Here is a 57,671-nt window from a genome sequence, read left to right as displayed (position 1 = left end):
TTGAGGCTCAATATCCAGAAACCAAAGTATGGGAGGTTGTGACCCCTTATTTTGAAAAACGGAACATTCATTTTTATGTCAATAAATGTGGGTTTCAAATTGTAGAGTTCTATCACTTACATCATCCAGACCCGAACTTTCCTCGTACTAGTGATAAAGAAAATGACTCTTTAGCACCTGAGACATTTGAGTTTTTTAAATTTGAGAAAGTCATGAAAAAAGACTGTTCAAATGAATGAAAGCATTGAACCTATTAAAAAAACTCCCTATACGAGGGAGTTTCAGATTGTTGACAAAGGGCTAAAATGTTTTTTTTGCCCTTTGTCTTCTTTATAAAGAAGGTCGTGTTTTTAACAATGATTCTCAGCTTCTAATCTGACCATCACCAGACAGAAGCAGCTTAGTTGTCGTAAGTGCAGGAAGCCCCATTGGCCCTCTTGCATGCAGTTTTTGAGTGGAGATGCCTATTTCAGCCCCATATCCAAGTGCGCCGCCGTCTGTAAAACGAGTGGATGCGTTATGATAAACCGCAGCCGCATCTACTTCGTTTAGAAACGTCAGTGCATTTTTTTCATCTTCTGTCACGATGGCTTCTGAATGTTTTGTGCCGTACTGGTCAATATGGTCAATCGCTTCCTCGATTGAATCCACTACTTTTATCGCAAGATCAAGACTTAAATACTCATCTGTCCAATCCACTTCCTCAGCAGGAACCGCATTTGAAAAGAAAGATTGTGCTTCCTGATCGCCATGTACAGTGACTTGATGGTGAAGTAGTGCTTCGTTCAATGCTGCGCCATTCTCTTTCAGCCAATCACGATGAATGAGGAGTGTCTCAAGTGCATTACAAACAGCTGGACGATTCGTTTTCGCATTGATGACAATCTCAATGGCCTTATCGATATTCGCTGTTTGATCAATAAAAACATGGCAGTTCCCTGTTCCAGTTTCAAGGACTGGGATGGTTGATTCTTCAACAACTGTTTTGATTAAAGAAGCCCCTCCTCTAGGAATTAACACATCGATCCATTCCTTTAGATGAAATATCGCTTGAACAGATGAACGGTCTGTTTGTTCAATAAATTGGACCGCATCACGAGGGATCTTTGTATGATCTAATGCTTCATGAATAACGCTTACGATGGCTTTGTTGGAAGAAATAGCGGAGGAACCGCCTTTTAAAATCACTGAATTACCCGCCTTGAGGGCAAGTCCTGCTGCATCGACAGTGACATTCGGTCTCGCTTCATAGATCATACCGATCACGCCGAGCGGTACTCTTCGGCTTTTCACATGTAAGCCGTTTTCAAGAGTCCATTCATCCAATATTTCTCCAACAGGATCTGTTAATCTCGTCACAAGGCGCAAACTTTCTGCAAACTCATGAATTCTCTCCTCATTTAACATTAATCGATCCATCAATGCCTCAGAGAAGCCCTTTTCTTTTCCTGCGTCTAAATCCTTTTGATTCTCCTGTAAAATGAAGCTGCTTTGCTGTTCTAACGCTTCAGCTATTTTAAGCAGCGCCTCATTCTTTTCCTCTGTTTGAAGTAAACCTAGTTTTTTTGATACGTACTTTGCTTTTTTCGCTTTTTCTTTGACCGATGTGACAACTTCAGCTGTCAGTGTCATGAAATTCCTCCCTTTTGGTTAGCAAACTGGTATAGATAAATCTAAATGACAAACAAATGCTTCAAGATCGACGACATGAACAACTTCATCTTGTAACAAGCCACTGTTTAGCGCAAGTTCGTCAGACGTATAATTCACAATGCCAAGCCCTATTTCTCTTCTATCTTGATCTAAAATACGGACAACATCGCCTTTTTTAAACGAACCTTTCACATCTACAATGCCATCAGAATCAAGGCTTTTCTCACGGTGCATGAGGTCCTCCTGTGTTTTCTCTTGAACAACGATCTCGCCTTTTGGTCCAGAATGAAAGGCAATCCACTGCTTCTTATAATTCAGCGGCGCTACATTTTCATCAGCTGTAAAATATGTGCCGTCCTCTGTGCCATTGATCGCTTTGTCTAAAATGTGAGGCGTATCCGCTTTTCCTAGAAAGCCATTTATGCCTGCGGCCATTGATATTTTAAAGGCGTCGAGCTTCGATTTCATTCCGCCTGTTCCAACGCTGCTCCCTGCATCTCCAGCAGCTGCTTCGATGTCTTCAGTAATTTCTGTGACTTCGAGAATTCTCTTCGCATTTGGGTTTGTATGCGGGTTATCTTCATACAAGCCATCAATATCAGATAAAATGGCAAGAAAATCAGCATCAATCAGTCCTGCTACTTTTGCAGACAATGTATCATTATCTCCGAACTTCAACCGATTGATCGTCACTGTATCATTTTCATTGATAATCGGGATGATGCCTCTATCTAATAACACATTCATAGTGTTTCGCACATTTTGATAGCGCGTTTCATCTGAAAAATCACTTCTTGTGATTAGTAGCTGTGAGGCAATATAACCGTGCGATAAAAATAAAGTAGAATATGATTCCATTAAAAGCCCTTGCCCTATGGAGGCAGATGCCTGCTTTTCTGGTAGTGTTTTGGGTCTATCGATAAATCCTAGTTTTCGGTAACCAGCTGCAACCGCACCTGATGAAACCAAAATGACTTCGTGTCCTTCATCTTTCAGTTTCACAATTTGATTGACGAGGTTTTCTAGTTTTTTTAAACTAATCTCACCTTGAAAGCTAGTAAGAGAGCTGCTTCCGATTTTTACAACAATTCGTTTTCTCTCTTTATCTGCGTACACCTTATCACTCCTGTATTGAGGCTCTATTTATATCGTTACTTTTTGTTTTTGCTGTTCGCTTATCTCTTTTGATCGATTGGCGGCATGTTTGACGGCCTGCTTGATCGCTTCTCCCCCGCCAAAATCATCTAATGCATTCAGTCCTGCTGCAGTTGTTCCATTCGGTGACGTGATTTTTTCTCTTAGGACAGAAGGGTTTTCAGCTGTTTCTTGCAGCATTTTCGCTGCACCAAGTAGTGTCTGTGCACCGATTTGGCGAGACATTTCCTTTGATAAACCTGCTTCTTCTCCTGCTTCTTCGATTCTTTCCATTAAGAAATAAAAATAAGCTGGCCCGCTTCCGGCAATTCCTGTGAAAATATCCATTTGCTCTTCCTGAATGGTATAGACTTCTCCCATTTCAGATAAAAGGGCCTGACTCATACTTACATGTTCTTTTTTCACATAACGTCCTGCAGATAAAGCGGTCGCTGACGCCCCGATCGTACTTGACGTATTTGGCATCACCCTCATGACGGGCTGCCCTTCATGTAGCATGTCTTCAATATACGATTGTTTAACACCTGCAAGTACAGACAAGATGAGCTGATCTGGCTGAATATGAGATTTTAATGATTCTAGTGCTGTTTCAGCATCCTTTGGCTTCATGCCCAGGATCAAGATATCCATTTCTTCAAAAGGAAATGAATCCATTGTGGCTGTTTGTATCCCGTATCGTTTCGTTAGTTCATTCAATCGAAGTTGATTTTTTCTGTTTGTTGCGTAAATTTGGCCTAGCGGCATCTGTCCTGATCGCACAATACCTGCAATCATTCCTTCTGCCATAGAACCTGCTCCAATGAAAGCAACTTTCTTTTGATCAATGATATTGATCCTCTCCCTTGTTCGCTTTTTGTTCGTGTTTTTCGCACGTTAGTTATCGTAACATGATGAGAAATCGTGTCAAGAAAGAGCCGGCGCTTTTCAAAAGTCCCGAATGCACGGTGAACAGCTTGCTGTATGTATGTTAGCCGCGTTTTTTCAAATCAGTAATTTAGACCAAAAGAACTATATGGATTTGAATCATAGTACCCTTTCGTTCGACTGAATTCACCACTTTATTTTTGGTTTCGGTGACTTCAATTCTATTTTTTAGGAAGCGCTATCATTTTTGGTGACTTTCTATTTTCCTATACGATGAATGTGCTTGAATATTTCGATTAGACTATTGACATATTTTAGAAAACATGTCCGTTGAAATCAACTTTTTGTGGTGATACGGTGAAAGGGAAATCATGCGAAAAAGGAGCGTTCATAATGAAAGTGAAAGAAAACTACGTCAATGTCATTCCAATGAAAGAAATCCGATCCACTGATGACCTTCTTTTCCCGTTCCCTATTTATAATGATTTACGTGCGCACGGTGATATTAGATACGATGAGACAAGAAAGTGCTGGGATCTCTTTCGATATGCTGATATCCAGTCCGTTCTTAGGCAGCCAAAAGTGTTCTCATCACAGCGAGGAAGAAGCACGTCTAAAACGAGTATTTTAACAATGGACCCTCCAAAACATACAAAGATGAGAGCACTCGTGAATAAAGCATTCACGCCAAAAGCGATCAAGCAATTAGAAGATAAGATCAAAGACCTGACACATGATCTGTTAAAACAAGTCAAGGATCAACGTACATTTGATATGGTTCAAGATCTAGCAGCTCCCCTGCCTGTGATGATCATCGCTGAGCTACTCGGTGCAGAGGTAAAGGACAGAGAGCTGATTAAAAAACACTCTGATGCTCTTGTGGCAGGTGCTAAGGATGATTCAGAAGAAGCCATTCAGACTGTTGTAGAGATGCAGAAACGCGCAGAAGAAGAGCTGTCCGTTTATTTTGCTCATTTGATCCAAAAACGAAAAGAAACGCCTGCTGATGATTTGATTTCTCTTCTCATTCAAGCAGAAATCGATGGTGAGCGTTTAACAGAAAATGAACTGCTTGGCTTTTGTATTCTATTACTCGTTGCAGGTAATGAGACAACGACCAATTTAATCACAAATGCAGTGCGACTGCTTACAGAGCAGCCACATATCGCCGAATCAGTGCGGCAAGATCCTTCTCTTATTCCTCAATTAACAGAGGAAACATTACGCTATTATCCGCCTGTTCAAGCAATTGGGCGAATTGCAGCAGAGGATGTTGAGATCGCAGGCTCACGTATTGAAAAAGGAGACTATCTCATTACCTGGGTGGCTTCTGCGAATCGTGATGAACGGAAGTTCGAAGACCCTGATACGTTCCGCCTTGACCGGAAATCAAATCCTCATATGAGCTTTGGTTTTGGTATTCACTTTTGTCTTGGGGCCCCACTTGCCCGGCTTGAGAGCAATATTGCGCTTGACATATTGCTGAATACGTTTCAGGAGATCACCTGTGCAGCAGATAAGCTAAAACCGATTCAAAGCACCTTTGTTTTTGGGGTAAAAGAATTTCCAGTACAGGTCACTCGTTTTTAAAAGTCCCTTTTAAGGGGCTTTTTTTCATTTTCTTCAATTTATCATCTCTTCCTTACCTTCCATCTCTGAACATGCTAAAATATAGTCCATACAAAGCGATAACGGAATGCAGAAAGGAAGCCAAAAACTTATGACCGATTATACAGCAATGAAAGACGGAATATTCAAATCAGTTTGTTCGTTAGATTGCCCGGATCAGTGCGGTCTTTTAATACATAAAGAAAACGGAAAGATCGTGAAAGTTCAGGGAGATCCAGACCATCCCGTGACACAAGGAAACATATGCAACAAAGTGCGGAATGTCACAGCCCGCTTATATGATGAAAAACGATTGACGACTCCTTTAAAACGTATTGGTCGAAAAGGAGATGGTCAGTTTGAGCCCATTACGTGGGATGAAGCCATTGAAACCATTCGGCAAAAATGGACAAAGCTGATAGAAGAAAAAGGTTCAGAAAGTATTTTACCTTACAGCTTCTATGGAAACATGGGCAATCTGAATGCAGAAGGAATGGACCGACGCTTTTTCTATCGCCTTGGTTCAAGTCAGTTGGATCGAACCATCTGTCAGTCAGCCGGAACGACTGGCTATAAATATACAATGGGCGCAAGCATTGGGACAGATCCAGAAGACACCATTCATACGAAACTATTTATCTTTTGGGGCATTAATGCTGTGTCGACCAATATGCACCAAATTACCTTGGCACAAAAAGCTCGAAAGCAAGGGGCAAAGATTGTTGTCATTGATGTTCACAAAAATCAAACCGGCCGGATGGCTGATTGGTTCATCCCGCTTCGACCTGGCACTGACAGTGCACTTGCCCTTGGCATCATGCATGTCCTTTTTGAAGAGGATCGTACAGATGCTTCATTTTTAGAGACTTACACAGTCGGCCATAAAGAGCTGCGCGAGCATGTGAAGCAGTATGATCCAGAAACTGTTGAGCACATCACGGGTGTCCCTAAAAACGATATCATCACACTTGCGAGAATGTATGCCGAAACATCGCCCTCTCTGATTCGCATTGGCAATGGTTTGCAGCATCATGATAATGGAGGAATGAGTATACGAACCATCGCCTGCCTCCCTGCCCTGACTGGTCAATGGCTGCACAAAGGCGGCGGTGCGATGAAATCGAACTCTTCTTTTCTCAGCTATAATGAAACAGCTCTTCAGCGGCCGGATCTATTAAAGGAACGCACGCCTAGAACATTTAATATGAATCAGCTAGGTAGTGTGCTGACGAATGCAAAGCCTTCCGTAGATTCACTCTTTGTCTACTCTTGCAACCCAGCCGTCGTAACACCTGAAGCAAATAAAGTCAGAGAAGGTTTGCTGAGAGAGGACTTATTTACAGTTGTTCATGACTTGTTCCTTACAGAGACAGCCACATATGCAGATATTGTCCTGCCGGCGACATCTGCCTTTGAAAACGAGGATTTCTATACATCGTACTGGCATCATTATATTCAAATTCAAGAGCCAGTCATTGAACGCTATGGAGAAAGCAAATCCAACACTGAAGTATTTCGCCTTTTGGCTCATGCCATGGGCTTTGAAGATGAAGCCTTCCGCGAAACAGATTCGGAACTCATGAAACAAGCCCTTCATCACCCGGAAAACCCGCATTATGAAGACATTTCATATGAAGCATTAAAAGAGAAAAATTGGATCAAAGCTAAACGAGGGGCTTTCCAGGACTTAAAGCTTCCTACCCCAAGCGGGAAAATTGAGCTTTACTCTGAACAAATGAAGCAAGACGGATATCCAGCACTACCAACCTATGTACCCCTTTATCAGGAAAGTGAGTATCCGCTTACCTTTATACCGGGGCCGAACCATAATTTTCTTAATTCCACCTTCTCACTTCATGAAAAGCATCAAAAGCTTGAGAAATTTCCGAAGCTTCACATGAATGAACAAGATGCAAAGGAAAGAAAAATTGAAGATGGTGACATGGTGCGTGTGCTGAATGATCGAGGAGAATGTGAGCTTGTCGTTTCAGTCGGTCACAATGTGTTATCTGGTGTTGTGGTCAGTCAAGGGTTATGGGCAGATCAAAAAGGCAAAAAGCATTTGGTCAATGGGTTAACACCTGATCGTTTGGCAGATATGGGCGGCGGCGCCACGTTCTTTTCTGGAAGAGTTGAGGTTGAAAAATTATCATAGGAAGGGGAAAAAGCCAGCAACGAGACTGCTGGCTTTTCTTTATGATCTTTTTTATCGTCCAATAAACAACTGGTTGGTCATCACATTCGCACTTCCGCTGCTTTGGTAGCCTTCTACAGTAAATGCCGTTTCATACATTCTGCCCATTGGCATCCCTAAGCTTTCCCATTTATTAAAATGCGCACTGACGGAGACCGTTCCGCTTGTACGCTTTGTTTGACGTACACTCCAATATTGCTTGAAGGTCGCGATCCCGATAATGGAAGGCTGATTGACGCGGGTCGTTTCATAAATATCATATGTGCCCCCGTCTGCATAAAATGTTCCTTTATGTGTTCCTGTTGGACGATACGTGCCCCATGAATCAACAATGTAGTATTCTGCTAGTGGAGATTGTGTCCAGCCATAGACACATAAATAGGAATTCCCGCCTGGGTTAAAGTTTGCGTTGTAATTGATGGAGATGTTGCCAAGTTGATGATGAGTTTTAGTGGAATCAAACTTCTTTCCTTTCCGAAATAAGGCATTTCCGATATTGTTCCAGCCTGCACTAAATGCCCCGCCGTTATTGAGTGTCATCGATGTATTTCCATAATCCTTCCATAATTCATAATCGTAGCCGCTATGGTTACCCATTTGATTGTTGGTAATCGTCATTGCATGAGCTGGTACAGCAGTCAGTATAAGCGTTAGTCCAATGCACATCACAAACAATAGCCTCAATCTTTTGAAATTCATTCTTTATTCCTCCCTTTTTTCATCAGTATTGTTCTGTCATCCCTATGATGAAACGAGCCCATCACCTCCTTTCATGTAACGACTCTCTGCTAAATGGAACGATACTGCTTTAAATCGACATGTATGTCTCTTGTTTTTGTATAAATGCTTTGATACAAACGAAATAGATGGGCATAGACATCAACACGCTGCTGATTTGGCTCATATACGGCCGCTTGATGGATAAACTGATCAGCACATGCTTCAAGTGATGGATACCATCCGCAGCCAACCGCTGCAAGCATGGCTGCACCTAAAGCAGGCCCTTGTTCATTTTTTAACTGGATGACCTCCGCCTGAAAAATGTCTGCTTGCATTTGAAGCCATGTTTGACTTCTCGCCCCGCCGCCAATGGACACGATAGAATCAATTCTTTTTCCTGCCTGCCTAAATAAAGCAATTGATTCATTTAACGAAAAGGTGATCCCCTCTAGCACAGCTCTAACCATATGCGCCCTTTCATGCCTGCTGTCTAATCCAATCAAGCTCCCGCGAATGATTGAATCCGCATAAGGCGTTCTTTCCCCAACTAAATAAGGGGTAAAAAGCAATCCATTCGCCCCGGGCGCTACATCAGCCACACCCTCTAAAAGCGCTTGGAACGATTCCTCTGGAGCCAATAAGGATTTTGTCCAATCAAGGCTATATCCTGCTGAAAGAGTGACACCCATCGTATAAAAAGCGTCTTTTTTTGCATGATGAAACAAATGCAAGTTTCCTTGCAGCTCTCTTTCGTGGTCCTCTTCGTAGGAGAGAATGACACCGGATGTGCCGATGCTGCATAACGTGTGACCGGATGACAAAATACCAGCACCGATTGCCCCGCACGCATTATCTGCTCCCCCTGCAAAGACTTTCGCACCTTCTTTGATCCCAGTCTCCCGTGCAACTTGCGGCAAAAGTGTACCGACCTCCGCCTCTGATGAGACAAGCGGCGGGCAAATTTGAGAAGGAATATCAAATGCCTGACAAATCTCCTCACTCCACGTCTGTTTTCCGATATCTAACAGTAAAGTGCCAGCCGCATCTGAATAATCAATATGAATAGCGCCGGTTAATCGAAATCTGACGTAATCTTTCGGGAGTAAAAACAAGTCGATTTGTTGATCAATATTTGGTTCATGTTCCTTCATCCATAATAATTTTGGCAGTGTGAATCCTTCTAGCGCCTGGTTTTTAGTGATCTTTTGCAGCCGGTCTCCTAGCTTTTTTGTGATGCGTGTACATTGCTCTGTCGTTCTTGTATCATTCCACAAGATTGCGGGGCGGAGCACTTGGCGTGATTCATCTAATAAAACCAAACCATGCATCTGTCCAGAAAAGCTGATGCCTTCTACTTGCCTTGAATGAGCAGGCTGCCTCGCCATGAGTTCTCTCATTGCGGCAATCGTCTGCTCAACCCAATCCTCAGGATGTTGCTCACAATATCCTGGTTTATCTTGAATGAGGCGGTAAGGTTTAGAGGTTTCGCAGCACACCTTTCCATTCTCATCTACTAATATCGCTTTGACTCCGCTCGTTCCAAGATCAATTCCCATCACATACTTCATCTTTTCACTCCTTCAAAACAGGTCCGCCTATTCAATCAATTTTCTAACAAGTATTGATTCAATCGTGCTTTCAACTGTTCCTCTCTTCCCGATTCGTTTCTGATTAAAGGATGCTTCAAAGCATATTTTTCTAATGTATGAAAGTTTGCTTTTCCTTCTGAAATGTCGCGTCCAATTCCTTCAGAAAAGCTACGGTATCGGTGTTTGATCACATCTTCAAACACACGATCTTCGATGAGTCTATGAGCCACCCGCAGCCCTTTTGCGAACGCATCCATTCCCGCAATATGGGCATACAAAATATCTTCAAGTTCAAAGGAAGCTCTTCTGACCTTTGCATCAAAATTGAGTCCTCCAGTTCCAAGTCCGTCATTTTGCAGAATCTCATACATGGCCAGTGTTGTGGCATATAAATCGGTTGGAAATTCATCAGTGTCCCAGCCTAGAAGCGAATTTCCTTGGTTCGCGTCAACAGACCCGAGCAGTCCATGAATTCTTGCTACACGTAATTCGTGCTCAAATGTATGACCAGCTAGTGTCGCATGATTGGCCTCAATATTTAATTTAAAATGTGAATCTAATCCGTATTGCTTTAAAAAGGCGATAGATGTCGCTGCATCTGAGTCGTATTGGTGGGTTGTCGGCTCCTTTGGCTTTGGCTCAATTAAAAATTGACCGGTGTACCCAATTTCTTTTGCATAATCAACAGCCATGTGCAAAAAAGTCGCCATGTGGTCAAGCTCTCTTTTCATATCTGTATTTAGCAGTGTGTCGTAACCTTCTCGTCCTCCCCAGAAAACGTAATTTTCTGCGCCGAGGTCTTTTGCTGTTTCAATTCCTTTCTTGACTTGCGCGGCCGCATAGGCAAATACATCTGCATGACAAGATGTTGCAGCGCCGTGTACAAACCGTGGATGCTTGAACATGTTGGCAGTGTTCCACAGCAGCTTCACCCCGCTTTGCTGCATGTAATCTTTCATTCTTTCTAAAATGATGTCTAACTGTTGGTTCGTCTCTTGAAGCGTGTCTCCCTCAGGTGCAATATCACGGTCATGGAATGAAAAATATGGAACATCCAATAGGTCAAAAAGCTGAAAAGCCACTTCTAATCTAGCTTTCGCCAAATCCATTCCGCTATAGGAATCCCAAGCTCTTTGCATCGTACCCGTTCCAAACATATCTGTTCCATCAGCAGTCAATGTGTGCCAATAAGCGACTGAGAAACGCAGGTGGTCTTTCATTGTTTTTCCGCCAATCATTTCGTTCGGATTATAATATTTAAAAGCGAGTGGGTTTTTTGATTGTTTTCCTTCATATTGAATTTTGCCGATTCCCTCTAAGCTGTGTAAGGATTTCATATTTGATTTGACCATACTTGATTCCTCCTATGAATTCACTTTGTAAGTTGATTCAACAAACTAACAATCAATCTGTCATCAAATCTCTTTGAATTTTCCATATTTTTTTAGTTTTTTAGAAATATTTTCGTTATAATAAAGTTAAAATCATTCTTCTCATGAAATATATTCTTAAAAAAGCACCTTTTTTCAACTTAATCTAAAGACGAAACAAATGGAGTGGATAATGTGGATATCGCTGATCAGAACTTTGTGAAAAAAATAAATCAAAAGCTATTACTAAAAGAAATCCTCCAACATGCGCCAATCTCTAGAGCGAAATTATCTGAACGCACTGGTTTAAATAAATCGACTGTTTCTTCTCAAGTGAGTACGTTAATGAAAGAACATCTCGTCTATGAACTCGGTCAAGGTGAATCTAGCGGCGGGAGAAGACCTGTTTTACTCATGTTTAATAAACGTGCTGGCTACTCGATAGGCATTGATGTCGGTGTTGATTATGTCAATGGCATTTTAACAGACCTTGAAGGGTCTATTCTTCTTGAAGAGCAGCTCAAGCTCCCATCCAGTTCACCTGGTGTGACCACACGCATATTAATTGAATTGATTCAGCAGTTGATCTCACAAATCCCTTCTTCTCCATACGGGCTTATTGGCATTGGCCTTTGTATACCTGGGTTAGTGGATGCAGATGAACAAATCGTGTTTACACCTCATTCAAAATGGAAAAATGTTGACCTGAAAACAACACTCCAAGATACCTTCCAAGTACCGGTCTTCATTGAAAACGAAGCAAATGCCGGTGCATATGGCGAAAAAATCTTTGGTGCCGCTAAACACTATGAACATCTTATCTATGCAAGTATCGGCACTGGAATTGGAATCGGTATCATTATCAATCATCATTTATACAGAGGCGCATACGGATTTTCTGGTGAGATGGGACATATGACGATCGACTTTAATGGACCAACATGCAGCTGTGGAAACCGTGGATGCTGGGAGCTGTATGCATCTGAGAAAGCATTGTTTCAGTCACTTCAAACAAAGGACCAGCACGTATCCTATCAAGACATTGAACAGCTGGCGAAGTTAAATGATATGAAAACGCTCAATGCCTTGCGCAACTTTGGTTTTTACCTTGGCGTGGGTCTCACGAACGTCCTGCATACCTTTAACCCAAAAGCTGTTGTTTTAAGAAACAAGGTCATTGAATCACAGCCAACGGTTCTGAGTGTCATTCAAGACGAAGTATCTTCAAGAATGAATGCACAATTCAGCTCACGTGTTGAGCTGCTCCCTTCGTCATTAGGACACAACGCACCGGCGTTAGGAATGACATCTCTTGTGACTGAAGCTTTCCTGCATGATGCTACCCTGTCACAATGAACCGCTAACTGATAAAAAAAGACAGCTTTTAGAGCGTTGTCTTTTTTTATTTACCTGTTTCTTCATAGCGAAAATAGTTGAAATCAGCAGGCAGACGCTCGCCGCTTGTATCTTGGCACTGCATGCCGACAAATGCCCCTGTAAAAAATCCCCCTCCGCGAATGAAATCATCAGATAAATGGCTGGATTCAAACGGCACATCAATCTCCTCCCACTCTTTTTGATCAAAAGAATAAGAATATTTGTACGTGTCTTTCCGAACGGTCACTTTTAAATACACATATCTGACCTCGTCTGGAATGACGATTTTATTTGTCAACGGCTGAGAAAAGGTAAGGTTTTGACAGACAGATAATTCAAGGATACGACCAAGTTCCTCATCGTATGTCACCTGAAGGGCTGTCCAGTTTTCCGTATTATAATAATTCACAAGACCAGCAGCTTGCTGAAAATTTGCTGGAAAGAATGAAACAGCTGTCTCAGCTTCAAAATAAAAACTTTGCCAGCGCCTTGCAACAAACGCTTGGGTAAATTTAGACGTCAGAGACTCCTGACCGTATAGCCTTAAATGACGAGGGTTCTCCGTCAATGAACCAATCTGATTTGTAAAAGGGATTCTTAATGTTTGGAAATGTCTATTTAACACTGATTCTTTAAATTCATCGACTGTATGGTGCGTTGGAGAGAAGACCTTTTCACTTATTGCTGGCGCTTCAACCTCCAGTGCCCCTTCTTTCCCCCCCACAACATAAGGCCAGCCATCTTTCCATTCGAGCTTTTGAATCGCTGTCTCTCTTCCTAAAGGACACCAACCTCTTTGTTGAAAAATAGATTCCTTACTTGATCGAATCGGACGACCCGTGAGATGAGCCAAGTACCATTCATTTGTATGCGTTTGAACAATTGAGGCATGCCCGCATTTTTGAAGCGGATGGCTAGGCACATGGAAAGCACTTAAAATCGGGTTATCAGGATGAACCTCATAAGGTCCTTCAATATGTGAGGACCGGGCAATCGTGGCCGCATGCTCGTACCGGGTGCCCCCTTCTGCCGTTAATAAATAATAGTAATCACCGATGTGATAAAGATGCGGGGCTTCCGTCAGTTTAATAGACGTGCCTTTAAAAATGACCTTCCGCTGACCGATCAGTTTCTTTTCAGGCACACTGTATTCCTGCAAGGCAATGCCTGCAAAGGAATGATGCTTTTCTCTATGATCCCACAGCATATTTAATACGTATTTCTTCCCGCTTTGATCATGGAATAAAGACGGATCAAATCCAGAGCTATTGAGTCGAATCGGTTCGCTCCACTCGCCATCGACTTCGCTTGCTGTGACCAAATAATTATGACCATCCTTAAACGGACCATCCACTACTTTGATATCTGAATAGATGAGCCAAAACTGGCCATCCGCATAGCTTAAGCACGGTGCCCATACCCCGCCAGAATCAGGATTTCCTTTCATGTCTAGTTGCGTCGTTTTTTGCAAAGGGCGCGCAACGAGCCGCCAATGGACGAGATCCTTCGAATGATAAATTTGAACCCCCGGAAACCATTCAAATGTAGAGACCGCAATGTAATAATCGTCTCCTACACGGCAAATACTCGGGTCCGGGTTAAACCCTTTTAGCACTGGATTGGTAATCTTCATTGAACTCCCTCCTCTTTAAGATGACACTACATTTTGAAATCATCGATATGATCGACATACACCTGATCTCTATTCTCTAGCTCCCTCACGACTTTTTGATGTTTTTCTTCATCCAGGTTATAAAAATTAATATCAATCATCGCTAAAATAAGTAAACATACAGGAATAACCGTTGTGGTGATTAAAATGCCAAGTAATGCTTCTGGTGTTTGTATTTGGTTCGCTACATAGCCAAATCGATCGAGTACAAGCCCTGGAACGATTCCGCCTAATGCCATGCCAAATTTAAAGAAGAATCCAATCACTGCGTAGATGAGCCCGCCCATCCTTTTCCCTGTTTTATATTCGCCATATTCAACAGTTTCAGGAATGAGCGCCCACATGTAAGCACCTGCTGTAATACTCCCAGCAGCAGCGACGAGTCTGAAAATAAGGATCAGAACAATTTGACTCGGCGGTATCACAAGTAGAGCAAGAAGACCTGCGATATTCAGCAATAATGAATAATTCAGCAGTTTTTTCTTTCCTAACAGCTTGTGTAGCCGCGGAATAAACGGCAGCACCATTAAAGCTGGTAGGCTGCCAATGAGTCCGTACCACTTCACTAAATCTTCTCTGCCAAGGTTATATGTCACATAATAGATTCCTACCGAGTTGCTGATTGAATTCACGCCAAAAATAATGATAAAGAAAATACTTAACACAACAAGCGGACGATTCACTCGTAACTGGACAAAGATATCGGTGAACTTAATCTTTTCCTCTGGCTTTTGAAGCGTGACACGTTCATTCGTGCTTTTAAAACAGAAAATAAGCAATGCGCCGCCAAGAACGCCGAGAAATGCCATCGTCATCTGCCAGCCAAGTGCTGTATTTCCTGTTGTATCACCTAAATAAGTCGCAAGAAAAGGAACAAAAAAAGCAACAACCAAACCGCCGAGATTTGCAAAAACCATACGAACAGACGTAATGCTGACAACCTCTTGGTTATTTCTTGTCATTGCGGATGTTAAAGCCCCATAAGGAACGTTAATGAACGTGTATGTAAGTGATAAACCGACATACGTGATGTAGGCATAAATGAGTTTGCCCATAGCGGAAAAGTCAGGTGTTGTAAAGCAAAGGATTGCGAGTACCACAAAGGGAAACGCACCGAATAACAAGTAAGGTCTAAACCGGCCAAAACGGCTGTTCGTTCGATCAACCATTGCACCAATAAATGGATCCGCCAGCGCATCGATGGCGCGAACAACCAAAAACATCGTCCCTGCTGCTGCCGCTGATAAACCATATACATCTGTATAAAAAAATAATAGATACGTAGAGACAGTTGCATAAATTAAATTACATGCGAAATCTCCTGAAGCATATCCCACTTTTTCAGACATACGAATCTTCTTTAAATTCTCACTAACCATGAGCGTTCTCCCTTCTTCACTTAGCCTCTTCTAACGATCAGATGATGCAGGGCAGCAGCAATCATTACATAAATATAAAGCGCTTTCAATTCGTTGCAAAAATGAAGCTGAATCTCTCAATCCTTCAGCTTAGCCCACATACGCAGTCAATCATTTGAATGATGGAATCATCCCCTTTAGTGAACGGATAAACAGGTAATCACCATCTTAGTTTATTGCCTAAACAAACTAAGATGAATTCATTTTATAAAATCTGATCTGACTTTTCAATATATTTCGAAAAAATAATCCAAATAATTGATATCTTGTTATTTTTTCTTTCATATGAGGATCAATATCTTCTAAAATGGCGATAAAATAAGAAAGGCATCATTTAATCATTGCAATTTAACTCATCCCATGCTATATTAATCAAGCGATGAGCTGAATTGTGTAAGTCGGGTAACACGTCTCTTTGAGACACACACGAATGTGGCGTGTGGTTATTCCGCCTCAATACGCAAAAGACATCTTCTGTTGAAGATGTCTTTTTTCTTATCCTATTTTTGTCCCATTTTCAACCGGCTCATCTGTGGCAAGCAAGACAACGTCTTCTTTTGACGGCATGCCTCCTAAGACAAGCACTTCTGATTTGAACCCTGCGATTCTTCTTGGCGGGAAATTGACGACTGCCACGATTTGTTTGCCGATAAGATTCTCAGCGGTATAACGTTTTGTCAGCTGTGCACTAGATTGCTTTAGACCAATTTCGTCACCAAAATCAATCTTTAGTTTCAATGCAGGTACTCTGGCTTCTGCAAAAAATTCTGCTTCTAATATTGTCCCAACACGAATATCTAACGCCACAAACTGTTCAATATCTGCCATATGAATCTCTCTCCTCTTCATTTAAAGGTACAAGCACACAATTCCTCTTCTGCTAGATGTTGTAGCACATTCAATTTATCAAAAAACGGGTTCACAAAGCCGAGTAAGCGCCAAAATCACTCACCAGTTTACATAATGAATTTATTGTAGTCTATTAAATGTTTGCATCTTGAAAATGAATTCTGTAAAATGGCAAATAATCCTACTGCTTCCTCTCGAATATTTCAGGGAGGGTTAACACTTGTTTACATTATCAGATATGTGGACGTTTTGCTGGTCGTTTTTCGTCATTCTTCCTATCGTTGCCATCCTGCATCAGTTAGGCCATATTGTGGTCGCATGGATGTTTGGGGCAAAGGTTTCTTTTGCTCTTGGCAGAGGCAAAAAAGTGCTGAAAATAGGTGTAGTTGAAATTAGACGAATCTATTTTCTAGATGCGTTTTGCCATTATGAAGAAATGAGAAAAAATAACCGTTTGTCGCACATTCTTGTCTACTTAGGCGGATCATTATGCAACCTGCTCAGTGTTCTCATATTGAATACTATGATCGCCAATGATTTCCTGCCAGAACATCAATTTTTCTATCAATTTGCTTACTTCTCAGTCTACTATGTATTTTTTGCGCTGCTGCCAGTGCAGTATGCAGATCATCATCCGAGTGACGGGCAAGCGATTGTGAACATCATTCGGCACGGTGAACCATGTGACATCATTGACTAAAATAGATGACTCTCGCTGTCAATATGATACTGAATCGTTAAAAAAGGAATACCGAGTAGCTTCATTTGATGAACCGCTGTGAGACTTTCTTCTGTCTCCGGTTTCATATGAAAGCTCTCTTCCATTGGCAGTTTCATGGTGATAAAAGGCGTATGCAAATACAATCCTTCGTCACCGGTACTGCCTTTTGGACATTTGCTTTTTAATAGAAAGTCTTCCTGCTCATTAAAAGGTTTTAAAATGGCGGTAAGCTGTGAATACGGAAGCGGCAAAGCAATATTCATATAACCCGCATCTGCATCATGATGATGAGCATAAAGCGCAAAAAAGACTTGCTCACCTTTCTCATTATGACGAATCCACGCACGCACATTCTCTCTTTCTTCCTTAGGGTGTTGAAATCTGTAAAGGCTTCCCAGCATTTCATACGGAATACGAGATGACCCCAAATATAGCTGACCTATTTTTTTAAAAACTGGTTGAAGTAAAAAGACAAAAGGCCTCACCCACCAATGAAAACAGACCGCTGCTTTTAACGTAAATTGCATGGGGTTCTCATAAAACCTGCGAATAATAGGTGATACCCTTTCAGCTGAAAACGTCTTTCCATTTAATTCTGCAAGCGAATCTACTAAACCTATCTTCTCGCTATCATGCATTCTTTCATTTTGAAAAGACATCAACTGAAAACGACCGTGTACCCTCGAAATCGGAAATCCCTTCTTGTTCAATTGATCAGCCGGCTTTTCGATCAACCATCCAATCAGACCTGGTAAAATAACAAAACATGCGTTGATACTACCATGGAACCAAATCATTTGATCAATGCTTATGTAGGTCACGCGCATGAGCATGCCAGCAGAATAAAGAAGAGATAACACGATGGTCCCCATTAACATACAGCTAGAAAACACAACCAGCCCTTTTGCCACAGTTGAACGAAAGCCTGTTTTCATACAAAGGATTCCATACACGTAAAGTGCAATCACATAAAGAATGACGCTGAACGTATCAAACAGACGAGAAAAACTAATCCCAACAGCAATCATCACAGGTGACAGCAAAATCACCCATCCACCCACTTTGTATAACATCGTCTCTGTTTTCCGCTGCCTCCCTAATAACCCATAAAAAATCGGGATAAAAAAAGCGGAGTAATGAAAATGAATAGCGGTCAAAAGAACAATAAGCGGCGAAAATGTCATCACTTGTATGTCTGCCGTGTACAGCCAAAACCAAATCCCACCTAAAGCGATATACATAAACGCACCATCTATCATCAGCTCATGCAGTGGAAAGGTTCCTCTTTTCAGCAAACGAGTGAAGCCAAATAACGCCAGAATGATGGTATAAAAAAACCATCCCAATGCTAGCCAAGCGGAATGATAGATGAATGCGCCGGTAGCACAGAGAGCAGCTAATGGAAAGGCTTTCATGATAAAGCCGATAAGCCCCTTCTGCCGCTTCTTTCCTTCCTGATCGAAAAAGTGTAATACAGCGGGAAGAAAAAATAAAATCGCAAGAAGAACAAAGAATTCTGCGATCGGACCTGTCACCATACGGGTGGCGAGAAAACAAGACATAAAGATCATGCTAGACGTCACATGCCATTTATTCATCATGAGACACCCTTTCAGTAAACCGGCCTTTATAAGTAAAAAGAGTTCCAAAAAGGCGATTTTTCACATGCACATCAATTGTATACTCACCTGCATGTTCGTCGTAGCTTTCCGTTACATCTGACACACCATAAAGCCACGAAGGCAGCGGCCACTCCCGTCGTAACATCAAAAACTTTTGCTTACCGGATTGAATGTGCAGACATCCATTTTCCGTTACTGTAAAATGAAGCTCTGACATCAGAAGTCTTGGTTTTCCAAAGTAGTCTAGTACTTTATGACTCTTCTGATCAATGATCATATCTGCATCAAAATGTCTTTCCTTCTCAGAGAAATAGAACGTACGAAACCAGTGCATGCCTTCCTCTCCCTTTCTTGTCATAAAGGGTTCGTTCACAATTCGAAAGGGAATGTTTTTCCCTCTCTCAGGGAAAAAACAGCGAAACAATGGACCTATTCTGAATAAAAATCGGATGAGCTTCGTCCCGCCGCCTATTTCATCCATAATCCCTTCGGCAGTAAACGCGCGGTTGTACCGCTCTTTTAATTTCGGATGCAGCTTATCGTAATCCTTTACTTGGTGATGATGAACGACCATGTCTACCTCCCCTTTTTCGTTTGATCGAAAACACATCTACACAATCTTTTAAATTAATCATTCCTGCAATCGACAAAATGAAAAATGCACTCACCACAAGCGGCTCATGAAGGGTCGTTTCTGGGGATAGGATTCCTATACAAAGCATCATAAGCAGAAAAATGCTTTGCAAAATGAAGAGATATTTCTTTGGTAGCTTAGGAATCAGCCATAATACGCCTAAAAGGGCATAAAACAAACGAAACCCGGTGCTATGATCAAAAGCAGAATGTGAAAAAGGAATGATCGCTTGGCATAACCAGACGATAGCAAACAGCAAACAAATCCCGTAATGAGCAAGTGTTCTCTCTAGCAGCAAACGGGGATGTGTTTCCTTTTCAAGCCACGTCTTTAATGCCCCAAAACTAAAGGCTGTCATAAAGCCTATCATCGGCCGAAAAAAAAATCGATCTGCCCATTTCCACCCTTTTCCTTCTTTCGTTTCATAATCAAATTGAGTTTGAAACACAATGTGATCGTTCGTTTTCATGTACTTCCAATAGCCGCCACCTTCTTTAATGAAAGATAAAGGATGTGACGATTTGAATTTGAGCGAGGACGCTCTTTTATCACGCTCATCCATCACTCTTGTTCGATACGCTCCTGTCCCTGTCACACTTATACCGAATCCAAGATGTTTTTCATACAAGAAAGTTTGAGGCTGTTCATCTCTAGTTTCATTTAATGAAATGGTTGAAAATCGCAAATCCCACTGTTCATGAAGCTTTGGATTTTGCGTATATTCCCATACTTTCTCTATAGGTGCATGAATGGTTGTTTCCACATAAACAGGCTTTCTTTTCATCTGCCTCTACTCCCCTATGTGAATTATTTCACATAATAAGCATACCATGTTTCACAAAACTGTCAAATCTTTATTGGTTTTCTGTCAAAAGAATTTGGTCTCCACATTGCCATCCCCTTCATGATATCCGTTCACTATATAAAAAAAGACCTGTCAATGAGACAGATCTTCTTTTTGCTGTACGCCTGCGATATAAAGACGGACCGCATAGCTCACACTATCTTCAAGCTGTTCTTTTCGTTGAAATCCCTTTTTATTTGAAATGTCTCCAAAGCCGTGCAGTAAGCTTCTGAGCCCTCTTACTACATGCGTCATTTCATCTTCTTTTACACCAAATCGTGACATGATGGATTGGACAAACTCAGTAAGGCGCTCGGCAGCAACACTCACTTCTTTTTCATTCATCTGTGAAAAGGCGGCTTCATAAAGACCTGGATGTTCACGGACAAATTGAACATATTGTCTTGCAAAGGCTAAAACAGCGGCTTCTTTTTCTAGCCCTTCCGTTACCTGAATTCCTTTTTCACAAAGCATTGACAGCCCTCTAACTGAGAGAGCCGCCTGAATCTCATGAAGACCGGATACATGATTATAAAGGGAGGGTGGTCTGATGTTCAGCCGCTTAGACAATGTAGCAATTGTCAAAGCGGAAAATCCCTCTTCATCAACAAATTCAGCAGCTGTATCCATGATCTTTTCTTGCGTGATACCCATTCTTGGAGACACGATTTACTGCCTCCCTTTCTTTAACTGATGCTGCCTTTTTGTAATGGCAGCTTGAAGCTTTGCATGAGGTTTCATGATAAGATCACCATGTCCTACTGCAAGACAGGATAAGGGAATTGCCAGCAATTTTCCGGCACTTTTGAGTGCTGTTTCTGCATCCCAAGTGGCAAAAGCCGGGAACGGGAAGGTTAAGCGAAACTCACCCGTTACGAATAAACCGCCTTTTGTCACAAGTGCATCTCCTGCAATGACAACCTCTGACCTTTCATCGTATAAAGAAATGCTTCCAGGTGTATGTCCTGGTGTTGCGATGACTTTAAGTGACCCAATCTCGTCCCCTTCTTCGACAAGCACATCTGGTTTTGTGTGAATGTCTTTTGAAAAACTGCCTTTAATTTTTTGCTGAGGTTCACCAGGAAGCAAGGAAAAATCACCTTCAAAAAGGAGGGCATCGCGTTTTGATAAATAAACGACTGCCTCTGGAAAAGCCTTTTTCACTTCATCTAATGCACCGATATGATCCATATGACTATGAGTGAGAATAATCTTGTTGATTGGCTTGTCTTTTTTGTGCGCAAATTCAATGATCGAGCTTGCTGCCATTTTTAAAGCAGCATCAATTAATATCAGTCCATTCTCTTCCTCAAATACATAGCAATTTACCGGAAATAGACGCGGCATCAATGTGAGCTGGTGAAGGCGATCAAAAGTTGTCAATCTCATCATGTGTCCTCCTAAAACTAATATCGTTAGTTTTATATTAACTAATGCTATTAGTTTTAGCAACTATTTTTTCATCGACCGCAATATAAATATCGATTTGCGCTTCTTTTGGATCAATAGACCTTTCATCGTACCATTCAAAATCCCCTGTATATGTGCGAAAATAGCGCTGATCCCAATTCCAAATCTGCTGCCATGTTTCAAGCACAACTTCTTCAATCGGTCCCTTTCTCGTTCGAAATCTTGCGTACGTGGACGGGGGAATTTCTTTTACATGTTCTAGATGCTGATCCACAAAGTGTCCCGCTGTGAATAAATAAGAGCCATTTTCATCTGTTTCATAATCTGAATACAGCCCTATGACTGGGGCTTGCCCGCCATGAAGCTGCTGCGCAAAGAATTGCTGCCAAAGAGGTGCAATCTTCCGCTCTTTTGTCAGCTCCATTTCGTTCGTTGTTCGAACAGATAAGCCTTTGATCAAATATTTCTCTAATGTCACGATATCGTACATACATTCTCATCTCCTTTTTTCCATCATATAAAAAGAAACCTGACAACACTGTGTCAAGTTCCTTTTCTTTTGAGAAATTGTTTCAACTGGAGATCAAATGCTTTCTGAACATGCTGCGGGGAGATAATGTCGACATCTGGTCCTAAATGGAATAGGAAACTATATAACCAATCATCTTGAGGCAGGCTGATTGTTGCAAGATAGGTTCCGTCTGAACATACGATTAATTCGTTCTCATCCACCCACTCCTTCACTCTGCCAACTGATGCTTCAGTTAACCTTAGCATCAGTGTGCTGACTGAAGGTTCTTCGTGCCAAGAGTCATTCCAAGGCTTCTCTTCGTTTTTGATCCTTTTCGGTTGGAAAAATCCTGAAATGGTGATGAGGTCTGTCATTCTTGTGAGTTTGAACAGACGAAAGGCTTTTTTCACACAACAAAACGCATACAAATACCAATGCCTTCCTTTTAAGACGAGCGTATAAGGCTCCACTTTCCGAGGAAGTGTTTCTCCTTTCGCATTGCGATAGGTAAGCTGAATATATTGGTGCTCTGAGGCAGCTGTATGAATCAGCTGGAGCTTCTTCTCTGCCTGGCTGTCTTTTCCCCAGGAGCTTAAATCAATGAAGATATGGTGCTGTTTTTCGTTTTCATCTGTTTGAGACGGAATCAGAGATTTGATTTTTTTCAGTACATGCTCACTTTCTTTAAAGCTGTATGCACTCGTCATGCTTTCAAGGGCTGTTAAAATGAGCTCAATGTCATCATCGGTGAATAATTTTTTCTCTAAACGATAGTCGTCAACAAGTGAAATGCCTCCGCCTGCTCCTTGCGTTGTCACAATAGGAATCCCGGCTTGATTGATGGTATCAATATCACGATAAATGGTCCTCACGCTCACTTCATGAAGTTCAGCGAGCTCTTTCGCTTGAACTTGCTTCTTGCTAATGAGCAGCATCACAATAGATAAAATGCGATCAATTTTCATGACTTTTCCTCTTTTTCATAAATGTAGGTTTTGATTTGATAAAAAAAGAAAGAATGGTAAAGATAAGTAACAGCCAGCATTCGTTTACATCCCTGCACGTGCAGGAGGAGGTTGCATCATGACACATAACGTGTGGCAGTTGTTCATGATTGGGATCATCATATTGATCTGCATGATCATTCGAATGAATCGAATGAGACGCTATCAGCTTGTGCGCCCAGTAAGTCTTTTGATGAGAATGTATGTATTTGGTTTCACTGCCCTTATTCTCCTATCAGAAGGATGGCAAAATCACAGTATTTTCATCTATGCCGCCATAGGCATGATCTTCGGTAGCAGTCTGGCCGTTCACGCCTATCAGACGATTCGCAAGAAAGAAGAAAATGGCCGGCTTTATGTCAAAACGAGTAAATGGATTGAAAGCTTCATTTTATGTTTGTTTTTATCTAGATTTGCCTTTAAATTGGTTGAGCTGACAAAACACTCTATGACGAAGATCGATGTCATTGAATTGTATCAGCATATAGTGAGCGACGATGCCTTGACCATGCTCAGCTTTTTTCTGCTTGCTGCTTACTATATTGTTTTTTCTTATCACATGATGAAAGCAAATAAAAGATCAACTCATGTGCATCATGCATAAAAACCTTCCTATATGAAAGTAGGAAGGTTTTTTATCAATCATGCTGTGCATGGTGAATCATTTGTTCAAGCACTTCCATCACATGCTGATCTTCAGGACTGTAGAAAATCGAGGTCCCTGCTCGTCTAGATTTCACGAGACGAAGGTTTTTTAAAAAGCGCAGCTGATGAGAAACGGTTGATTGCATAAGATTCAGTGTTTCCGCGATATCATTTACCGAGTGTTCACCTTGAGACAGCAGGTGCAGGATACGAATACGTGTCGGGTCCGATAAGGCTTTAAATGTTTGTGAGACAAGAAATAGACTTTCTTCGTCCAGCTCCATCCGCTCCTGCTCTTGATTTGTATTCAGTTCTTCCTTCATTTCGCTTCACCTTTCTTGTCAGTCAAATCACGACTTATTCTATGTATCATCATATACCAAATCGTACGGCGTGCAAAGCTTACACACCTTTAGAAAAAAGATTTATTCAAATAGCATTGACACTTGGTAGCATTCTTTTTAAAATGAGCATTATTTATTCATTTTTTTAGAGGAGATGATAGGCAAATTGACTGAAGAGCCAAGACTAAAACGCAGCCTGACTGTCTTTCCACTTGTTGTGATCGGGCTTGCTTATATGGATCCACTTGTCGTATTTGATTCATACGGCATTGTTGCTCAGCTGACGAAAGGACACGTAGCTGCAGCTTATATATTTACTTTACTAGCATTACTATTGACAGCGCTTAGCTATGGGAATATGGTGAAGGCTTTTCCAAAAGCAGGATCTGCTTATACATATGCGCAAAAAAGTATTCATCCTCACGTCGGCTTCCTAGTGGGCTGGACGCTTTTGCTTGATTATTTATTTTTGCCTATGGTGAATTTTGCAATCGGAAGTGCTTATTTAACCGCAGCCTTTCCTGATGTACCTCATTACATTTGGATCATCATACTTGCTATCGCCATAACGACTGTCAATGTAATCGGTATTCGGCTTACAGCCAACATTACGGCGCTATTTGTTACCTTTCAGGTCATTGTCGCCGCCACCTTTGTTGGGTTTATTATTTATGGACTCACACAAAACGCAGGCAGCGGAGAATTATTCTCAGCCCGGCCTTTTTATTCAGCGAGCTTAGACCCGGCTCTTATTTTTTCAGGGGCGACCATTTTATGTTTTTCTTTTCTAGGGTTTGATGCGATTTCGACCTTGTCTGAGGAAACCATTCAGCCGAAAAAGACAATCCCTCTTGCGATTTTCTTAACGGTCGCCATTGGAGGCGTGCTGTTTACCCTCACCTCATATTTTTTACAGCAGGTGTTTCCAAATTTCCAGCAGTTCAAGCATCCAGGTGCGGCCTCACTTGAAATTGCGGAATTTGTGGGTGGCGCATTTCTCCACTCGTTCTTTTTAGCTGGCACGATGGTCGCTGTCATCTCTTCTTCCTTATCGTCACACGCGAGTGCAGCAAGGCTGTTATATGCAATGGGAAGAGATCAATCGTTACCGAAGCGTTTCTTCGGTTATATTCACCCGACATTGAAAACCCCTGTTTTTAATATTTTATTAATTGGTGTTTTCTCTTTAACCGCAGTTATTGGCGAGCTTGAAGTCATTTATTCATTTATCAGCTTCGGCGCATTGATTGGATTCACTTTTGTGAACTTGTCTGTTTTTGCGTACTATTTCGTCAGACATAAACAAAGAGGTGTACTGAACACATTGAGATATGCAATGATCCCTCTTTGCGGAACGGCCTTTTGTATTTGGCTGTTAACAAGCATTCATACAAATGCATTAATCATTGGAATGGCCTGGCTCATTATCGGTTTCCTTTATTTCTGCCACAGGCTGAAAACAAGACCTGAATTTACGTTTGGGTATGATTGATCATAAGGTTTTCACTTGGTATCCCGTGCAGGATGTGGCATAATAAAAAGGCTGTACTTCCCTTTTAAAAGCGGGGCAAAACAGGGGTGAACTGACCTTGAAAAAGAAAAAAACAGGATGTTTTGCCATTTCAGGCTGTTTCACGATTTTTCTGTTTGTTTTCGTATTAGCAGCCATTGTCATTTCCTTTAATCAAAAGGAGTTAAAAAAGCTGCCAATTGATACGGAATCAATTGTTTTGTCGAGATTGGATGATTACAAACCGCTTGTAGAAACGGAGTTAAGAGATCAAGATTTAGATCAATATACCGCGTTAATCCTCGGTATGATGTATCAAGAATCAAAAGGCAGAGGCGGAGATCCAATGCAATCCTCTGAATCTCTTGGTTTGAAACGAAATGAAATCAATGACCCTCAGAAAAGCATTAGACAAGGAGTCCATCATTTTTCGACCATGTACAAGCATGGGAAGAAAAAAGGCGTTGATTTGGAAACCATTATTCAAAGCTATAACATGGGAATCGGCTATATTGATTTTGTTGCAAAAAACGGGGGAAAACATTCCGAGAAATTGGCAAAGCAATACTCCAAAAAGCAAGTGAAACGAAACCCCGAAGTTTATACGTGTGGGGGCAACAAAGATAACTTCCGCTATCCTTATTGCTACGGTGATTTCACTTATGCTGAAAAAGTAAAAGAAAAAACGAAAACAGTTGAAGAAAAGATGAAATTGGCTTCATCATCCACACCATCATCGTAAAAAAAAGCACTTCCTTTAAGGAAGTGCTTCAAATTGTTGACAAAGGGCTAAAATGATCTTTATTTTAGCCCTTTGTCTTCTTTTCAGTGTGATAGAAAACCTTTGCAGTCTAGGAAGAACGAGTACCGGAGCGGAGCGAATTTGAGATTCGTGAGCACCGGCACGCAGGACTTACACAGAATGCGAGGGTTTGTCTACACGCTGAAGCACTTCCGTTTAGGAAGTGCTTTTCATTTTTTTATGAATGTTCCTTACCGATTTCCGGCAGAATCGTTTTTGCTAAATGTTGATCCATTTCCTCATAGTCATCATAATGAATCGTTTCATACAGCTCTTTTCTCGTTTGCATGTCCTTCAGCATTCCTTGCTGCGTGCCCTTCTCCATGATTTCTGTAAATAAACGCTCATACGCTTTTGCAGCGACTCTGAGTGATGACACAGGGTATATGACCATTTGAAATCCAAACATCGAAAATTCATCTGCATGATAATAAGGCGTCTTGCCAAACTCCGTCATGTTTGCAAGGAGCGGCCCTTGAATATGGTTTGAAGCATGCGTGAACTCTTCTGCTGTGATGAGCGCTTCAGGAAAAATTGCATCCGCTCCTGCTTCGACATAGAGATTGGCCCGGCGGATGACATCCTCCATCCCATTTACGGACTTTGCATCGGTTCTCGCAATGACCAAAAGTGATGGTGCCGCTTGTTTGATGGCTTTGATTTTCGCGATCATCTCTTCTACTGGAACAAGTGACTTCCCATTTAAATGCCCGCATTTTTTCGGCATTTGCTGATCTTCGATTTGAACAGCCGCTACCTTGCTCTCAACCATTTCTTTTGCTGCCCTTGCTGCATTTAATACTCCGCCATAGCCAGTGTCCATATCCACCAAAAGAGGCAGTTGGGAAGCTCGAATGATTTCCTTCGCTTTTTCAGCCATTTCTGTTGAATGGATCATGCCGAGATCAGGAAGTCCTTTGCTCGCGCAAAAGGCTGCACCTGATAAATAGAGCCCTTGAAAGCCCGTTTTTTGCGCATAGAGCGCAGACATCCCATCGTGAACACCTGGGATTTGAAATAGAGCTGATCTGTTCATTTGCTCTTTAAAGGCTGCGGCTAAATCAGCTTGACTCGTTTCATCATTCACGATCCACACGCTAGTTCCCCCTTCCTTATATCACGAATAAGTCCATAAATGCTGGTACTGTCGTTGTTTTTAATTGATTTGGATTTTCGCAAAGTGACACAATTTGATCGACTTGTTTTTGTGGAAATTTTGTCTTCAAATGATAGACCCATTTCTTTTCAAGCAGCGGCATGCCTTCCTGTCTTCTTCTGCGATGACCTAGCGGATATTCAATTTCGATTCGGTCTGTCATCGTCCCGTCTTTAAAGAAAATTTGAACACAGTTTGCAATCGATCTCTTTTTCGGATCTAAATAGTCAGCTGTATAACGTTTATCTTCCTTCACAACCATTTGATCACGCAAACGATCAATGACCGGATTTTGCGCAGTTTCTTCTTCATAATGATCGGCTGTCACCTCACCATAGATCAATCCAATGGCGGTAATATATTGCAAGCAATGATCACGGTCTGCCGGATTGTATAGCGGCCCTTTCTTGTCAATAATTCGAATCGCTGACTCATGTGTCGTAATTTCTACCCGGTCGATCTCATCTAATCGATTTTTCACAGCGTCGTGCAGCATCACAGCAGCCTCTGCAGCAGTCTGCGCATGAAATTCAGCAGGATAAGCAATTTTGAAAAGCACATTTTCTATGACATAAGATCCGAGCGGCTGAGCGAGTGTGAGTGGTTTTCCTTTCATTAGAACATCTTCAAACCCCCACTTCTCTGCACTGAGCGGCGTTTGATAGCCGATTTCCCCTTTCAGTGTCATCATCGCCAGTCTCACCCCGCGGCTTGTTGCATCTCCTGCTGCCCACGATTTCCTTGATCCTGTGTTCGGGGCGTGACGGTACGTTCTAAGCGGAGAGCTGTCAACAAAGGCTTGCGATAAAACATGCTGCACTTCTTCCTTCGTTCCGCCAAGCATCGCACAAACGACCACACTTGTTGCCACCTTGACAAATAAAACATGATCCAAGCCATTTCGATTCAGACAATTTTCTAAAGCAAGCACACCTTGTATTTCGTGTGCCTTGACAATCGCATGCAGTACGTCATTCATCGTGAGCGGTTCTTCTCCGTTTGCAAGCCGCGTTCTGCTGATATAATCACTTACAGCTAATATCCCGCCTAGGTTATCAGACGGATGTCCCCACTCCTGTGCAAGCCACGTGTCATTATAATCTAACCAGCGAATCATACACCCTATATCAAAAGCAGCTTGGACTGGATCTAACACAAACGAAGTGCCAGGCACTCTTGCTCCGTTAGGCACAACTGTTCCAGGTACAATCGGCCCGAGGTGCTTCGTGCATTCTGGAAAATTGAGCGCAAGCATTCCGCAGCCGAGCGTGTCCATGAGCACATACCGTGCCGTTTCAATTGCCTCTTTGCTCGTAATTTCTCCGTCCACTGCATAGGCTGCGATTTCTTCTAATAGCTGATCTGTTTGATTGACTACTGCTGTTTTATTCATGTTCATTCCCCCGTTTTTCCATCATCATTTGAGACTTTTAATCCTCTTGGCCCTAAATACCGTACTCTCGGTCTAAAAATACGATTATGCAAATGTTGTTCAATGACATGGGCAGCTAACCCGCTTGCTCTTGCAGCAAAGAAAATGGGTGTATAAAGTGAAATAGGAATTCCAAGCACATAATAAATAGGTGCGGCATAATAATCAAGATTCGGATAAAGGTTTTTCTGCTCTTTCATGTATGCCTCTCCTGCCACACACATGTCATATAGCGTCGTGTCTCCCTTTGATTCCGTAAGCGTTTTCAACGATTGCTTTAAAAGAGCGGCTCGCGGGTCCATTTTTCTCATGTATACTCTGTGGCCAAAGCCCATCATTTTTTCTTTTGCGGCTAATTTTCGTTCAATGAGCGCAAGGAATCCTTCCGTTGTTTTTCCTTCAAGAAGCATATGCATGACAGCTTCATTCGCTCCTCCGTGCAAGTCACCTTTTAATGAAGAAATGGCTCCAGTAAAAGCACCATACATGTCAGAATGTGTAGATGCAATGACTCTCGCCGCAAAGGTTGAATTCGGTAGCTCATGTTCACTATATAATGTGAGTGTTTGGTCAAAAGCGGTGATTTCATCTTCTGTCGGGGTGCGTCCTGTTAGCATGGCTAAAAAGTTTTCGGTGTAGGATTTGGTCTGATCTGAGGAAATAGCGGCGTCTTTTGTGAGAATGTGATAGCTTCCAGCAACAATGGCCGGCAGCTGGCCTAATAATCGAACGGCACGCCTTAGCTGGCACGCTTCTGATCGATCATGTAATGCTTCATCATACCCTGCAAGAGCAGATAAACATGTTCTCATCGCATCCATCGGATGAGTGGCTTTTGGTAGCTTGGTTAAAATGGTTTGAATGGTTGGATGTAAGTTGGTTTGAGAGGAAATGTCTTGCTGAAATTGGTGATATTCCATCGTATCTGGTAATTTTCCATAAATAAGCAGATAGGCTGTTTCTAGATATGTCTTGCTTTGTGCTAGCTCAATGAGGTCATACCCGCGAATCACAATTTCTTCTTGCTCCACATCTAAGTATGATATGGACGTTTCGCTTGCCACAATGTCTTCAAGCCCCGGTTTATACTGCAATTGTTCAGTCATCATATAACCCCCGTTTCGTTCAATTGTTGATCTCCAAACGAGCAAACGGCCAGAAATGATGTGAATCTATAGATGGGAAGATACCGTGCAAGTCGGATACCCAATTCCCATTTTATCCAAAGCACTTCATCTTGTAAATAAAAGAACGTATGTCCAGTGGGACATACGTTAGCTGTAGTATGGAGAAATCATGATATATACAATGACGCCAGTGAGGCTAACATAGAGCCAAAGCGGCATCGTCCAGCGGGCAATTTTACGGTGACGCTCGACCTGCATCTGTGCGCCTCTAAATAGAGTAATCAGTGCAAGCGGTACAATTATAGCTGATAGCACAATATGTGTAATCAAAATAAAGAAGTAAATTGGACGGATGATCCCTTCTCCTCCGAAGTGTGTATCAGCTGCCATTGAATGATATGTCACATACGAAATTAAAAAGACAAGTGTTGTTGAAAAAGCGGCAAAGATAAATCGTCTATGCGCTTTAATGTTCTTTTGTTTAATCATGATGAGCGCTGAAAGTAAAAAGATAAACGTAAAGCTATTCATCACGGCATTGAGTAACGGCAGAAATGTAATATCCAGATGACTAAATTTATCTGTTTTTGGCATTAAAAATAATAAAGCAATTAATCCGTTTATGGCAATTGTTAAGATGACAACAATGCCGGTGAAATTTTTCGGTTTTTGATTCTGTTCTTTCATGTTTGAAAACCTCTCTTTATTAGTTCCGACTAAGAGTATGTTAGTTAACTTTCTCTATAAAGTCAATAAATTCGCTATCTTCGTCGAATTTTAGACAAACTTGCCGATTGCCGGCCTTCTAGCGGCTTGAAAGATCCATCCACTTCCTTTAGAATGGAAATTTGTGTGGTTTTTATGATCTCTTATAGGAAAGGAGCAATGGACTTGTCAATCTTACAGGAAACAACCAAAGATGTGAAGATGTTAGAGAAAGAATTACAGCAATTGCAGTTCCAAATGTATCGAATGCAAGAAAATATGAAAGATATTTCGAAAAAAGCGAAGATCATTGGAATTGATCAAGCCAAAGAAGATGAGTGGATGATCGTCTCTGCCATTGAAAGTGCTGATACTTGTAAAATCATGTTAAGCGATTGTGAAAAAGCTTTTCGTGGACAATCTGATTTTTCCTTAATTGCGGAATATCCTGAAGAAGGAAAAATTCATATTGCCGATATTAAAGGCCCGCCAGACAATGGCTACGGCTCAATATGTATGAAGCATTTAAAAGAAATCGCAAGAGAACAGAACATTCCAGTGATTACTGGTGATCTCGTAAAAAGAGATTGGAATCATGTGGACCGCCTGATTCATTTTTATGAAAAACACCATTTTGAAGTCCAAATCAATTGGAAAGAACAAAGCGGAGAAATTTATTGGGTGGACAGCTAACGACAAAAACCAGCGTATATCTCATCATAAACGCTGGTTTTTTGTCGAAAATGCAAATTTTTCAGAAAAATAAGTGTATTTTTGACCAAAAAAAGGGTACAATAAAAGCATCAGGCCGCCACCTGATGCTTTCTTCCAAAAAACAATAGACTACTAGTTAAGTACTTTTACTTTGACTGATTTTACACCCCAATTTTTCGCTTGGGATTTGCTTGGTACATGTACATCAATTTTGTTACCTTTAATTGCGCCGCCAGTATCTGCTGCGATGGCTTCACCGTAGCCTTCAACATAAACCTTACTACCTAATGGAATGACATTAGGGTCTACTGCAATGACTTTTGCATTCGGGTTTTTGTTTAAGTTTACCCCTGTTGCAGTAATACCTGAGATGCCACCATCATTTGCTGTATAAGCCGTAGCTGTTACAGTCATTTCTTTTTGAACACTTTGACTAGCAGAAGATGATTCTGCTTTAGCTGTTTCCTTTTTAGGAGCAGCTTTTTTCGTTGTTTGCTCTTTTTGGACAGGTGCCTGTTTTTGAACAGGTTCTGAGCTTACCGGAGCTGAGCTTTGACCAGCAACACTTAGTGTTGAACCAATCATAATTATATCTGAGTTTAAGTTATTCCAAGACTTAATATCGCTAATTGACACATTGAATTTTTGAGCGATTTTCCAGAGGCTGTCCCCCTTCTGGACTTTGTACTGCTCCTGAGTTTTCTCTTTTGAAGAGATTGTCAATTTATCTCCTACATAGATCATGTCTGTAGATAAATTGTTCCAACCCTTTAGGTCCTTTAGAGACACATCATTTTTTTGAGAGATTCCCCAAAGTGTATCACCTTTCTGTACAGTGATTTCCTTTGCAGAAGCTTGCTGCGCTCCAAATGCTGTTGTTGAGATTGCTGCAACAGCAACCAAGGACATAATAGTCTTCTTCATAAAGTAAATCCTCCCTTGTTAGCTTTTTATGGCGGCTAACGAGTGCTATCGTAACATATGTAAATGTCATTTCAATAACAAAACGATATGTTTTAGATTACAGTTCCTTTACATGAAACATCTCTCTCCATTGGTAAATCAGACCACAAAATGGCTCAATTCCGCACCATATCAAGGTTTTGCAAGGGTGGAAAACGTTCTGATGAAAACGTGTCCAATCTCAGCGAAAAAAATTTATTTTTCTTCTTCAAACTCTTTATTTTTTCTCTTTTTCTATAAATAAACGAATTTCTTCTAAAAAAACATCCCCGTATTTCTCTCTTTTTTGAGCTCCGATACCTTTAATATGGAGAAGTTCTTCTTCCGTTTTAGGCTCCACTGCTGACATTTCCTTCAAAGTTTGATCAGAAAATACAACAAATGGCGGGACGCCCTGCTCTCTCGCTAACTTCATTCTCACCGCTCTTAATCGCTCAAATAATGCGTCGTTTTCTTGAATGGCCCCTCTTTTGATCGCCTGCTTTTTATATACAGCCTCTTGTCCAACTAACACTTTCTTTCCTTTATGTGTCACCTTTAGCGTTGGATAAGCCCCTTCAGACATGTGCAAATACTCTTCTGTAATTAAAAATTCGATGAAGTCACTAATTTGCTGGGCTGAATGTTGCTTCATTAAAGCATATGTAGGAAGCCGGTCGAAACCAAGGTCCAGCACTTTTTTGTTTTTAGAGCCCGCCAGTACTTGGGCAATCATCATTTTTCCGAATCGTTCATTCATTCTAACTGTACAAGATAAAACCATTTGCGCTTCTCTTGTCACCTCTTCACGCTCTCTCTCGTCTAGGCAATTGCTGCACTTTTGGCAAGTGGCGCTTGTTGATTGATCAAAATAGTCCATGACAAATTGCTGTAGACACTGCTCGGTATGACAGTAATCCACCATTTGTCTTAGTTTCAGCAGTTCATGCTGATACCGTACTTCATCTTCTGTCGACTGTTCAATGAGAAAACGCTGTACTCGTACGCCTTGGGGTGAAAACAGTAAAATACATTCACTTTCAAGCCCATCTCTGCCGGCACGCCCAGCTTCTTGATAGTAACTTTCAATATCTCTTGGAATTTGATGATGAATCACAAAACGTACATTCGACTTATTGATTCCCATGCCAAATGCAGACGTGGCGACCATCACCTGGATGTGATCATTTAAAAAGAGGTTTTGCTGCTCTTCCCTCACATCGTCATCTAACCCACCGTGATAAACGCCTGCTTTGATCTTTTGTTTCTTTAGGCGATTGTAAATGTTGTCCGCTTCTTTTCTTGTAGCTGTATAAATAATGCCAGACTCAAGCTTGTTTTTCTTCATATATTGTGTGATAAAACGGTCACTATTTTCACCTTTGATCACTTGAAAAGACAAATTTTCTCTAGCAAACCCAGTAAAGATGGTTTCTTCTTCGTTGATACCAAGCTGTTCACATATATCTTGATGGACCTTTTTCGTCGCTGTAGCTGTTAATGCGACAATCACCGGTCTTTTTGACAGCTTGTTCAAGCATTCTTGAATATAGCGATAGCTTGGCCTAAAGTCATGCCCCCACTCAGATATACAGTGCGCTTCATCAATGGCGATTAAGGGGATCGTCAATCGGTCAAGCAGCTGAAAGAAGCGCTCATTTTGTAAGCGTTCAGGCGTGATATAAAGCAGCTCATATTCCCCATTTTCGCATTTTTTCAGCCTTTCATTCATTTCGCCTGCTGACAGTGTACTGTTTAAAAAGGACGACCGTATCCCCATCTCATTTAACGCATCGACCTGATCTTTCATTAAAGAAATAAGTGGAGATACAACGATCGTCGTTCCTTCCATCATAAGGGCAGGAATCTGGTAGCAAACCGATTTCCCCCCGCCTGTTGGCATGATGCAGACGGTATCCTTCTGTTTGTTCACAATCGATTCAATGGCCTGTTTCTGCCCCTGCCTAAAGGCATCAAAGCCATAGTATTGTTTAAGAAGTGCTTCTGCTTGTTCTAACATCCAATTCCCTCTCCGTCATTTGTTTTGTCTATTTTAACATACATTCATGCCTCTACATGCCGTCTGTTCAATTTCGTCTTTTCACAAAATAAAAAGCCATTTTCCAAAATGGAAAATGGCTTGAATCATCCTAGGAAAAGCTGCGGATGCCGTAACCTAAGTAAGAAAGTTTTAAACCACCACTCCTCAAAGTGGGTGTTTGCAGAAACGTTCCTGTCTTCCTCTCTAAGGAGGCATGACATTCCGGCTTCAATATAAAACTCCCTATTACAGCTTAAAGGTTAAAACTTAATTAACATTACGCACATCGCAGCCTTTAAACTATACTACACGAAAGTTAATTAAATTTCAAGAGATCTTTTTTCTTTCAAAGACTCATGTATACTATACATTTGCGTATGCGTATACAGGAAAACATTATCCTGAAAAAATTTTACTTCTTCTTATCATCTATTTTTCCTCATCTAAATCAACATCTTGTTCTTCCTCTAATCTTTCATACGTGTCTGAATGCATTTGATCCATTGTTTCTCTATTTGTTAAATCACGCATTTGATCGGAAAACGACCGGTCAAACTCATTCGGATCTTGAGTGGTTTCTTCGTTCTTCTTTGCATCGATTGAATAACGTGTATATGGTACTGCTTTTAAACGTTCGTATGGAATATCTTTTCCTGTTTTTTCACATTTCCCATATGTCCCGTCTTCCATTCGTTTCAGCGCTGCATCAATTTCACCTTCAAGCTGATCATCTACTTGATCTAGCGTTTGTTCTGTCATTCGGTCTAAATAGATGCTCCCATGATCAGCGATGTGATTCCCAACACCATTTGAAATCTCATTTGATTCCACCAGCATGGATTCTTCTTTCTTTTTTGATCCTTTCACATCCTCTTTTAATTCAATCAGTCTTTCGTATAAATCAGCTTTTTGTTCTTTCGTTAAGCCCACGACCAATCACTCCTTTCTCATTACCTTCCCGCTACAAGGTAAATGAAAACATCAAAAAAGCTGCCGCCTCTTTGGCAGCAGCTTTTTTCACTTAAAGCGTACGAAGCGCTTGTTCTATTGGTTTGTCGCCTTTAATTAAGTCAAATGACTTATTTTTCACATTGGATTCTGTTAAGCTTTCCACAAGAACGATGGCTACATCTTCTCTTGAAATCTCAATGTTTTGATCATCTGGGATATGCGCAGCAGCTTCGATTTTTCCTGCCTTTTCCTCATGCAGCAAGGCACCTGGACGGACAATGGTATAGGAAAGACCAGATTGTTTTAAATGTTCATCTGCTTTTCTTTTCGCTTCATAATAAATTTCCATACTTCCTTGCCCTTTTCCTTGGTTAGGATCATCGGCATTATAGGAACTCAGCATAACAAAATGCTGAATGTTTTCTTTTTTGGCTGTATCAATGAGGCGTTTGGCACCTTCTTGATCCACTGCAATGGTCTTATCTGCACCTGTTTTTGAGCCTGAACCAGCTGCAAAGATGACAGCTTCCGCTTGTTTCACAGCAGATGTAACATCCTTTTCAAGATCACCGATGACAGGTGTTGCACCAAGTTCTTTTAGCGCATCAGCTTGTTTTTCATCTCGAATGAGAGCAAGCGGCTCATGTCCTTTTTCTTTTAAATAACGTATGACAAGTCTACCTGTATGTCCATTTGCTCCAGCAACTAATACGTTCATTGATCATTCTCCTTTCTGTATCTGTTTCATCTTTATCCTTTTTTGTCATCATTCAAACACGCAAGCAGAAAAAAGCCTTTCCCACCTATTATGGGAAAGGCTTAGGCAATATGCGATAGTTAATAATAAGAACAAAGAATGAGAAAAGTGCATGTGATCTATGTAATCGCAACGTTGATCAGCAAAGGTGTTTTGTTAAAATGGCTTGCACATCACTCAAATCTGTATCTTTAGAAAAATCGAGTTCAAATACTTTTGAGCTTGTGACGAGCAGCATACCTGTGTCCTGATCAAACACGCCAGCTTCTTGAATGGCAAAACTTTCAATTGATCGATACGGCAAGGAGACCCTGACTTTCTTCTTAGAAAATACGCGGTTATCGCCAAAGATCAGTCGTTTATTGGTGAAACAAATTTGGTCGTGACGCAGTCTGTAAACAGCCTCAATTCTTTCCCCTTCAATCAATAAGGATTCGAATTTTTTATGATCATTTTGTTTACTGACAGAAAAAATACCCACGTAAACCCCCTCTTCCTGCATCAAATTCCTTTATGACAAAACGGCCACACGGCTCTGTGGGTACGTTTTATTCTCACTTATAGAATACGCTATAAATGGTCGTTATTCCATTACGAATAGATTAAATTTCATTTAACTTTTTCTTTTTGATCCGATGCTCTTTCCTCTACTTATTTAGACTGTTAAACCAGGAAAAAAGTTTCAGTTCTTTTCGAGAAAAAATGCTTCATCATCCCATAAAAAAAACAGTGATTGTTCAAAATCACTGTTTTAGATGGCTATTCATCTTTTGGTGTATCAATGGTTCCCTCGGCATACACATCAGAAATCTGTTCAAGCGTAATCGCCATATCAGCATCCTCGTTATCGTGCCAAGCATGTTGGTTTTTCTGCTCGTCTGTTTGCTGCTTTTTCATCATCATCACCCTTTACTATTTTTCTTAGTATGAGTGATGATCCTTAAAATCATTCAGCAGAAATATCTTCGAAATACTCTTTGTAATACCCGCCTACTTTACCCGTATTATCAACAACAAAGAGGAATTCTTCTGTTTCATTTTTCACTTCATATGTGCTTCCAACCGTTAATGCCCGGTCGACCATATATTTTTTCGCATTCGTATGTACACATTTTACTTGTTTGAGCGTTTGAGCCGTTTGCCAGTTTTGATGGATCATGATATAAAAACTCCTTTTTTCATCTATACATTTATTGTAGCCAATTTTTCATGAAATGCAATGAGTGTTATAGATTGCTTTCAAACATGTCCTATAATATGATGAGTGTATACGTTTACATATATGTGACGTATACAGATTTAATTGCTTCATGTCCACTTTTTTCACCTAGAACTCGCAGAACAACCCATATCTTTAAGGAGGTTTGTTTATTTATGAGCTCTACAACACTTCAAATTAGTTCAAAACTCGAATCTTTTCTCCAGGGGACAAAAAAACTCTACATCAACGGCCAGTTTGTCACAAGTCACGATCATAAAACCTTTTCTACCCCTAACCCAGCCACAGGCGAAACCCTTATTGATGTATATGAAGCAGGTGCGAAAGATATTGATGAGGCAGTGAAAGCTGCTAAAAAAGCCTTTCATGGTCCTTGGCGCTCAATGTCTGCCGCTGAACGCGCTCGGCTTATGTTTAAGCTTGCAGATTTAATGGAAGAAAACCAAGAAGAACTTGCTCAGCTTGAAACGCTTGATAACGGAAAACCAATTAATGAAACAACAAATGCGGATGTTCCTCTCGCCATTGAGCACATGCGCTATTACGCAGGCTGGACCACAAAAATGACTGGACAAACCATTCCTGTCAGTCAGGGATATTTTAATTATACCCGCCATGAGCCTGTTGGCGTTGTGGGACAAATCATTCCTTGGAACTTCCCGCTACTAATGGCCATGTGGAAAATGGGTGCTGCCCTCGCAACAGGCTGTACCATCGTTTTAAAGCCAGCAGAACAAACACCACTCTCTGCTCTTTATTTAGCTGAATTAGTGGATAAAGCCGGCTTCCCAGAAGGCGTGATTAACATCGTTCCCGGGTTCGGTGAAACAGCCGGGAATGCATTAACCGATCACCCTGATGTCGACAAGCTAGCCTTCACAGGGTCAACAAGTGTTGGGAAATTAATCATGGAGAAAGCCGCTAAATCCATTAAACGCGTTACATTAGAACTTGGCGGAAAATCGCCAAACATTATTTTACCAGATGCAGATTTAAAGAAAGCCATTCCAGGTGCTTTAAACGGCGTCATGTTTAACCAAGGCCAGGTATGCTCTGCAGGTTCACGGGTCTTTGTTCACCGGAGTCAATACGATGAAGTGGTCGATCAAATGGCCGAATATGCGACATCACTTAAGCAAGGCGCCGGTCTCCATCAAGATACGCAAATCGGACCTCTTGTGAGTAAAGAGCAGCATGAACGCGTGTTAGGCTATATCGAAAAAGGGAAATCAGAAGGTGCAACAGCCGTTGTCGGTGGTGATTGCCCTTATGAGGCAGGCTATTTCGTCTCTCCTACTGTTTTTAAAGATGTAGAAGATGACATGACCATCGCTAAGGAAGAAATTTTCGGACCTGTCTTATCTGCGATTCCTTATGATTCCATTGATGAAGTGGTCGAACGGGCCAATCAATCTGACTATGGATTAGCCGCAGGACTTTGGACAGAAAACTTAAAGCATGCCCATGATATTGCTGCACGTCTTGAAGCAGGAACGATCTGGGTCAACTGCTATAATGTCTTTGATGCCGCCTCCCCGTTTGGAGGATATAAGCAGTCAGGTTTAGGCAGAGAAATGGGTTCATATGCGTTGAATAATTATACTGAAGTGAAAAGTGTATGGATTAACCTCCAAGATTAATGGACACACAGCAAAGCCGATGGCAATGTCATCGGCTTTTTTGTGATTGCATGTGACAGGCAGGCTCCTGAATATAGTAGTAAAGGAAAGGAGCATGGCCAAAAATGCAAGATTTCAAAACGAGAGTAAACGAGTATATTGAAGAACTGCACAAACAAGTAGAACGCAGACAGCGAGAAGATGGCGCTTTTGTTTTCTGCTTTGAAGGCCCCATGATGACAAATGCTTTTTTGATTATGCTGTTAAAAGCTGTCGGCGATCCTGACCAGGCATTGATTCATCAATTGGCGGAAGCGATACGCACGAAGCAAAATGAGAATGGTTCTTTTTCTTTGTATCATGATCAAACGGGACATTTAACAGCCACAGTGCAAGGCTATTGCGGAATGCTCGTTTCAGGCAGGTTTCAACAAGATGAGCCTCATATGGAAAAGGCAGCACAATATATTCGGTCAAAAGGTGGTTTAAAGAACGTTCATTTTATGACAAAGTGGATGCTCGCCGTCAACGGCATGCACCCTTGGCCCTACTTCTATGCACCCCTTTCTTTTTTACTCATCCCTACATCCTTTCCACTACACTTCTACCATCTTAGTGCATATGCAAGAATTCATTTTGTGCCGATGATGATTGCACTGAATAAGCGGTATACCTCACATGCAAAGTTTCCATCCTTAGCACACCTTGATGAGAGCATGTCTAAAAATCCATTTGATTGGTTTATGGCAAGAGAAGAACGTTCAACTCACCACTTTTTGACGTATATGCGATCATATGTAGCCTTAGACAGCCGACTGGACTTTTTCGGGTATGAAGCGGCTAAACGATATATGTTTGACCGTCTTGAAAAGGATGGCACGCTGTACAGCTACTTAAGTGCGACCATCTTTATGATCTATGCGCTCATGAGCCTTGGTTCCTCTCCAGGACATCATCTCATCCAAAAAGCAGTCAAAGGCATGAAAAAGCTTGTCACCTCCTGTCAAGGCGAGCTGTATGCTGAGAATTCTACATCCACAGTATGGGATACTGCGCTTGTCAGCTATGCTTCTCAAAAAGCAGGCAGAAAACGAGTAGATCCCGTCATCACAAGGTCTTTCACATACTTGTTGAATCGGCAGCAAATGAAGAAAGCAGATTGGGCGATTCATAACCGCCATGCCGCTCCGGGGGGCTTTGGTTTCTCAGATATCAATACAAATAACCCTGATTGTGATGACACCCAAATTGTGTTAAAAGCCATTCCTAAAGCATACGCACCGGTTCAATGGAAACGAGGTTTTGATTGGCTCCTTTCCATGCAAAACCGTGATGGCGGCTTTTCTGCTTTCGAAAAAAATCAAAATCACTTCTTGCTTCGTCATTTACCGCTCGAATCTGCGGAGGATGCCGCCATTGATCCATCTACTCCCGATATAACAGGACGCGTGCTTCATCTTATTGGTTTAAAGGAGAAAACCATGTCTCCATCCATGCTCAGGCAGAAAGATCAATGTGTAAAATGGCTCCTTGATCATCAAGAGAAAAACGGATCATGGTTTGGCAGATGGGGCGTTTGCTATATTTATGGAACCTGGGCAGCATTAACAGGACTCAAAGCTGCTGGCATCCCCTACTCACACCCTGCCGTTCAGAAAGCGTGCCGTTTCTTAAAACAGATTCAACTAGAAGATGGTAGCTTCGGGGAATCGTGCAAAAGTGCAGAGGTCAAAACGTTTGTCTCGCTCCCATTTGGCACAGTGGTTCAAACTGCTTGGGCCGCAGAGGCTCTGTTGCAATATGAGAAGCCAGATGACACATCGATTTTTAAAGCCATCTCATTTTTGGTGAATCATCAGCATTCCAATGAAGCCTTGTATTATCCAGTGGGCATTGGCCTTCCAAAGCAGTTTTATATCACCTATCATAGCTATCCATTTGTATTTCCAATGATGGCTTGTTCCACATTTTTAGAAGAAATGAGGCGTATCAATGAATAAGGAAGAATATCGAATGCAGCTCAAAGAGTGGCTTAGCTCTTTTCAAAACGTGGTTCAGGATGAAGATATCCGTCAGAAAGCAGAAAATTTATTGTTAAAAATGAATGATGAGCGCTCCAGTGAACAAGAGTGGTATGAACTTGCTGAAAGTATTGCAGCTGACATGAACCAGCCCGAAGCACTGCGAGATGTAGCAGCTGGAGGTCACCAATTACCACCTCTCCCTTATCGGTATGAAGCACTAGAACCCTATATTTCAAAAGAGATTATGTATTTGCATCACCAGAAGCATCATCAATCATATGTCGATGGTCTGAACAAAGCTGAGGTTGCGTTAAAAAAAGCGAGAAGAACCAATGATTTTACGATGATCAAGCACTGGGAACGTGAGCTTGCCTTCCATGGAGCGGGACATTATTTACATTGTATCTTTTGGTTTTCCATGAGTCCTTCTGGAAAAAGAAAGCCTACTGGTCAAATGCTCCGCCTGATTGAGCATTCGTTTGACAGCTATGACGCATTCAAATCCCAATTTTCAGCAGCTGCCAAACAAGTAGAAGGTGTTGGTTGGGCTATTCTCGTATGGGCGCCCCGGTCACAACGTTTAGAGATTTTACAGGCAGAACGTCATCAACTTTTATCACAATGGGATGTCATCCCTCTTCTGGCTCTTGATGTATGGGAGCATGCCTACTACCTTCAATATCTGAATGAAAAGGCGCAATACGTAGACAGGTGGTGGAATGTAGTTGACTGGCGTGAGCCAGAAGCAAGACTAAAGCAAGCGCAACAAGTCAAATGGACACCTTTTTGAGACTTTACTCCATGTAGGCAAATGCCTATGTGGCGTGTTTTTAGTTTACATAATTTTTTTATTGACACCCATCTAAAGAACGGGTTGTTTTTTCAGAAAATTCATTTAAAATAAGAAAGATATGTGAGGAAAGAGAGCTGAAGCAATGAATGAAGATTCTATTAACCATTAGTCACTTTGCAGGAAGAACCTTTGCGATTTGGGTCATTTTATTTGCGTGTCTTGGATTTGCCTTTCCTGCCGAATTTTCTAAGATTGGACCTTATATTCCTTTTTTACTCGGTATTATTATGTTTGGGATGGGGCTTACCCTGTCTGCTGAAGATTTTAAAGAGCTGTTTCGAAAACCTCTCTATGTGCTGATTGGGGTTTTAGCGCAGTACACACTTATGCCGTTTATTGCCTTTCTGTTAGCTTATGGATTACGGCTGCCTTCTGAAATCGCTGTAGGCGTTATTCTCGTAGGCTGCTGCCCAGGTGGTACAGCATCCAATGTCATGACCTTTTTGGCGAAAGGAAATACGGCATTATCTGTAGCCGTCACAACCATATCGACGCTTCTTGCCCCCTTTTTGACACCTGTCTTTATTTTAATCTTTGCAAGATCTTGGTTACCAGTATCGCCGGGGGCTCTGTTTTTGTCGATTGTACAAGTTGTGCTGATTCCAATTATTTTGGGCGTCATCGTTCAGTTGTTTTTCAAAAAACAAGTGACATATGCGGTACAAGCACTGCCGCTTGTATCTGTTGCCGGAATTGTGGTGATCATTGCAGCGGTTGTCAGTGCAAATAAAGAACAGATTCTTCAATCTGGATTGCTTATATTTGCAGTTGTCGTTTTACATAATGGTCTCGGTCTTTTATTTGGTTACCTTATTGCCAAATGGTGCAAAATGGATATCCCTTCACAACGGGCAATCGCCATTGAAGTGGGCATGCAAAACTCTGGACTCGGTGCAGCTCTTGCAACCGCACACTTTTCGCCACTCGCAGCCGTACCAAGTGCAATTTTTAGTGTGTGGCATAATTTATCTGGATCTTGGCTTGCGACATATTGGTCAAAACGAGGGAATCAGGAAAATGAAAAGAAAAAAAGCTAGCACCTTAACGGGTGCCAGCTTTTTATGTCGATCATTATCCTTCAAGCAATAGCTGCTCAGGATCTTCAAGCAAGTTTTTAATCGTGACGAGGAATCCTACTGCTTCTTTTCCATCGACAATACGATGATCGTAAGAAAGAGCTAAATACATCATTGGACGGTTTTCAAAACGTTCCTCATCAATCGCAACAGGACGTAGCTGAATTTTGTGCATTCCTAAAATTCCAACTTGAGGGCTGTTTAAAATTGGTGTCGAAAGCAGAGAACCGAATGTTCCGCCGTTTGTGATCGTGAATGATCCACCTTGTAACTCACTAAGAGACAATTTGTTGTCTCTTGCTTTTTTCGCAAGATGACCAATTTCTTTTTCAATCCCCGCAAATGACAATCTGTCTGCATCACGGACAACTGGTACGACAAGCCCTTCCTTTGCAGCGACAGCGATACCGATGTCGTAGAATTTCTTCAAGACAAGTTCATCACCTTGAATTTCTGCATTAAGAAGAGGATATTTCTTCAGTGCTGCTACAACTGCTTTTGTGAAGAAGGACATAAAGCCAAGTTTCACATCATTTTGTTCAAGGAAGGCATCTTTACGACGCTTTCTTAAATCCATCACAGCTGTCATATCGACTTCATTAAATGTTGTCAGCATTGCAGCCGTTTGTTGAACTTCAACTAAGCGTTTTGCAATCGTTTGTCTGCGGCGTGACATTCTTTCACGCTCGACTGGTTTGCCTGCCTGATCATTTTGCACCGCAGCATTTGCTTGTGGCGCGGCTTTTGGTGCACTTGCAGGAGCTTCATTCTTTTGATAAGAAGCTACATCCTGCTTTCGTACCCTGCCCAGCGGATCTACGGTTGGAATCTCAGATAAGTCTAGCCCCTTCTCTCTAGCTAGTTTTCTAGCTGCAGGAGAAGCGATGGTTCTGCCATTACCAGTTTTCGGCTCTTCTTTTGTTGCTTCTTCTTTTTGTTCAGCTGCCGGTTCTTCTTTCGAAGCTGGTGCAGAATCTTGCTTAGGTGCTGGAGCTGTGGACTCGCTTCCGCCAGCTTCACCTGCTGCAATGGTTCCGATGACTTCTCCAACTTGTACAGTGTCACCAGAATCTTTCAGCACTTCTTTGAGTACGCCAGATTCTTCGGCTGTCAGTTCGACATTGACTTTATCTGTTTCAAGTTCTAACAGGTATTCTCCCTGCTCCACATAATCGCCCGGCTGCTTTAGCCATTGAGCAATCGTTCCTTCCGAGATCGATTCCGCTAATTCAGGTACTTTAATTTCCGCCATTTTTCATTTCCCCCTTAGTTTTTGCGAGTCAAGCTATCAGATACAATTCGTTCTTGTTCTTTTTTATGCACAGTTGGATCACCCTCAGCCGTACTTGAACGTCTTCTTCGGCCGATGTAACGTACTTTTACTTTTTCAGGCGCAATTTCACGTAAATATGGCTCAATGTATCCCCAAGCCCCCATATTTTGTGGCTCTTCTTGCACCCATACGATTTCTTCTAAGTTTGTTAGTTTCGTTAAAATTGCTTTAATATCTTTGGCTGGGAATGGATATAGTTGTTCCACTCTTGCAATATGAAGCCAATCTTTTGGCTCTTCCATTTGAGTAAAACGATCACTAATATCGATCGATACCTTCCCGCTAGATAGAACGAGTCGGGATACTTTTTCATGATCATGCACAAGACCTGGCTGTTCAAGAACTGGACGGAACTGTCCATCCGTTAATTCTTGGACTTCAGACAATGTGTTCGGGTTACGAAGCAGACTCTTCGGTGTCATGATGACAAGCGGACGAATCTCTTCACGAAGCAGCATTTTTGCCTGTCTTCTAAGAATGTGGAAGTATTGCGCTGCACTTGTCAGGTTCGCAACTGTCCAGTTATTCTCAGCAGCTGATTGCAGGAAGCGCTCTGTTCTCCCACTTGAATGTTCAGGACCTTGTCCTTCATATCCGTGCGGCAAGAGCATGACTAGACCTGATTTTTGTCCCCATTTTGCGCGGCCTGCTGAAATAAATTGATCGAAATACACTTGAGCCGCATTTGCGAAGTCTCCAAATTGAGCTTCCCAAATCACTAATGTTTCAGGAGAATAGACATTATAACCATATTCAAATCCGATGACAGAGCCTTCCGACAGTGGACTGTTATGGACTGTAAATGATGCATTCGCATCACTCAGTTCATGAAGAGCAATAAATTCATCTCCCGTTTGACTGTCGTGAAGAACAAGGTTTCTTTGAGCAAATGTGCCTCGCTCTGAATCCTGTCCGGTCATTCGAATTGGCGTACCGTCTTTTAATATAGATGCAAATGCTAGTGCTTCACCAAGTGACCATTCCACTTTATGGTCATCTGTAAACACCTTTGCACGTTTTTCAAGGATCCGTTTTAGCTTACCGAATACTTGGAAATCTTTCGGCCAGCTAATTAATTCTTCATTCAGCTTTCTTAATACATCAAATTCTACTGATGTATCAACTGCTGGGAAGCCATTAGATACAGGCTCTGGCAGTTCGATTTCTTGAATCGTATGTTCTTTCTTTGAAGGCACTTTTTTATAGGCTTCTTCTATCTTCGTCGTCACAGCCTGCTCGATTTCTTCTCGTTGTTCTTTTGTCAGAAGACCTTCTGTGACAAGTTTATCTGCAAAGATATTCTTGACCGTTTTATGCTTTCTGACTGCATCATATAGCATTGGCTGAGTTGTAGAAGGCTCATCCATTTCGTTATGACCATATCTGCGGTAACCGATCAAGTCAATTAAGAAATCCTTCTTGAAGCGTTTGCGATATTCTACAGCTAGCTGAACAGCCGCTAAACATGCTTCCGGATCATCTGCATTGACGTGAACAATTGGAATCTCAAAACCTTTTGCAAGGTCACTTGCATATTTCGTCGAACGAGATTCATTGCTTTCCGTTGTGAACCCGATCATGTTGTTTGCAATGATATGGATGGTTCCGCCAACTTGATAGCCTACAAGTTGACTTAAATTTAATGTTTCTGCCACAATTCCTTCTCCAGGAAATGCCGCATCACCATGAATTAAGATGGCTAACGCTTTTTCAACGTCTAGTACTGGATAGCCTTTTTGAGTACGTAATTCCTGAGCGGCACGTGTGCTCCCTTCAATAATTGGGTCAATAAACTCCAAGTGACTTGGGTTATTAGCAAGCGTGACTCTCGCACTCTTTGTATCTTCGTCTTTAATTTGGCGATCAGCTCCAAGATGGTACTTGACATCCCCTGTCCATCCGTAGCTAATGCCAATAGAGCCTTCTGATGGAACAAGCTCTTTATTTGGTGCATGCTGGAATTCTGAGAAAATGATCTCATAAGGTTTTCCTAAAACATGCGCTAATACATTTAAACGGCCTCTGTGTGCCATTCCAATGTTAATATTTGAAGTCCCTTGTGTAACAGACTCTGATATAATTTCATCAAGTACTGGGACAAGTGCATCTAATCCTTCTATAGAAAAGCGCTTTTGCCCAACAAATGTTTTATGCAGGAACTGCTCAAAATACTCGACTTCTGTTAATCTTTTGAACACAGAAACTAGTTTATCCGCTGGTTTCTTCTTAAATAGTTCACCAGATTCGATAGAGTTTGAGAGCCAGTTTCGTTCTTCGAAGTCATGCACGTGATCAAATTCAAATGAAATGGTACGCTTATACGTATTTCTCAAATGGTTAATGGCTTCTATGCCGTTTGAAATGTGTCTTGGTGCGCTTGCACTAATAATCGATATTGGAATATTCCTGACATCTTCTTCTGTTAAACCGTATTCCTTTAAAGGAAACAGCTCTTGTAATTCCTTTTCTTTGCGAAGAGGATTGACGGAAGCATTTAAATGGCCATACGTTCTGATGTCTTCTGCCAGTTTAACGACTGATGCTATCTTTTGGATTTGTTCAGAAGTAACTACGTTATTTTCTTTTTTCCCAATTTCCTCCTTCATTTCACTCGGTGGTGCACCAAGTTCATCAAATATGCCTCTTAGATCTTCATCAACACTATTAGGATCTTGGACATATTGATCGTAGAGCTCGAGCACATAGCCGAGGTTCGGACCATGAAATTCTTCCCAACTCAACGGTTGTTTCACATCATTTTGAAACATTTTGAACACTACCCCCAACTTTGATCATCAAGTGATTGAACACTATTTCGATATAACTTCCAGAACACAATGACCAAATTTATGTAATAAAACGCTTCCAATAATATTCTACCACTGTTTTGGATTACTTTCTACATTCTTTGTTCAATTAAAGATAAAAAATTCACAGAAAAACAAAAAATTTAAATCATTCCGAAAAATATTTTGATGAAAGGGGCAAAACCTTATGCCCCAATGCTTTTATGCAGCAGTTTCTTCAGTAATGGATATAAAACATCTGGCAATGTATCGACATCTGGTACAAAAATGCTGAACTTGCCATACATATCTTGAATGGTTTTCATCTGTGCTTCTTCAATCGGCGAATTGGATAAAAACACATTGATCACCTCAATTCCCTTTTTCCTTGCTTCAAGTACCGCTTCATGTGTATCCACAATCCCATTTTGTTCGTAGCTGAACGCAGCTGGCTCTCCGTCTGAGAACACAATGAGAAACTTTTGCTCTTCTCTTCGTTTTAAAATCATTTTCGTCATTTGGCGAATTGCATAGCCGTCCCTGTTATCCTCTTCTGGCTCAAGTGACATAATGGAAGGTCCTGCATCAAATAAAGAATCTTTGAACGACACGACTGTGTTGAAATAGTTCGGCTGACTTGTTTCTGTTGCATCGTTTGTATCTTCCCAAAACCCAACAATTTGATGTGGTACTTGAACGGATTTTAAGGCTTCATGAAATAGAACAATCCCCTTTTTCGTCTCATCCATCTTGTCAAACATGCTCGCAGAACAGTCAACTAACAAGGTGAAAACAGCATCAATTTGAGAAGACGGTGCCTGTTTTTTATAGAAAAGACGCGGGTTAGACTCTGTAAAATAGCGAATGAGCTTTTTACTCAGACGGCCTGCATGAAGATCCGTTTTTGGCCATGATTTTTTATGTTCAAGTGTTTTTTGAATCATCTGCTTTAAGCGTTTCTGGTAAGGCTCGATCGCCTTTGCATGCTGCTTGTACACATCTATTTGCTCTGGATCAGGCGGCTCTGGTGATATCATGACTGGAAACGCATATTTGTTCTCTTTTCCATTTTCTTGAGCACCTGCTCCGCTTTCTTCGCCTTCAGCCTCTTCTAATGCTTCAAGCTTTGAATAATCTTTTCGATGTGTTTGTTTTGCAGAGCCTTGAACAGTTCCAAGCGCCTGGTCTCCATCGTCACCTTCTCTTGCTGCATCCTTGCCGAGATCACTCTTACCTCCGTGTTCTAAGTCAAATTGAAGGAAGCTTTTTGATGGCGCTTCAGTTTCTCTATGCCATACTTCCATATATTCTTGGTGGATGTCTTCATCGCCCTCTTTTTCTCGGTCGACTTTGATGTCCTCACTTAATTTAGGTTTTCTTTTCAAGTCATGGAACAGCGGTTCTTTTGCCGCTTTTTCATAGTCCAATTCCGGGAAGAAAAAGTACGTATTCAGCATATCTTTTTCAAGAAGCTCATCAAAACCTTCTGTCAATTCTTTTACAATGGTTGCGATGTCAGATGTTGAACCTGCTTCATATACACGTTCAAGACTTGACTCAATAAACGGAATCATCGGATTGATCCGCTCGTGAAGCGCTGGAATCTCTTCCAGCGGTGAATCAGCTGTCAGCTTTACATACATTGCACAAAAGAGTGCATCCGTTAAAATGGTTCGTTCTTGGTTAATCGTTAATTGCGTCTTAAAGTGACGCCTGTAAAGCTCTCTTCTCCGTTTAAACACCTTTTTTGTTCCTGGGCGGTCGCGTTTAATTTGCTCTTCAATCCGGATATCTTCAAACAGCATAAACAATTGTTTACATACATCAGGAATGGATAATGTGTGGGCGTAGCGGATCATGTCCTCAAATACAGTGAGATCACTATAGACTGTCCCTACTGCACGCAGGAAAACATCACTTTTTAGCCCTGCTGTCATGTCTTCTTGATTACGATCATCCCAAAAATGGCTGATGAAAATTTTCTTTTCAAAAGGTTCATAGTAGGACTGCACACCGTATTCAAGCTCGACATCATCGCTTTTCGCTAACGTTTTAGCTAAATCTGTTAATTCCATAAATAGAAATGAATCGATTCTGCTGTCATTAAATTTGATGAATTTCAAAAGTCAGAACCTCACTCGAATAATGTTTGGGCGATATTTCTTACCGCTGCTTTTTCCCGGTCATCTTCTAGCTTTTCAACAATCCCTCGTTCAATGGCACGAAGCGGCGGGATATATTGCGCAAGATCACATGTATCTAAGAGGGCACGAATGGATGCTGCTTCTTCACTAACCTGTCCATTGTGCGCTTGTGTAATCAAGTCTGATGAGAGCTGTACGAATTGGTCGATTAACCGCTCATCCTTTAAAACAGATTGAGATTGCAGGACCTCTTTCAGGATGCCGCCGCCGATGTAAGGGACATCAATGACAACAAAACGATTTTTCAGCGCTTCATTTAGAGGCACTGTGCCAACATACCCTTCGTTAATTGCCGCAATCACGCCAAAGCCCTCTTCTGCTCTGACAACCTCACCTGTAAATGGGTTTGTCATCATTTTTCGGTAGTCGAGTACACCGTTTAAAATAGGCAGGGTTTCCGGTTTCGCCATGTTGATTTCATCAATATATAAAAGGTGGCCTTTTTTCATCGCTTTTGTAACTGGTCCTTCAACGAATTCAATAGAAGCGATCTGACCATCATTGTGGATGGTTTTATAGCCAATTAAGCTTTCTGCATCAAGATCAACCGAGCAGTTCACGCTGTGCATCGGCTGCTGAAAGAAAGCGGATAAAGTTTCTGCTAGTTTTGTTTTACCTGAGCCAGTTGGCCCTTTTAATAGAACATTTTTTCCTAGTGCTAGTGCAATCATGGCATCTTGAATGATAGAAGTATCCTGTGATTCATAGCCGCCTGTTCCAATGAGCGGACGGAATTCTTCTTCTAGCACTTTTGCTTTTGCTTCGATCATTGCTTGAATTTCTTCTGGGAGTGATTGTTGGTTGAACATATATGATTAATTCCTCTCTTCGATCATTTTCCTCACCAAGTATACTAAAAAAACCTTTATGCACTCAATACATAAAGGTTCGTCTTCTGTTATTTTACCATTTCTTTTGTGATCGCTCCGCAAGCGATGCGCTTTCCAGAGTTTCCAGAAGGGTTACTTAAGTAATCATCTGCTTCTGCATGAATGATAAAGCTTCGCCCATTTTGAGCGATTAATTGATTCGGGCCTCCCTTTAACGTCACATCTGGTACATTGACGACGACATCAATTTGGCCATCTGCTCCTACCTCTAAATTAGGCATGTCTCCAGCATGATGCCCCTTTGGGTTGTCAAACCCATGCTCCCTATGCGTTGGATTAAAATGAGCACCTGCCGTTTCAAAATCTGGCGCTTCACATACACCTGTCTCGTGAATATGGAAGCCATGAGGACCTGGCGGTAACCCTTTCGCTTTCACGTGTAGATCCAGGCCATTTGCTGAAGATTCTCTTACTTCGATGCTTCCTATTTTTTGCCCACTTTCATTAATGAGTGAAGTGGTAACCGGCGCTTGTTTAGGTGCTGCAACTTCATGACTTTCTTCTGTCATTTCTTTTTTTGGCGGTGCATGACATGCTGATACGAGAAAGACTAAACACATCATGAGCGTCCACACTGACTTTTTCATATGACTGCCCCCTTTTGCTATCAGTATGGACAATCTCATGAGAGGGCAAACAAAAAAAGCCGAAAATCGGCTTTTTTAGAAGAAACGTTTTGCACCTAAATAGGCTTTTTTCCAATATGAGTTACTTAAGTTAGAAATACCCACTCCACTGTCACTTGCATGAAGGAAATCTCCTCCACCCAGGTATATTCCCATGTGAGAAGGGCCTGCTTTGTATGTTGTAAAATAAACAAAATCTCCAACTTGAGGTGTGCTGACAGGCGTCATCATATTCCAGTAGCCCGCTGTGCTTAATCTAGATACAGATGAAACCTTGTTAATGAGATAGTAAACAAAGCCGCTGCAATCAAACCCAGCTGGTGTATTACCGCCCCATCTGTAAGGAATTCCTGTTAGCTTTTTACCTTCTTGGATCATCGTCGTGATTTTTGCATTCATTGGAACATCGGGTTTGTTATTGTTGGCCGGAGTTGTTGAACCGTTAGACGTAGAACCATTAGATCCAGTCGAGCCGGAAGCCGTACCATTAATTTTTAACACTTGTCCAATTCTAAGCACATCACTTTTCAAGCTGTTTGCCGTGCGAATGGATTGAACCTGCACCTTAAACTGATTCGCAATTTTCCATAATGAATCACCTGATTTTACGGTATAAGATGTTGTTTTCCCGCTTGAAGGCGGGTTACTTGGTTTAGCAGGGGCTGTTGGCTGACTTGGTTTTGATGCAGCCGTCCCTTTTACTTTCAATACTTGATTCGGATAAATCATATCAGATTTTAACGCATTTAATGTTTTGATTTCACCTATCGTCATATTTAACGAATTCGCAATTTTCCAAAGAGAATCGCCTAATTTGACCTTGTATGTACTAGATGATGATGAACTATTTGGATTCGTCGTCTTATTGCTTGAGTTTGAATTTGTTGACTGACTGCCGCTCGTCTTCGTGCTTCCAGATACTTTCAGTTTTTGACCAGGTCGAATCAGATCACTGTTTAAGCTGTTTAGGCTTTTCAAGCTTGCGACTGACATTTTATGATTTTTTGCAATCAGCCATAGTGAATCTCCAAGCTTTACAGTATAGCTCGATGTCGTTGAAGCACTTGAATTCGTTGCTTTTGAGCCTGTTGATGAGCTGGATTTTTTACTTTTTGCACCAGGAATTTTTAAGCTTTGTCCTGCAAAAATCATCGTCGTTTTTAATTGATTAAGAGATTGAAGCTCCGAAATACTTGTATTGTACTGTTCGGCAATCTTCCAAAGTGAGTCACCGTTTTTCACCTTGATCGTCTGCGCTTCTGCCGGTGCAGCAATAACAGCTGAGCCTGCGATCGCTGATACTGTGAGGCCGGTTACTACTTTTTTCTTCATAGATGAATCTCCGCCTTTCATGATTTCGTTCAATAAGACTTATGTACTAGTTTTGAGTTTAGCATTTAATGATTTTGCTTCTCTTGCACTATTTTATCTTTATTTCTATTATATTACTCGACATGAAGACGTTGGGCAATAACAAATAGGTTAGAGCAGCAAACTCAAAATGCTGAAACAACGCCATATCGTTTCTATCGGCTGTTTGCTGTATTTATAAACATTTTTTAAGGAATTTTTAAGTTGACGTTTAGAAATTTGTCAAAACAAGCACTTTGCTAGTTTCATAGTTCTATTCTACATGACAAATTTTTCTGTATCAAATGACTTTTTACTTAATTGGCTGTTTTTTCTCCTCAAATGAAAAAAGCATCCTTCCAAATGAAGAATGCAGCGATTTGTTTTTATTTTCTTATTTCTGGATCTTTCACGGTGAGCGGATAAAGCACGCCTTCTTTAGCAAACGACATCTTTCCCGTTTCTTCTGATACAACGAGAACCAGTGCGTCGGTCATCCCAGAAAGACCGATGGCTGCCCTGTGCCTTGTGCCAAGAGATGGACTGACTTTTTTTGAGGTGAGCGGCAGCACATTTGCAGCGGAAACGAGCGTATTTTCTTTCACTAAAAGAGCACCGTCATGAAGTGGATTTCCTGGATAGAAAATGCTTTCTATTAATGATGCACTAATTTTCGCATGGAGGTTTGTCCCTCTTTGGATAAAATCCTCGACTTCATCCCTCCTTTGAATCACAATAAGCGCGCCGTGCTTTTGTTTAGATAAATGCTCAATCGCTAACGAAAATTGAGCAAATCCCGGCGTGAATTCCTCCATATATGATTGCAAATAAAACGAGGAAGCTTCTGCATGCATTTCATTAAACTGCTCATGCAATGATTCGAGGTCACAAAGAAGGCATTGTTCCGTCTCATCCAGAGAATCGGCGATTTTCCTTGCATCCATCATGATTTGCATCAAATGTGATTTCATTTCTAATTTAAACATCGCTTCTTCGTTTGTGCGATTTAACATCTTGACCATTTCCCTCCTTCTTTGGCTTGTGTCATAAAATAACAAATTGTGTACATTCTATTTGTATGGAGGTGAACTCAATATGACCATTCAGAAAATCATTCAATATGCTTGCAGCATTTTAGGTGTTGTCAGTCTTTCTTTTATTTATGCCCAAATGTTTAAAAAAACGAAGCCATCAAAGAAAAATAATCCGACGGAGAATTGATTTTTTTACATAGCATGATATAATTCCTCTCGTTATTTCTGTTCAGAGAGGAACTTATGATGAGAGAAACGAATAGCATTCAAACAAAGTTGGTACAATTTTTAACCATTCTGATCCCGATTTTAATCACACAAGCGGGTCTTTCGCTGATTACGTTTTTAGACACGGTGATGTCTGGAAAGGTGAGCGCAGAAGACCTTGCGGGTGTCGCGATCGGTTCTAGCATTTGGACACCTGTTTATACAGGGCTTGCCGGTATATTAATGGCCGTTACTCCGATTGTGGCCCAGCTGATGGGTGCAGGCCACAAACAAGACGTTCCTCGGGCTGTCTTTCAGGCCATCTATTTATCCTTTCTTTTAAGTGTCGTGGTGATCGTCGTTGGAATGATTAGCGTCCCTTTCATATTAGGTGGACTTGGTCTTGACCCATCCGTTGAAGATATTGCCCGGCATTTTCTCAGCTTTCTTGCTTTTGGGATCATCCCGCTGTTTGGTTATTCAGTGCTGAGGTCATTTATTGATGCATTAGGGAAAACACGTGTGACGATGTTTATTACGTTAACAGCACTTCCTATTAACTTTGTTTTAAATTATTTATTGATTTTTGGGAATTTTGGCTTTCCAAAGCTAGGTGGTGCGGGGGCTGGCCTTGCATCTGCGATGACGTATTGGGCCATTTTCATCATGAGCATTTGTATTGTCATCAAGGCAGAACCATTTGCCTCATTTCGTTTGTTTCAAAAACTGCCTCGGTTCAACATCTCCCGTATGGGGCAAATACTGAAAATTGGTATCCCTATTGGGTTTGCGATCTTTTTTGAAACGAGCATTTTCGCAGCTGTCACGCTTTTAATGGGTCACTTTGATACCGTGACGATCGCCAGTCACCAAGCAGCAATGAACTTTGCTTCTATCTTATACATTTTACCGCTTAGTATATCAATGGCTTTAACGATCGTCGTTGGCTTTGAAGCCGGTGCCATGAGGTATAAAGACGCGCAAAGTTACAGCTATATTGGAATTGGAACTGCTGTTTTGTTCTCATTATGTACGGCAGCACTCATTTTGTTATTTAGACCAGAGATCGCAGGTTTATATACAACTGACTCGGCTGTTTTACAGCTGACACAGCACTTTTTGATTTACGCACTCTTTTTCCAGCTGTCAGATGCGATCGCTGCACCGATTCAAGGGGCTCTTCGCGGGTATAAAGATGTGAACTATACACTCATCGCAGCTTTTGTCTCTTACTGGGTCATCGGGCTTCCTGCCGGCTACCTGATTGGCACATATACCTCATTTGGGGCGTTCGGCTATTGGATCGGTCTCATTACCGGTCTTGCCGCTGGTGCAATCGTCCTCTTTATCCGTCTCAGATTGATTGAAAAACGGCTGATTCAACTTCAACATGCACCCAATCATTAAATACGACACAAAAAAGCAGCTGATCCTTGTCAGCTGCCTTTTTCATTAGTCATTCCATTGATACGTCCAGAAAATTTCTTCATCCAACCATTTTTGGACGACTGGTTCTTTGTTTTTCAGTTTCTGCTCAATTTCTCTCAGTATGCCTTCTGTTTGCGTTCTGTGCGCTCTCAGTGCATTTAATTTGATATCTGCTACATCTGTAATATTGATCACAATATCTGCATTTCCTAGCACTTCTTCTCTATTTCTCGTAATGGCCATGCAGTATGTGACAGGACGGTCTTCTTTTTTCTTTCGGTAAAGAGCACGGATGACGGCTTCTCCTGTCGCATCATGATCAGGGTGTACACCGTGTCCTGGGTAAAACGTGACAATAAGAGTTGGTTTGACTTCATCGATGATGTTTTCCATCACATCCGCCAAATACTCATCATCTTCAAATTCGAGCGTCTTATCACGTAGTCCAAGCATACGTAAATCCGTCATATCCATTTCTTTGCATGCATTGATTAATTCCTGTTTTCTTAGTTCAGGAAGTGTCTCACGGTTGGCATATGGTGGGCTGCCCATAATTCTGCCCATTTCCCCAAGTGTCCCGCATGCATACGTGACTGGAATTCCGCGTTTTCTGCTTTGTGCGATGAGACCTGCGACCCCATAGGATTCATCATCGGGGTGAGGCAGCATCACTAATACATGTTCGTTCATTACTTGTCACCCTTTCTCCTACACCTGAAATGGTGTTTCACTAATTTGTAATGAGATCGCTAGTTTCCCGTCTGGCAAGTGCCCTGCTAATAGCAGGCGGCCTTGGTCATCAAATACATAGTCGGTCAAGCCTTCTGCGTAAATCCAGCCATCTTCTGTTTTCATTCCAACACGGTACGGACCTTGTCCTTTTATTTTCGCCTGTGAATAGACAACTTTCGCATTGCGAATATACGCCACGACCGTCATATTTTGTTCATTTACATGAGCTGAATAAGAACCAGTTGTCGTTTCAAGATGAACGAAGACTGGACGATTTAAAAACGATTCAAGATGTGCTGTGACATCTTCCGTTTGAATTGGTTTCATGAGTGGTTCCTTCCTTCATTTTGAATTAATTCTCGCAGCTTTTTCGTATGTAAGCTGATCAGCTGCAATTGATGATCATGCCTAACAGCACTTTCTAATATTCTCTCCACAGCGAGCACATACTTTTGGTGTAATGATTTTCTTGCCCGCGGATGAGTGCGAGCATCCAGTAAATCATCACGTATGGCCTCGTGTAAAGAAGACATATCATCGACATCAAGCTGACGATTTTTCCATAAAGATCGATAAGCGGCTGCTAGCTCATTGACTGATGTCATGTGATCACCTCTACAGTTTTGGTAACAACTTATTATGACATGATCTGCCTTTTAAGAAAAGCAAACTGCTTGTTCTCTTTAATGAGAATCCGCTGTTTTTTTTATGCGTAATTGTGAGGTGGTAAACAGTAAAATGGCCACCCAAATACAGAGAAACGTCACAATTTTTGCTGCAGATAAGTGTTCATGATACACAAATAGCCCTAAAAACAGTGTAATCGTCGGTGCAATGTATTGCAAAATGCCGACTTGATAAAGAGGAATTCTTTTTGCGCCTTCAGAAAATAAAAGGAGCGGCACAGCTGTAAAAACCCCTGCAAAAAATAAGAGGCCCAGCGATCCGAAACTGTTAGGATTCATGGTCACCACAGGTTCTTTTAAGAAGAAGAATAAGTAAACAAGTGCAGCCGGTGCAAGAAGCAGCGTTTCAATCGTTAACCCAATCGCGCTCGTAAACCTCATCCTTTTTTTAATCAGTCCATAGAAACCAAAGCTAAAGGCTAATAAGAAAGCAACGACAGGAAATGAACCGTACTGAACCGTTGAAATGATCACGCCAGCGGCGGCAATGAGAATCGCGATTGTTTGCATTTTATTAAGTCGTTCTTTCAAGAAAAGGATGCCTAATAGAACGGATACAAGCGGATTAATATAGTACCCTAAACTTGCTTCTAGCATGAGATGATGGTTGACTGCCCAAATGTACACATACCAGTTGACCGAGATTAAAATAGCAGATAAAAGTAACGAGAAAAGTGCTTTTCCATCCATCATCAGCCCCTTCACAGTCTGCATTGCTGGTCGGACTTGTTTTAAATAAAGGAGAATACCGCACATAAAAACAAATGACCATAAGATTCTGTGCGCTAAAATTTCGCCTGACGAAATATGTTCCATCAGTTTCCAATATAATGGGAATAGCCCCCATAATGTAAAAGATGCTGCAGTATACAGTACACCTTTTGATTGCTGCTGTTCGTTCAAACTAACCATTCCTTTCTAAACCTATCGTATATTATAGCACGCACTCAGGTGAATGGGCATATACTAATTCAGGGCATTTAGAAAGGATGATTAGCGTGTTTGACTGGAACCGATTATTCCCTTTTCAAAAGCAATTTTCAAAAGAAGCTTTAAAGAATTCAGACCCTAAAGACGTTGAGCAGTATGTCAATCAAGTGATGGAAAGTGTATTCGGCTCCAATTATAATGCTCAGTTCCCCTTTCAGGATCCACTGTCTCAACAACAAAAACCGCGAGATACAGACGTCAAAAAAGAAAAAGAGCCGAATGTTGAAGTGTTTGAAACGACTGATCATGTGTTTGTCAAAATTGAACTTGATC

The 57,671-nt window shown here is 41.4% G+C and carries 55 protein-coding genes and 1 other RNA gene (2 of these 56 running past the window's edge); 16 read left to right on the top strand and 40 right to left on the bottom strand.

All coding sequences use genetic code 11. The features are described 5' to 3' along the window. Nucleotides 1-239, top strand: the 3' end of a protein-coding gene (locus BA70_RS05675) for a GNAT family N-acetyltransferase (RefSeq protein WP_034319339.1). Its footprint begins 331 nt before the window's first position; only the last 239 of its 570 coding nucleotides appear in the window; its start codon lies off the left edge, out of view; its stop codon occupies nt 237-239. Nucleotides 240-363: 124 nt separating this feature from the next. Here the strand turns inward: BA70_RS05675 and BA70_RS05670 are convergent, their stop codons facing one another. From BA70_RS05670 to proC, 3 genes are read right to left on the bottom strand one after another with little or no spacing between them, the layout of a single operon-like run. Beyond that, complete coding sequence (locus BA70_RS05670; RefSeq protein ID WP_034319336.1) at nt 364-1,632, bottom strand: glutamate-5-semialdehyde dehydrogenase; 1,269 nt, start codon at nt 1,630-1,632, stop codon at nt 364-366. An 18-nt stretch (nt 1,633-1,650) separates the two neighbouring features. Then, nucleotides 1,651-2,769, bottom strand: a complete 1,119-nt coding sequence (gene proB, locus BA70_RS05665; protein WP_034319333.1) for a glutamate 5-kinase — start codon at nt 2,767-2,769, stop codon at nt 1,651-1,653. Between the two features lie 27 nt (nt 2,770-2,796). Next, entirely contained in the window at nt 2,797-3,594 is a 798-nt protein-coding gene (proC, locus tag BA70_RS05660) for a pyrroline-5-carboxylate reductase (RefSeq protein ID WP_034319330.1), read from the bottom strand. A gap of 471 nt (nt 3,595-4,065) precedes the next feature. On the opposite strand from proC, the gene BA70_RS05655 reads away from it, so the two are divergent. Together BA70_RS05655 and BA70_RS05650 are read left to right on the top strand one after the other, a co-directional pair. Next, nucleotides 4,066-5,262, top strand: coding sequence for a cytochrome P450 (locus tag BA70_RS05655; protein ID WP_034319327.1), 1,197 nt, complete (start codon nt 4,066-4,068; stop codon nt 5,260-5,262). 130 nt (nt 5,263-5,392) lie between these two features. Beyond that, on the top strand, nt 5,393-7,435 hold the full coding sequence (locus BA70_RS05650) for a molybdopterin oxidoreductase family protein (protein ID WP_034319324.1): 2,043 nt from the start codon (nt 5,393-5,395) through the stop codon (nt 7,433-7,435). A gap of 51 nt (nt 7,436-7,486) precedes the next feature. On the opposite strand, the gene BA70_RS05645 is transcribed toward BA70_RS05650, so the two are convergent. From BA70_RS05645 to xylA, 3 genes are all read right to left on the bottom strand, one after another. Beyond that, the gene (locus tag BA70_RS05645) at nt 7,487-8,173 is read right to left on the bottom strand and encodes a glycoside hydrolase family 11 protein (protein ID WP_034319321.1); all 687 of its coding nucleotides are present in this window, start codon (nt 8,171-8,173) and stop codon (nt 7,487-7,489) included. 89 nt (nt 8,174-8,262) lie between these two features. Continuing rightward, nucleotides 8,263-9,762: a xylulokinase gene (gene xylB, locus BA70_RS05640; RefSeq protein WP_034319318.1), complete on the bottom strand. Its 1,500-nt coding sequence runs from the start codon at nt 9,760-9,762 to the stop codon at nt 8,263-8,265. Nucleotides 9,763-9,797: 35 nt separating this feature from the next. Further along, complete coding sequence (xylA, locus tag BA70_RS05635) at nt 9,798-11,135, bottom strand: xylose isomerase (RefSeq protein WP_034319314.1); 1,338 nt, start codon at nt 11,133-11,135, stop codon at nt 9,798-9,800. A 213-nt stretch (nt 11,136-11,348) separates the two neighbouring features. Here xylA and xylR point away from each other — a divergent pair, with 213 nt between their 5' ends. Then, on the top strand, nt 11,349-12,509 hold the full coding sequence (xylR, locus tag BA70_RS05630; protein ID WP_034319311.1) for a transcriptional repressor XylR: 1,161 nt from the start codon (nt 11,349-11,351) through the stop codon (nt 12,507-12,509). A gap of 46 nt (nt 12,510-12,555) precedes the next feature. Here xylR and BA70_RS05625 read toward each other — a convergent pair whose 3' ends face one another. The 3 genes from BA70_RS05625 to csaA all read right to left on the bottom strand — a co-directional run bounded on the left by BA70_RS05625 (nt 12,556) and on the right by csaA (nt 16,448). Then, nucleotides 12,556-14,163, bottom strand: coding sequence for a glycoside hydrolase family 43 protein (locus tag BA70_RS05625; RefSeq protein WP_034319308.1), 1,608 nt, complete (start codon nt 14,161-14,163; stop codon nt 12,556-12,558). A gap of 26 nt (nt 14,164-14,189) precedes the next feature. Continuing rightward, nucleotides 14,190-15,581 carry an MFS transporter gene (locus BA70_RS05620; RefSeq protein WP_034319305.1) on the bottom strand — a complete coding sequence of 464 codons (1,392 nt, stop codon included), beginning with the start codon at nt 15,579-15,581 and terminating at the stop codon, nt 14,190-14,192. A 534-nt stretch (nt 15,582-16,115) separates the two neighbouring features. Beyond that, a complete protein-coding gene (csaA, locus tag BA70_RS05615) occupies nt 16,116-16,448 on the bottom strand; it encodes a chaperone CsaA (RefSeq protein WP_034319302.1) in 333 nt (110 codons plus the stop codon). Nucleotides 16,449-16,689: 241 nt separating this feature from the next. Here csaA and BA70_RS05610 point away from each other — a divergent pair, with 241 nt between their 5' ends. Further along, nucleotides 16,690-17,169, top strand: a complete 480-nt coding sequence (locus tag BA70_RS05610; protein ID WP_034319300.1) for a site-2 protease family protein — start codon at nt 16,690-16,692, stop codon at nt 17,167-17,169. On the opposite strand, the gene BA70_RS05605 is transcribed toward BA70_RS05610, so the two are convergent. The 7 genes from BA70_RS05605 to BA70_RS05575 all read right to left on the bottom strand — a co-directional run bounded on the left by BA70_RS05605 (nt 17,166) and on the right by BA70_RS05575 (nt 23,176). Beyond that, nucleotides 17,166-18,788 (bottom strand): YndJ family protein, encoded by a 1,623-nt coding sequence (locus tag BA70_RS05605; protein ID WP_034319297.1) that lies wholly within the window; start codon nt 18,786-18,788, stop codon nt 17,166-17,168. The two genes, BA70_RS05610 and BA70_RS05605, sit on opposite strands and share 4 nt — an antisense overlap. Next, nucleotides 18,781-19,386 carry a DUF4166 domain-containing protein gene (locus tag BA70_RS05600; protein ID WP_034319294.1) on the bottom strand — a complete coding sequence of 202 codons (606 nt, stop codon included), beginning with the start codon at nt 19,384-19,386 and terminating at the stop codon, nt 18,781-18,783. The genes BA70_RS05605 and BA70_RS05600 overlap by 8 nt, the downstream gene beginning before the upstream one ends. Continuing rightward, entirely contained in the window at nt 19,349-20,230 is an 882-nt protein-coding gene (locus BA70_RS05595) for a membrane protein (protein WP_034319292.1), read from the bottom strand. Before BA70_RS05595 ends, BA70_RS05600 begins: the two co-directional genes overlap by 38 nt. A gap of 153 nt (nt 20,231-20,383) precedes the next feature. Further along, nucleotides 20,384-20,956 (bottom strand): TetR/AcrR family transcriptional regulator, encoded by a 573-nt coding sequence (locus BA70_RS05590; RefSeq protein WP_034319289.1) that lies wholly within the window; start codon nt 20,954-20,956, stop codon nt 20,384-20,386. Nucleotides 20,957-20,959: 3 nt separating this feature from the next. Beyond that, nucleotides 20,960-21,679, bottom strand: coding sequence for an MBL fold metallo-hydrolase (locus BA70_RS05585; protein ID WP_034319287.1), 720 nt, complete (start codon nt 21,677-21,679; stop codon nt 20,960-20,962). Between the two features lie 37 nt (nt 21,680-21,716). Beyond that, nucleotides 21,717-22,190 (bottom strand): GyrI-like domain-containing protein, encoded by a 474-nt coding sequence (locus BA70_RS05580; RefSeq protein WP_034319284.1) that lies wholly within the window; start codon nt 22,188-22,190, stop codon nt 21,717-21,719. 53 nt (nt 22,191-22,243) lie between these two features. Beyond that, nucleotides 22,244-23,176 carry a helix-turn-helix transcriptional regulator gene (locus BA70_RS05575; protein WP_034319281.1) on the bottom strand — a complete coding sequence of 311 codons (933 nt, stop codon included), beginning with the start codon at nt 23,174-23,176 and terminating at the stop codon, nt 22,244-22,246. A gap of 118 nt (nt 23,177-23,294) precedes the next feature. Here BA70_RS05575 and BA70_RS05570 point away from each other — a divergent pair, with 118 nt between their 5' ends. After that, entirely contained in the window at nt 23,295-23,819 is a 525-nt protein-coding gene (locus tag BA70_RS05570) for a CcdC protein domain-containing protein (protein ID WP_034319278.1), read from the top strand. Between the two features lie 34 nt (nt 23,820-23,853). Here BA70_RS05570 and czrA read toward each other — a convergent pair whose 3' ends face one another. Continuing rightward, complete coding sequence (gene czrA / locus BA70_RS05565) at nt 23,854-24,183, bottom strand: Zn(II)-responsive metalloregulatory transcriptional repressor CzrA (RefSeq protein WP_007500691.1); 330 nt, start codon at nt 24,181-24,183, stop codon at nt 23,854-23,856. Nucleotides 24,184-24,370: 187 nt separating this feature from the next. Here czrA and BA70_RS05560 point away from each other — a divergent pair, with 187 nt between their 5' ends. Beyond that, nucleotides 24,371-25,696 (top strand): APC family permease, encoded by a 1,326-nt coding sequence (locus BA70_RS05560; protein ID WP_034319275.1) that lies wholly within the window; start codon nt 24,371-24,373, stop codon nt 25,694-25,696. A 97-nt stretch (nt 25,697-25,793) separates the two neighbouring features. Beyond that, complete coding sequence (locus BA70_RS05555) at nt 25,794-26,456, top strand: lysozyme family protein (RefSeq protein WP_034319273.1); 663 nt, start codon at nt 25,794-25,796, stop codon at nt 26,454-26,456. 238 nt (nt 26,457-26,694) lie between these two features. Here the strand turns inward: BA70_RS05555 and prpB are convergent, their stop codons facing one another. From prpB to BA70_RS05535, 4 genes are all read right to left on the bottom strand, one after another. Further along, nucleotides 26,695-27,612 carry a methylisocitrate lyase gene (gene prpB, locus BA70_RS05550; protein WP_034319270.1) on the bottom strand — a complete coding sequence of 306 codons (918 nt, stop codon included), beginning with the start codon at nt 27,610-27,612 and terminating at the stop codon, nt 26,695-26,697. A gap of 16 nt (nt 27,613-27,628) precedes the next feature. Further along, nucleotides 27,629-29,065: a bifunctional 2-methylcitrate dehydratase/aconitate hydratase gene (locus tag BA70_RS05545; protein WP_034319268.1), complete on the bottom strand. Its 1,437-nt coding sequence runs from the start codon at nt 29,063-29,065 to the stop codon at nt 27,629-27,631. 2 nt (nt 29,066-29,067) lie between these two features. Further along, nucleotides 29,068-30,210, bottom strand: a complete 1,143-nt coding sequence (gene mmgD / locus BA70_RS05540; RefSeq protein WP_034319264.1) for a citrate synthase — start codon at nt 30,208-30,210, stop codon at nt 29,068-29,070. Between the two features lie 168 nt (nt 30,211-30,378). Continuing rightward, nucleotides 30,379-30,918: a DUF420 domain-containing protein gene (locus tag BA70_RS05535; RefSeq protein WP_034319261.1), complete on the bottom strand. Its 540-nt coding sequence runs from the start codon at nt 30,916-30,918 to the stop codon at nt 30,379-30,381. A gap of 204 nt (nt 30,919-31,122) precedes the next feature. Between BA70_RS05535 and BA70_RS05530 the strand changes: the two genes are divergently transcribed. Further along, nucleotides 31,123-31,629: a GNAT family protein gene (locus tag BA70_RS05530; protein ID WP_078061655.1), complete on the top strand. Its 507-nt coding sequence runs from the start codon at nt 31,123-31,125 to the stop codon at nt 31,627-31,629. 153 nt (nt 31,630-31,782) lie between these two features. On the opposite strand, the gene BA70_RS05525 is transcribed toward BA70_RS05530, so the two are convergent. The 8 genes from BA70_RS05525 to BA70_RS05500 form a co-directional block, all read right to left on the bottom strand. After that, a complete protein-coding gene (locus BA70_RS05525; RefSeq protein WP_034319257.1) occupies nt 31,783-32,574 on the bottom strand; it encodes a LysM peptidoglycan-binding and 3D domain-containing protein in 792 nt (263 codons plus the stop codon). 256 nt (nt 32,575-32,830) lie between these two features. Further along, complete coding sequence (gene recQ / locus BA70_RS05520; protein ID WP_034319255.1) at nt 32,831-34,612, bottom strand: DNA helicase RecQ; 1,782 nt, start codon at nt 34,610-34,612, stop codon at nt 32,831-32,833. 133 nt (nt 34,613-34,745) lie between these two features. Next, a non-coding RNA gene (ssrS, locus tag BA70_RS19370) (6S RNA) lies at nt 34,746-34,931 on the bottom strand. Nucleotides 34,932-35,062: 131 nt separating this feature from the next. After that, the gene (locus BA70_RS05515; RefSeq protein WP_034319252.1) at nt 35,063-35,563 is read right to left on the bottom strand and encodes a TraR/DksA family transcriptional regulator; all 501 of its coding nucleotides are present in this window, start codon (nt 35,561-35,563) and stop codon (nt 35,063-35,065) included. Between the two features lie 91 nt (nt 35,564-35,654). Next, nucleotides 35,655-36,302, bottom strand: coding sequence for an SDR family oxidoreductase (locus tag BA70_RS05510; RefSeq protein WP_034319249.1), 648 nt, complete (start codon nt 36,300-36,302; stop codon nt 35,655-35,657). 178 nt (nt 36,303-36,480) lie between these two features. Further along, entirely contained in the window at nt 36,481-36,822 is a 342-nt protein-coding gene (locus BA70_RS05505) for a PH domain-containing protein (protein WP_008346505.1), read from the bottom strand. Nucleotides 36,823-37,100: 278 nt separating this feature from the next. Continuing rightward, nucleotides 37,101-37,238: a DUF4025 domain-containing protein gene (locus BA70_RS19365; RefSeq protein WP_223251603.1), complete on the bottom strand. Its 138-nt coding sequence runs from the start codon at nt 37,236-37,238 to the stop codon at nt 37,101-37,103. Nucleotides 37,239-37,287: 49 nt separating this feature from the next. Beyond that, nucleotides 37,288-37,500 carry a DUF6501 family protein gene (locus BA70_RS05500; RefSeq protein ID WP_024422683.1) on the bottom strand — a complete coding sequence of 71 codons (213 nt, stop codon included), beginning with the start codon at nt 37,498-37,500 and terminating at the stop codon, nt 37,288-37,290. 215 nt (nt 37,501-37,715) lie between these two features. Here BA70_RS05500 and BA70_RS05495 point away from each other — a divergent pair, with 215 nt between their 5' ends. The 4 genes from BA70_RS05495 (at nt 37,716) to BA70_RS05480 (ending at nt 43,093) form a co-directional block, all read left to right on the top strand. Next, the gene (locus BA70_RS05495; protein WP_034319246.1) at nt 37,716-39,200 is read left to right on the top strand and encodes an aldehyde dehydrogenase family protein; all 1,485 of its coding nucleotides are present in this window, start codon (nt 37,716-37,718) and stop codon (nt 39,198-39,200) included. A 104-nt stretch (nt 39,201-39,304) separates the two neighbouring features. After that, nucleotides 39,305-41,179: a terpene cyclase/mutase family protein gene (locus BA70_RS05490; protein WP_034319244.1), complete on the top strand. Its 1,875-nt coding sequence runs from the start codon at nt 39,305-39,307 to the stop codon at nt 41,177-41,179. Continuing rightward, a complete protein-coding gene (locus tag BA70_RS05485; RefSeq protein ID WP_034319241.1) occupies nt 41,172-41,993 on the top strand; it encodes a superoxide dismutase in 822 nt (273 codons plus the stop codon). Before BA70_RS05490 ends, BA70_RS05485 begins: the two co-directional genes overlap by 8 nt. A gap of 149 nt (nt 41,994-42,142) precedes the next feature. Then, nucleotides 42,143-43,093, top strand: coding sequence for a bile acid:sodium symporter family protein (locus BA70_RS05480; protein ID WP_034319239.1), 951 nt, complete (start codon nt 42,143-42,145; stop codon nt 43,091-43,093). Between the two features lie 34 nt (nt 43,094-43,127). On the opposite strand, the gene odhB is transcribed toward BA70_RS05480, so the two are convergent. The 7 genes from odhB to cdaS all read right to left on the bottom strand — a co-directional run bounded on the left by odhB (nt 43,128) and on the right by cdaS (nt 53,334). Continuing rightward, nucleotides 43,128-44,384, bottom strand: coding sequence for a 2-oxoglutarate dehydrogenase complex dihydrolipoyllysine-residue succinyltransferase (gene odhB / locus BA70_RS05475; protein WP_034319236.1), 1,257 nt, complete (start codon nt 44,382-44,384; stop codon nt 43,128-43,130). A gap of 14 nt (nt 44,385-44,398) precedes the next feature. After that, a complete protein-coding gene (gene sucA / locus BA70_RS05470; RefSeq protein WP_034319233.1) occupies nt 44,399-47,233 on the bottom strand; it encodes a 2-oxoglutarate dehydrogenase E1 component in 2,835 nt (944 codons plus the stop codon). Nucleotides 47,234-47,457: 224 nt separating this feature from the next. Then, a complete protein-coding gene (locus BA70_RS05465) occupies nt 47,458-49,374 on the bottom strand; it encodes a vWA domain-containing protein (RefSeq protein WP_034319230.1) in 1,917 nt (638 codons plus the stop codon). An 11-nt stretch (nt 49,375-49,385) separates the two neighbouring features. Next, the gene (locus tag BA70_RS05460) at nt 49,386-50,264 is read right to left on the bottom strand and encodes an ATP-binding protein (protein ID WP_034319227.1); all 879 of its coding nucleotides are present in this window, start codon (nt 50,262-50,264) and stop codon (nt 49,386-49,388) included. A gap of 89 nt (nt 50,265-50,353) precedes the next feature. Beyond that, entirely contained in the window at nt 50,354-50,932 is a 579-nt protein-coding gene (locus BA70_RS05455; protein WP_034319224.1) for a superoxide dismutase family protein, read from the bottom strand. A 75-nt stretch (nt 50,933-51,007) separates the two neighbouring features. After that, on the bottom strand, nt 51,008-52,303 hold the full coding sequence (locus BA70_RS05450) for a C40 family peptidase (RefSeq protein WP_034319221.1): 1,296 nt from the start codon (nt 52,301-52,303) through the stop codon (nt 51,008-51,010). Between the two features lie 404 nt (nt 52,304-52,707). Continuing rightward, nucleotides 52,708-53,334: a sporulation-specific diadenylate cyclase CdaS gene (gene cdaS, locus BA70_RS05445; protein WP_034319218.1), complete on the bottom strand. Its 627-nt coding sequence runs from the start codon at nt 53,332-53,334 to the stop codon at nt 52,708-52,710. Between the two features lie 82 nt (nt 53,335-53,416). Between cdaS and BA70_RS20800 the strand changes: the two genes are divergently transcribed. Together BA70_RS20800 and BA70_RS05440 are read left to right on the top strand one after the other, a co-directional pair. Continuing rightward, nucleotides 53,417-53,542 carry a hypothetical protein gene (locus BA70_RS20800; protein ID WP_008359993.1) on the top strand — a complete coding sequence of 42 codons (126 nt, stop codon included), beginning with the start codon at nt 53,417-53,419 and terminating at the stop codon, nt 53,540-53,542. A gap of 59 nt (nt 53,543-53,601) precedes the next feature. Continuing rightward, nucleotides 53,602-54,969, top strand: coding sequence for an MATE family efflux transporter (locus tag BA70_RS05440; protein ID WP_034319215.1), 1,368 nt, complete (start codon nt 53,602-53,604; stop codon nt 54,967-54,969). A 45-nt stretch (nt 54,970-55,014) separates the two neighbouring features. On the opposite strand, the gene bshB2 is transcribed toward BA70_RS05440, so the two are convergent. From bshB2 to rarD, 4 genes are all read right to left on the bottom strand, one after another. Beyond that, the gene (gene bshB2 / locus BA70_RS05435) at nt 55,015-55,680 is read right to left on the bottom strand and encodes a bacillithiol biosynthesis deacetylase BshB2 (protein ID WP_034319212.1); all 666 of its coding nucleotides are present in this window, start codon (nt 55,678-55,680) and stop codon (nt 55,015-55,017) included. An 18-nt stretch (nt 55,681-55,698) separates the two neighbouring features. Further along, a complete protein-coding gene (locus tag BA70_RS05430) occupies nt 55,699-56,049 on the bottom strand; it encodes a YojF family protein (protein ID WP_008359999.1) in 351 nt (116 codons plus the stop codon). Further along, nucleotides 56,046-56,327, bottom strand: coding sequence for a hypothetical protein (locus BA70_RS05425; protein ID WP_034319209.1), 282 nt, complete (start codon nt 56,325-56,327; stop codon nt 56,046-56,048). The genes BA70_RS05430 and BA70_RS05425 overlap by 4 nt, the downstream gene beginning before the upstream one ends. 78 nt (nt 56,328-56,405) lie before the next feature. After that, on the bottom strand, nt 56,406-57,311 hold the full coding sequence (gene rarD, locus BA70_RS05420; RefSeq protein WP_078061652.1) for an EamA family transporter RarD: 906 nt from the start codon (nt 57,309-57,311) through the stop codon (nt 56,406-56,408). 95 nt (nt 57,312-57,406) lie between these two features. Between rarD and BA70_RS05415 the strand changes: the two genes are divergently transcribed. Next, a protein-coding gene (locus tag BA70_RS05415) for an Hsp20/alpha crystallin family protein (RefSeq protein WP_034319206.1) crosses the window boundary here: on the top strand, nt 57,407-57,671 show its 5' portion. Its footprint extends 209 nt past the window's final position; only the first 265 of its 474 coding nucleotides appear in the window; the start codon lies at nt 57,407-57,409; its stop codon lies beyond the right edge, outside the window.

Origin of the sequence: Bacillus zhangzhouensis (assembly GCF_000715205.1) — a bacterium.
Taxonomy (GTDB): Bacteria; Bacillota; Bacilli; order Bacillales; family Bacillaceae; genus Bacillus; species Bacillus zhangzhouensis.
Note: the sequence above shows the minus strand (reverse complement) of the source record. Positions and strands in the feature narration are given on the sequence as shown.

Excerpts from the sequence above, each read along its gene's own strand:
- BA70_RS05570 (WP_034319278.1), top strand. The coding sequence starts at position 23,295 with ATGACACATAACGTGTGGCAGTTGTTCATGATTGGGATCATCATATTG.
- bshB2 (WP_034319212.1), bottom strand. The coding sequence starts at position 55,680 with ATGAACGAACATGTATTAGTGATGCTGCCTCACCCCGATGATGAATCC.
- mmgD (WP_034319264.1), bottom strand. The coding sequence starts at position 30,210 with ATGACTGAACAATTGCAGTATAAACCGGGGCTTGAAGACATTGTGGCA.
- recQ (WP_034319255.1), bottom strand. The coding sequence starts at position 34,612 with ATGTTAGAACAAGCAGAAGCACTTCTTAAACAATACTATGGCTTTGAT.
- BA70_RS05580 (WP_034319284.1), bottom strand. The coding sequence starts at position 22,190 with ATGTACGATATCGTGACATTAGAGAAATATTTGATCAAAGGCTTATCT.
- odhB (WP_034319236.1), bottom strand. The coding sequence starts at position 44,384 with ATGGCGGAAATTAAAGTACCTGAATTAGCGGAATCGATCTCGGAAGGA.
- xylB (WP_034319318.1), bottom strand. The coding sequence starts at position 9,762 with ATGAAGTATGTGATGGGAATTGATCTTGGAACGAGCGGAGTCAAAGCG.
- BA70_RS05480 (WP_034319239.1), top strand. The coding sequence starts at position 42,143 with ATGAAGATTCTATTAACCATTAGTCACTTTGCAGGAAGAACCTTTGCG.
- csaA (WP_034319302.1), bottom strand. The coding sequence starts at position 16,448 with ATGGCAGATATTGAACAGTTTGTGGCGTTAGATATTCGTGTTGGGACA.
- BA70_RS05585 (WP_034319287.1), bottom strand. The coding sequence starts at position 21,679 with ATGAGATTGACAACTTTTGATCGCCTTCACCAGCTCACATTGATGCCG.
- BA70_RS05625 (WP_034319308.1), bottom strand. The coding sequence starts at position 14,163 with ATGAAGATTACCAATCCAGTGCTAAAAGGGTTTAACCCGGACCCGAGT.
- BA70_RS05670 (WP_034319336.1), bottom strand. The coding sequence starts at position 1,632 with ATGACACTGACAGCTGAAGTTGTCACATCGGTCAAAGAAAAAGCGAAA.
- proC (WP_034319330.1), bottom strand. The coding sequence starts at position 3,594 with ATGGCAGAAGGAATGATTGCAGGTATTGTGCGATCAGGACAGATGCCG.
- BA70_RS05650 (WP_034319324.1), top strand. The coding sequence starts at position 5,393 with ATGACCGATTATACAGCAATGAAAGACGGAATATTCAAATCAGTTTGT.
- BA70_RS05535 (WP_034319261.1), bottom strand. The coding sequence starts at position 30,918 with ATGAAAGAACAGAATCAAAAACCGAAAAATTTCACCGGCATTGTTGTC.
- BA70_RS05450 (WP_034319221.1), bottom strand. The coding sequence starts at position 52,303 with ATGAAGAAAAAAGTAGTAACCGGCCTCACAGTATCAGCGATCGCAGGC.
- BA70_RS05440 (WP_034319215.1), top strand. The coding sequence starts at position 53,602 with ATGAGAGAAACGAATAGCATTCAAACAAAGTTGGTACAATTTTTAACC.
- BA70_RS05430 (WP_008359999.1), bottom strand. The coding sequence starts at position 56,049 with ATGAAACCAATTCAAACGGAAGATGTCACAGCACATCTTGAATCGTTT.
- cdaS (WP_034319218.1), bottom strand. The coding sequence starts at position 53,334 with ATGTTAAATCGCACAAACGAAGAAGCGATGTTTAAATTAGAAATGAAA.
- BA70_RS05600 (WP_034319294.1), bottom strand. The coding sequence starts at position 19,386 with ATGGTCGTTCATCATCACCAAGTAAAGGATTACGATAAGCTGCATCCG.
- BA70_RS05500 (WP_024422683.1), bottom strand. The coding sequence starts at position 37,500 with ATGATCCATCAAAACTGGCAAACGGCTCAAACGCTCAAACAAGTAAAA.
- BA70_RS05545 (WP_034319268.1), bottom strand. The coding sequence starts at position 29,065 with ATGAATAAAACAGCAGTAGTCAATCAAACAGATCAGCTATTAGAAGAA.
- BA70_RS05575 (WP_034319281.1), bottom strand. The coding sequence starts at position 23,176 with ATGAAAATTGATCGCATTTTATCTATTGTGATGCTGCTCATTAGCAAG.
- BA70_RS05490 (WP_034319244.1), top strand. The coding sequence starts at position 39,305 with ATGCAAGATTTCAAAACGAGAGTAAACGAGTATATTGAAGAACTGCAC.
- BA70_RS05495 (WP_034319246.1), top strand. The coding sequence starts at position 37,716 with ATGAGCTCTACAACACTTCAAATTAGTTCAAAACTCGAATCTTTTCTC.
- BA70_RS05525 (WP_034319257.1), bottom strand. The coding sequence starts at position 32,574 with ATGAAGAAGACTATTATGTCCTTGGTTGCTGTTGCAGCAATCTCAACA.
- xylA (WP_034319314.1), bottom strand. The coding sequence starts at position 11,135 with ATGGTCAAATCAAATATGAAATCCTTACACAGCTTAGAGGGAATCGGC.
- BA70_RS05655 (WP_034319327.1), top strand. The coding sequence starts at position 4,066 with ATGAAAGTGAAAGAAAACTACGTCAATGTCATTCCAATGAAAGAAATC.
- BA70_RS19365 (WP_223251603.1), bottom strand. The coding sequence starts at position 37,238 with ATGAAAAAGCAGCAAACAGACGAGCAGAAAAACCAACATGCTTGGCAC.
- czrA (WP_007500691.1), bottom strand. The coding sequence starts at position 24,183 with ATGAAGGAAGAACTGAATACAAATCAAGAGCAGGAGCGGATGGAGCTG.
- BA70_RS05645 (WP_034319321.1), bottom strand. The coding sequence starts at position 8,173 with ATGAATTTCAAAAGATTGAGGCTATTGTTTGTGATGTGCATTGGACTA.
- BA70_RS05485 (WP_034319241.1), top strand. The coding sequence starts at position 41,172 with ATGAATAAGGAAGAATATCGAATGCAGCTCAAAGAGTGGCTTAGCTCT.
- BA70_RS05455 (WP_034319224.1), bottom strand. The coding sequence starts at position 50,932 with ATGAAAAAGTCAGTGTGGACGCTCATGATGTGTTTAGTCTTTCTCGTA.
- BA70_RS05605 (WP_034319297.1), bottom strand. The coding sequence starts at position 18,788 with ATGAATAAATGGCATGTGACGTCTAGCATGATCTTTATGTCTTGTTTT.
- sucA (WP_034319233.1), bottom strand. The coding sequence starts at position 47,233 with ATGTTTCAAAATGATGTGAAACAACCGTTGAGTTGGGAAGAATTTCAT.
- BA70_RS05595 (WP_034319292.1), bottom strand. The coding sequence starts at position 20,230 with ATGAAAAGAAAGCCTGTTTATGTGGAAACAACCATTCATGCACCTATA.
- BA70_RS05425 (WP_034319209.1), bottom strand. The coding sequence starts at position 56,327 with ATGACATCAGTCAATGAGCTAGCAGCCGCTTATCGATCTTTATGGAAA.
- BA70_RS20800 (WP_008359993.1), top strand. The coding sequence starts at position 53,417 with ATGACCATTCAGAAAATCATTCAATATGCTTGCAGCATTTTAGGTGTT.
- BA70_RS05460 (WP_034319227.1), bottom strand. The coding sequence starts at position 50,264 with ATGTTCAACCAACAATCACTCCCAGAAGAAATTCAAGCAATGATCGAA.
- BA70_RS05620 (WP_034319305.1), bottom strand. The coding sequence starts at position 15,581 with ATGGTTAGTGAGAATTTAAAGAAGATTCGTATGTCTGAAAAAGTGGGA.
- BA70_RS05510 (WP_034319249.1), bottom strand. The coding sequence starts at position 36,302 with ATGAACGTATTAGTTGCTGGAGCAAATGGACATACAGGTAGACTTGTC.